Here is a 57671-nt window from a genome sequence, read left to right on the forward strand (position 1 = left end):
GTGTTATAGAATGTATTTTATTATAGAATGTATTTTATTATAGAGTTTTTATTTTTAAGTGTGGTTATTTGAGTTAAACGTATAAAAAGGATTTATTTTGAAAATTGCAATTGCAGGTACAGGTTATGTCGGTCTTTCAAATGCTGTTTTATTAGCGCAGCATAATGAGGTGATCGCAGTTGATCTTATTGAAGAAAAAATCAGGTTAATTAATAATAAGAAATCTCCAATTTCTGACGCTGAAATTGAAGATTTCTTAGTCAATAAAGCATTAAATTTAAAAGCTACATTAGATGCTAATGAAGCTTATCAAGATGCTGATTTTGTCATTATTGCCACACCGACTGATTATGATCCTAAAACGAATTATTTTAATACTGGTTCGGTAGAAAGTGTAATTAAGACTGTCATGGCCATTAACCCTACTGCGGTGATGGTCATTAAATCCACCGTACCTGTGGGTTATACCAAACGTATTGCGGAAGAGTTAAACTGCTCAAACATTATGTTTTCTCCGGAATTTCTACGTGAGGGGCGGGCACTTTACGATAATTTGCATCCTTCTCGTATCATTGTTGGTGAGCGCTCTGAAAGAGCTAAAGTATTCGCTAATTTACTTGCGCAAGGCGCAATAAAAGAAAATATCGATATTTTATTCACCGACTCAACCGAGGCTGAGGCGGTTAAGCTGTTTTCAAATACTTACCTTGCAATGCGTGTTGCTTACTTTAATGAACTCGACTCTTATGCTGAATCGCATGGCTTAAATGCGCAGCAAATTATTAATGGTGTTGGTTTAGATCCTCGTATTGGTGCGCATTATAACAACCCATCCTTTGGTTATGGGGGGTATTGTTTACCAAAAGATACCAAGCAGTTACGTGCCAACTATCAAGATGTACCGAACTGTTTAATTAATGCCATTGTCGATTCCAATACCATGCGTAAAGATCATATTGCTAATGCCATTTTGGCACGACAACCAAAGGTCGTCGGTATTCATAGGCTTATTATGAAAGCGGGATCAGATAACTTTCGTGCATCTTCTATTCAAGGGATTATGAAACGCATAAAAGCCAAAGGAATAGAGGTCGTTATTTATGAACCTGAAATGCAAGAAGATGATTTTTTTAACTCCAGAGTAATAAAAGATCTTGCCGAATTTAAAAGCATATCTGATGTGATTGTTGCTAACCGCATGGTTGAAGATATTACCGATGTAATAGACAAAGTGTATACTCGCGATCTTTTTGGCAGTGACTAAGTCGGTATTGCTCCTCGTGTTAATCTCTGTGTTGATCAGTTCGGTATTGAACATGGAGATTTTCGTTGCTTAGCAAGATGGTTTTAATATTTTTAATTTGAATATAATTTTTACTACCAACTCAATTTAATATTTATCTAAAAAATGAATTAAGCACAGTGAGTTAGTCAAGTGTTTGTAAAAATGTAATGATTGTTAGTTTATAATGGATTTGCTAGTATCATCAAAAAAAAATGATTTAAATCATTTCAAGGACTTGAATGACAACTAAAACTTACGTGAAGGACAGTCTTAACCCATATTCTGCCTTGTACCGCTTAATTGATCTTATGCTAATACAATTAATTTTGATTATTTGTATCTATTCACACGCCATTGTACTAACAGATACTTACCTATTAGTGGGGGCAATTGCAGCCTTATCTTTCTTCTTATTTGCAGAAACAATGCAATTATATCGCTCATGGCGAACAGGCCTTTCATCTCGACTCGCTTTATGTACTTTTATTTGTTGGGTGGGCGCAGTTTTTATTGTGGTTGTTTTTTTATTCTTTAGTAAAAACAGCACAGATCTCTCTCGCTTAGTCATCGGTGCCTGGTTCGTTAGTTCTGCTTTTGTTTTAATTACTTGGCGTATGACATTTCGTTTCTTTTTATTCAGCCGCCGTCGCCGAGGCTTTAACACTCGGAAAGTCGCCATAATTGGCTTGTCCTCATCGGGGGTTCGTTTAGCTAATGAGTTTGATAAGCATCCTGAAACTGGTTTTACGCTGGAAGCTTTTTTTGATGACAGAGAAGCTCAACGTTTAGCCCCTGAATTTCGTAATAAACTTAATGGTAGTGTAGAGGAAGGTGTTAAGTTAGCTAAAGCTGGCTATTTTGATGTTGTCTATATTGCTTTACCCTTAGCCGCTCAAAAGCGTATCGAAGGCATTTTACATTTTTTAGGAGACACAACGGTAGATGTTCATTTAGTGCCTGATTTTTTTACATTTAATTTAATGAATGCACGGTTATCATATGTTGGTGAGACACAAACGATTAGCGTTTATGAATCACCAATGAGTGGACTTTCCTACTTAGCTAAACGAATCGAAGATGTCATTGGAGCAATCTTGATTTTATCTGTAATTGTACTCCCGATGCTGGTTATCGCTTTGCTAATAAAACTGGATTCGCCAGGGCCTGTTTTGTTTAAGCAAAAGCGTTACGGCTTATCTGGGAAATCAATCAATGTATGGAAATTCCGCTCAATGACAGTTGCCGATAATGGTGATGTTGTAAAGCAAGCAACTCAAGGTGATGCCCGTATCACTAAGATAGGGGCTTTTTTACGAAGAACCTCATTAGATGAATTCCCGCAATTTTTAAATGTATTGCAAGGGCAAATGTCGATTGTTGGCCCAAGACCCCATGCGGTTGCTCATAATGAAGAATATCGGGCATTAGTGGACTTCTATATGTTACGCCATAAAGTGAAACCTGGTATTACTGGCTGGGCTCAGATTAACGGCTGGCGCGGTGAAACTGATACCCTTGATAAAATGAAAAAACGCATTGAATTTGATCTTCAATACATCCGTCATTGGTCGGTTTTGTTTGATCTGAAAATTGTTTTTTTAACTCTGTTCAAGGGATTCGTCCATAAAAATGCCTATTAGATACGTTGTTCAATAAAGGTTAGAGGCATTTCTACTGGATTTATGTTCAAGTGAATGGACTCGTTGTTTTTTGAGATTTAGAGGACTGATTAATGAAATTAATATCCATAGCTTCTGTTGCAATATTTGCCTCGACTAATGTACAAGCAGAAATTTTTTCCCCTGCCCCTGTTAATGTGACTAATGGCTTTGCGATTATTCCGCAGCTTGAATCATCTGTCAGGTACGACGATAATATTTATAACAGTGAACAAGATGCACTTTCTTCGACAATCTACGTGATTAAACCTTCGTTCAAGTTTGGTACGGATGACGGTATTAACCGTTATGGCGGTCAATACACACTAGAGTCGGGAACTTATTCTCGTAATAGTGATGATAATTATGTTGATCATAATTTGGCTTTTTTGGCGCATACCGAATTTACCAATAAACACCGCTTAGATTTTAAAGCGGGTTTCAGAAACACGCATGAAGCACGTGGTACGCATTTAACAGAATTAAATCCAGCAGGTTCTGCTGAACCACTTAAATTTAATACTTATTTAACCAGTGCTTATTATCAATATGGTTCGCAATTTGCCAAAATGCGTGTAGGTGCTGGCATTGCTTTTGATACTTTAAAATATCAAAACTCCAATGCTGCCGACACAACAAAATACAGTGATTTTTCTGCGCTGCGTTTGTTGATTGACAGTGACTATCAAATTGCCACTATTACCTACTTAACCACAGAATTAAACCGTGCTGATATTACATACGCTCATAAAGCTCCAACAGAAGCGAGCCGAGATAATATCGATACTCGTTTCCTTGCTGGCCTGCGTTGGGAAGGGTTAGCTAAAACAACGGGCCGAGTGAAGGTGGGTTACCAATTTAAAAAATTTGCTGATTCCGGACGTGAAAAATTTTCAGGTAGTAACGTTGATTTTAGTGTTGCATGGCAACCACTATTACGATCAACTTTTGAGTTGCACTTAACGCGTGCCGGTGAGGATTCTGACACTATCGGCGATTACGTTGATATCCTCGGAAGCGCTTTAAGTTGGAAGCATAATTGGACCGACAGAATTCATTCAAATGCAGTAGTAAGTTACAGCACTGTTGATTATGCGTCAGTAACACGCGAAGATGATGTTGTGAATATGGCCGTTGTAATCAATTACGAGTTTACACGTTGGTTAAAAGTGACTGCAGGTTATGAGTTTACCAATAAAAATTCTAATGTTACGGACATTAGCTATGATAAAAACCTTGCTAACTTAGGTATTGTGATCGCTTTATGATAAAAAATATTACGCTTTTATTTTTGTTGATTTGCAGTCTTTCAACTCAAGCCGCGCTGCAGAATAATTATATTCTCGATGCCGGAGATGAAATTAAAATCCTTGTCTATGATGAACCAGATTTAACGGTAGAACTTATCATTAACGATGATGGATTTATAAATTTCCCTTTAGTTGGTGCTATCTCAGTAACAGGAAAAACGCCTTCTCAAGTTCAGGAAATAATTCATGATGGTTTGTTAGGTGATTACCTGCTCAGACCTTCTGTACAGGTTGATGTTGTTAGTTACCGCCCATTTTATATTCATGGAGAAGTAAAAAAGCCAGGCGCGTACTCTTATCAGCCCGGTATGACTGTTGATCAGGCAGTTGCATTAGCGGGTGGTCTGACTGAGCGAGCCTCAACTGATAAGATATTTATCAAAAAATCTATCAGCAATAAAATTGTTAATAAAAAGGTTAAGTTAACTTCAGACATTTCTGCGGGTGATACTATTACCATTGACCAAAGCTTTTTTTAGTAACGGATTAAATATATGCAGTTAGAAAAAAACAATTTTTTGCAACAGCAAGAGCAAATTGTAGACTTGAAAGCTTATTGGAACATTGTAATGAGAGCAAAATGGAAAATACTCGGTTTTTCATTTTTTACTACATTACTGGTGGCTATTTTCGTTGCTGGTATGATACCTGTCTATCGCGCTACGGCTTCGCTATTGATGAAAGCAGACCAAGACAGAGCTGTTTCAATTGATGCTGTTTATTCTTTAGATACTTCTCGTAAAGAATATTTTTTAACCCAGTTTGAAATTTTAAAATCGCGTGTGGTAAGCGAACAAGTGATTGATAAACTTAAATTGGCTAATAATCCTGAATTTTTACCAGAAGAAAATAACAGTGTGCTTACGCAATTTAAATCTTACATTAAAGATTTATTGCCCATTAATTCACAACGTACACATGCTGATGATGAATTTGATGCGCGTAGAGGGAAAGTTAAATTAATCGAGGCATTCCAAAGTCGCCTTTCCATTGAGCCGGTCCGTATGACCCAGTTAGTCGCGGTTTCTTTTGAAGCCACGGATCCAAAGTTGGCCGCGCTTGTGGCTAATACTGTGGGGGATGTCTATATTACTCTGGAGATGTCAGCACAACTTGATAGCACCCAAAAAGCGACGTTATGGGTAAAAGGACGCTTAGAGGAACTCCGTAAAAATTTAGAAAAATCAATAGATGAACAACAGGCTTATCGTATTAAAGAAAATTTAATTGATATCGAGTCAAAAGGTGTACGCAGTATTGCAAGTGATGAATTAGAGAGTTTAACGAATAGTTACTTAGCGGCTAAACAGAAACGTTTTGCAGCTGAAACTATTTCACTTTTTGTCAGTAAATTAAAAGATGGCGATATCGATTCGTTATTGAGCCTCCCTGAAATTAGCAATCACCCGCTTATCAAAGATATTAAACGTATAGAAATTGAATCTGAAAAACGAGTCTCTGAATTGAGTTTTCGTTATGGTAAAAAGCATCCTAAGTTGGTCTCTGCAAAAGCTGAATTAGCAGCTGTACAAAAAAACTTAAAACAGCAAGTTACAAAGTTAATGCGTGGAATAGCTAAAGAGCTAACAGCAGCAAAAGACAATGAACGGCGTGTACGGCAAGCTTTAAATAATGAGAAATCAAAATTCCAGCTAATTACCAATCAAGAGCAGGGCTATTTAAAATTACAGCGGGAAGTCGAAGCAAACCGCAATTTATATAAGACCTTTCTACAGCGTTATAAAGAGATGGATATTACTATCGATCTAGAGGTGCAGCAGGCACGTATCCTCGACAAGGCTGAAGTGCCGCTTTTCCCCGCTAAACCCAAGAAAAAGTTAATCGTATTGCTGGCTTTCATCGCCTCGTTTGGTTTTGCGATTGTATTGACATTTGTGTTGAACTCATTGAATGATAGCTTTAGAAGCGCTGCAGAAGTTGAATCCAAATTAGGTTTGCGCTTATTAGGCCTGATACCTCTGGTTAAACTTAAACGTAAGCAAGTCCTACCTTTGCATTTATTCTTTGATAGTACTTACAAAGGTTTTTCTGAGGCGATACGGACATTACGCACTGGATTTGTATTATCGCATATTGATAATAACCATAAAGTGGTGGTGGTAACTTCATCTGTTCCTGGTGAAGGTAAAACAACCACCGCAATAAATATTGCTTTTGCTATGGCACAAATGGAAAAAACGCTGCTAATTGAAGCGGATATGCGACGTCCCAGTTTTACTAAAGTTTTTTCGTTGGCACCTTATCAAAATGGTTTGTCGAATGTTATTTCCGGCCGAGAGACATTGGCGAGTTGTATCATCCACGATGAAATATCGGGTTTGAATATTTTATCCGCAGGCTTTATTCCACCCAACCCACTGGAATTATTAGCGTCGAAAAAATTCGTTACTTTGTTAGATGAACTTAAACAGCAATATGAACGGATTATTATAGATTCGGCCCCAACTCAGGCGGTTAGTGATGTGCTGCATATTTCTAAGAACGCAGATTCGGTTATTTATGTTGTTCGTTCTGAGTCAACTAAACAAGCTGTTGCTAAAAAAGGGATTGAACGCTTGCTAGAAGTGGGAGCTAAAATTGATGGTATCGTGCTTAATCGTGTCAATATTAAAACCGCAAACAAAGATGCCGGTTATGCTGGATACTATGATTATTATGGCTATGACCAAGATAAGGCTTAGTGGTAATGATTGATTTGCATAGTCATATATTAGCGGGTATTGATGATGGCGCTTCTTGTTTAGCGGATTCAATAGCACTAATCAATCAATCTATTGCAACGGGGGTTAGTAAAATCATTGCCACACCCCATATTCACTTCGGCACTTTCGATAATAACCTGCACACTATAGAGCAAGTTTTTAACCCGCTGTGTCAGGAGATACAAAAAGCCATGATGACAGTGGATATTGCATTTGCTGCAGAAGTGCGTATTTGTCCTGAAATTATGCTGCTTGTTAAAAACAATAAAATTCCTTTTCTCGGTAAGGTTAACGAAAAAAACGCATTGTTACTTGAGTTTCCCCACAGTCATATTATTCCTGGCAGTGAGAAGCTAACGGCTTGGTTATTAGCAAACAACATCCAACCTATTATTGCGCACCCAGAGCGCAACCGTGATTTATGGCTGCATCCTACTCTCATTAATGATTTTGTTAAGCAGGGCTGCTTGCTGCAGATCACCGCCGCATCCTTGCTGGGTGATTTTGGTGAACGTTCAGAGCAACTGGCGTGGCAGTTTTTAGATTTAGATATAGTACATCTGATTGCGTCTGATATGCATAATATAAAACGTCGCCCTAATCGAATGGCGGACGCCTTTCGGCTTGTCGCTGAAAGGTTTGGTGAGCCACTCGCAAATAAGCTTTGCTGTGATAATGCAGCTCTTATCTTTGCAACCAACAATACCGTTCAATCATTTAAAGGTCCGCAGTGAAAGTTTTAATGGTCAGGTATCTGCTAATTACTTTGGCTGTTGTTGTCGGCTTTTTTGCGGTGAAATATGCGCTAGCGAATTTACATTATTTAAAAGTAGATGCCTACCTAACTCGATGGCAGCAATCAAAAGATTTAACACGGGAAGAGTTAAATGATGCATTAATGGCAAGTAATTCAATGTTAAATTTACATGGGCATCACCCTCATTACTTAAACGTCGCTGCTAAGGTATATGAATGGCAAGCTTTCAAGTATCAACAAGATTTAACTGTCTACCAAAGTAGTCTTCAACAAGCCTTACGTCTTTATCAACAAGCAACCATTTCACGTGAACAGTGGCCACTAACTTGGGCCTCCATGGCGAATGTAAAATCTAAAATGGGTCTTCTAGATAACGATTTTTATATTTATCTCGATAAAGCGATTACTTATGGCCCCTATATGCAGGAAGTTAATTTGCAAGTTGCTAAGCTCTTTTTGACGCATTGGGGAAGGATGCAACAGGGAACGACTAAAATCGGACTAGAGCAGATTAGGCGCGCTCTATTAAACAATAAAGCACGCTATGATTTATTAAAGTACGCCACATCCATAGAAAAGCAAAATATTGTCTGCACCGTGGGTCGATTAAACAAAATTGATTGGGTCGCAAAACAATGGGCATGTAAATAAAACACTACGCAATGCCGAGTCGACAAATATAAACTTAAACCTGCTGTAAGCAGGAAACGCATAATCTTCGAATATATTGATGCCCAATACAAACTTTATGAGGCAAAGAATAAAATAATGACTCTTAGCAACGTCAAAGATATTAAACCTTAAACAACTTACCATCGTGGGTTAAGTTGCGAGGTAAGTTGTTTTTAATGCGATTGTTAAGGGCCTTACCTAGTCCGATGGTATGGCCGCGATAGCTCACAAAAATCTCACCCACTGCGCCTTTACAATCCACACCATAGATGTCCTTACCCTGATAAAAGTCATTAGCTTGTTCTGACGTTAATGTTATGTAGTTTGTTTGACTATTATTGCTAAAACAACGTGTAAATTCATGTGTTGTTTTAAAACCACTTTTACATCCTTTACCAAACTCTTCAGCAATCTTGATCCCTAAGCGTGAGAATCGTAACTCATGGATAAAAGGCTTGATCGGCTCGGGAAAAAGCCAAAATTCCTGATCACGTTGATACAACATTCCTTCAATATCGGTGATAGCAAACTGTTTGGCAAAGTATTCATACAGAGCTTGCTCTTTTTGCCTCGTTGGCCGGACAAATGGAAATTTCCCTAACCTTTTTTTAGCTGGTTCAACGTGACTTTCTTTAGTTTTTTTAATCGCAGCGACAAAGAAACCCTCACTATCATAAACCTGTGGCCAAATATGCAGAAATCCTTCTTTTGTACGGGTTTTATCGGCTTCTGGGAAAAGATTGTTGAGATCTAGAAATTGTATATGGTCAGGAAATTTATTTTTCAAAAAATGGCAGATGTCCTGATTTTCTTCATGGCTTAAGGTACAAGTCGAATAGATTAAAATACCGTCTTTTTTTAATGCATGAAAGGCACTCAAAATTAAATCTCGTTGCGTTGCTGCAATGTCATCGATTGCAGTTTGACTCCAATTTTTCATTGCATATTTATCTTTACGTACAGTCCCTTCGCCCGAGCAGGGGGCATCGAGTAAAATGGCGTCGAAGCTATTCGCTAGCCACTGCCCAAATACGCGCGCGTCAAAATGGCTTAAAGCTACATTTTTAATACCACAACGCTGAATGTTTGCATGTAACATTTTAAGACGGCTCGATGAAAATTCATTGGCGATAATCAGCCCTTGATTACCCATTTTAGCGGCTATTTGCGTGGTTTTGGAACCAGGGGCAGCGGCTGCATCGAGCACTATTGCTTGTGCTGAGCTATCAAAAAAGTGGAACAGGGCTGAAACGGGCAGCATAGAGCTGGCCTCTTGGAGATAACAAAGTCCGGCTAAGTGCTCCGCGCTATTGCCAAGTTGCGTGTTTTCATTGTTTGTCGTTATCCAAAAACCCTCTGCACACCAAGGAATAGGCATTAACGTCCAACCTTGCTCACTGGCTCTGTGTTTGAAATCGGTTACGGATATTTTTAATGTGTTGACTCGGATTGCGCGACGCAGTGGGCGATGACTGAACCTTATTAGATCTTCAATATCAAGGTTTTCTGGCAATATGGTTTTCATTTTTTCGATAAAACCTTGCGGTAAAAGGGTGTTGCTAAGCATTGCTAATCCTTAAAAAAACGCACTCTGACAAAGGGCGCGTTAAAATGTGTTTTAATTCTAAAATTTACGGTTGCGGTATCGCTAGCTTCCATTCAAGCCATCGTTCGCGCATCTCTTTTTTGACTGTAAAGCGGTTGCTGCTGTCTGCTCTTGGCTGTAAAGGTTGGTCATCGGGGGTACTCATACTGATCCCACCCTTAATGAGGGAGGTAAGCGAGGTCGATGTCAAACTTGCACCGGTGATACCTATATCGAGGTTAAAGCCTGATGCGGGCCAAAAAATAGAGTTTTTCCTTATGAGATGGGCATACTCAGGGTAAATATTAATACTAATTTCAACACCTGATGCATCGCTAGCCAGTTGTTTACCAGCGACTTCTCCGATCTTAATTTGGCGATGATAAACAGGGCTATTGATCTCCGTAGAGCCGGCATTATCGGCTAACAGAATAAGTGATAAGCCGATATCTTTTATTGCAATAATCGGCTTATGGCTTGCGCCTGTAAATTTATTTTTCGGTTCTCCGTTACCGGGTAATACATCAAGATAAACACCGGTCACTAGCGTGGAAAGATTTTTTGCACCGTTTAAAGATAACTCACTACGCACGATCCAAAAACGACTCCCTTCTCTTGCGACCTGCTCGGCAAATTGCGGTTGTAGTTGAGCAACGGCTTGTACTTTATTATCACGGGTTAAACTCAATGCGCTTATTTCGCCAATAACTAAGCCTTGCAATCTTAATTTTCCACCCACTTGTAAGTCATACGCTTGGTCGAATGAAATTTTGATGGTCTGTGTTGGTTGAACGGCCTGCTGGTAGCTATCAAAAAGCTTATATGAACCATTTTTATATCTATTGTTCACATTATTATCTGCAAAGTCGACTGCAATGCCTCCGTTAGCAACAGATAGTAGGGATTCAGAATCAATCTTTATGCCGGACAGGCTAGCGTTAATGTGAAAACCACTAATATTCCAGAAAATACTATTGTTGCTAATCAGGTGTTTATATTGCCCTTTGATATTAAGTGTCGTGCGAATTAAACTTGAATCATCAATAGTAAACGCTGCGACTTCGCCTATAGGAAGCTTATGATAATAAACGGGGGCGCCTTCACTCAGCGAAGGCAGTTGCTTACTTAGCAGTGCAACGCTTAATGTTTTGCTGAAAACATCTTCACCCAATTTTGCCAGCGCTTTTGAGGGATAGAGCCTAAAAGAGTGACTATCATCGATGTGCTTAGTAAGGGCTGACTTTTTAATCGGATGTGGGTTATACAAGCCGATTCCACCAGAAACAATATTTTCAAGTGGTGAAGTTTGCAGGTTAATACCTTTTAGTGACGCGCTAAAATTGACCCCGTTGAGTGTATAAAAGCGGCTGTTTTTATTAATAACATATTGATACTGATGGTCGATATTAACCATGACATCGACAAACCGGCCACTCTGAGAAAAATTTACTTGTCCTATTTTACCTATTTTAATACCTTGATAAGAAAGAGGCGCTCCGGCACTAAGCCCCGTAGCATCTTCTGTCAATAATATTAAAGAGAGGGACTGAGCTGCGGGGATTTGCATTTCCTGCACGGAAAAACGAGTCGATTTTTTCTTTTTTCCTAGCACTGGTGCAGGTGAAAAAGCGATGTAATCCCCACTGATAATATTACTTAAATTGCTTATTTTAGAAAACGTAATGGATGTTTTTTCTAGCCAGAATTGTGCACCTTCTGTGACCAACTCACTAAATTGAGGGTTGATAACGGCACTTGCCACAAACTGTTTTTTTGCTATAGAATATTGAATATCAGTGATACGACCGATGCCAAGTCCTTTAAATATAATTCCGGCGCCTTTCGGCAGATTAGTGATATTGGTTAAGCCCAGCTCAATCTCCAGCCCCATTTCTGTTTTGTCGAGACTTTCAAATAATTCAAATTCTGCAGCGGCGCTGATTGCTTTTCCATCTTGTGGCGAACTAAAGGTAATGCCACCTGCAATTAGCGAACTGAGACTATCAAGTTTGAAATCAATACCCTGCAAAGATATGTTGGCGTTCAACCCACTGATATTCCAAAACTTGCTGTTATCTTTAATTAAATGACTGTATTTTTTTTCAATAAAGACTTTTATATTAACGTATCGACCCTTATTTCCAAGGCGTACCTGCGCTACTTCACCCACTTGTATTTTTTTGAAAAAAAGAGGTGTCCCGACACTAATAGAGTCGGCGGTAGCGCTTCTTAAGTTGATTAATAATGCATTATCCGGAATGCTAATAGGTTGTTCAGCAAGGGCATTAAATAGCGTGGCACGATCCCCACCTCCGGGTTGTAAGTTAATATAACTGCCAGAGAATAACGTGTCTAAACCTGATATAGAGGTCAGGCTGGCCTTTGGTGAAACAAGCCAAAATGTCGTTTTTTGGCGTAGCATAAAAGTCGCATGGGACTCGATTTCTGCAATAATATTGATGCCTTCGGCGGAGTCTAATTGAATTTTTTTGACGGTGCCAACAATCACTCCCTTATAACGAATTTTAGTTTTATCAACAATAATACTGTCAGCATTGTCAAAGTGTATCTGTATCTCTACATTGGCATGGGTAATATGTTGAAAGACTATCCATGCGCCAAGCAACGCGGCGATAAAAGGTAGAAACCAAATGGGGGAAATGGAATGTTTTTTTTGTATTTTTGCTTGCTTCTTTATTAATTGGTTATTCATCTGTTTGAGCATCCCAAATTAGACGTGTATCAAAGCTATTAGCGGCGGATAGGGTGGCGATGACCACGAGTGTAAACGAAGTGGCGGCCAGACCCGGGTAAATAGATAGCAGGTGGCCCTTATCAAAAACGGCAACCATAATTGAAATAACAAAGAGATCCAGTACCGACCATTTACCAATCCAATCGATTAAATAAAACGCAATAAGTTGCTTTTTGGGATCTAAATTCCATTCATTTTGTACAGAAAAAGCAATAACAGCAAGCGCTATTATTTTCAAAAGGGGCACAACGATTGAAGCCACAAAAACAATCAATGCAATCCCCGGCATACCACTGTCGACAAGACTTAATATACCCGAAAAAATAGTGTCAGGATAAAGCGTGCTATTTTTCAATAAATAAGTGATAGGGTATAAATTGGCTGGGATTATAAAAATAATGGCGGTTATTAATAACGCCCATGTTTTTTGTAAACTGTTTTTTTTTCGCAGCGAGATCTTATTCAAACAGGTAGGGCAATGAGTTGGATCTGTTATCTGCTCGCTGTAATGACTACACACTTTACAAAGTTGCAGTCCTTGGGAAAGACCCGTTTTACCTACAACTACGTTTTTATTCATTCAGATATTTTTCCCAATAAAGTTGGTTACTGTAATTACTGATAATTATTAGATCGAGTAGCAACAGCGTAATAAAAAAATAAAAACCGATACCAAAGTACAGATCGGCGTAATTCATTATTTTAAAAACAGCAACCATCAGGCTGACCATGTAAACCTCAAGCATTGACCAGCGTTTAAGAAAACCTGTACTTTTTAAAATATCAGGCAAATAGCGAGGGTGGTAATTAAAAGTAAAGCAGGCGCTGCTGAGTGCGATACTACTTATGAGTAACGTCGGTGCAATCACCGCACAGAATAATACCATAAAGGCAACAACAGGCGCGCTATCTACCATCATTAGGGCGCCCTGTAATAAGTTTGTCTCTTCAGTGATGCCGAGCAGATGAATAGAAATTAAAGGAAAATAAAAAGCGGGGATAATAATAATTAGGGCAGCTATACACAAGGCAAGTAAACCTGCAGGATCGAAGCAACTTTTTTTATATATAACACTGTTACAGCGAGTGCATTTTGCTTCATATCCAGTGGGCATATTCGGGGTATGTGAAACCATATCACAATGGCGGCATATGAGTGTTTTCATTGTTTTAATTCATGTGTATAAGTCATAACTACAGACGATAGCAAATTTCAACAAAATTTGCATTTTTGCTGCAAGTGTTTTACTGTATAAAAAAACATGTTGTATTTAACTAAATCTTAGTTTTGAGAGGCCGCCGTGGCAGTAATCATAAAATATATTGTAGAAAGAAAAGGTGTTGAAAAAATGACCTTTACGAGTAAAAAAGAAGCTGATGCCTATGACAAAATGCTCGATAGCGCAGATCAGTTAGCCGCGTTTTTAGGTGCGAGCTCAGTAACGCTTGATGATCAGCAATTAGAAGAGTTAGGTTTATATTTGGCAAGTAATAAAGAAGTGCTGCAAGGTATATTGAAGGGCAATGAATTTAATGCCATTCATCATTCCGATGAAGCATAAACTCCCGATAACTTAATCTTGAACTTATAATCAATAAATTGTCGCTTTTCATGCGCAACTTATTGCTTTAAAATGCGTGCTCTGTTTATAGATTAATACAAATGCTTTTTGGTTGGAAGCATCACTGTGAGGAAAAATCGCATGCCAATTATCACTCTACCCGACGGTAATCAACGTCAATTTGAAAACACCACCTCCATTATGGAAATTGCAGCAGATATCGGGCCCGGTCTTGCTAAAGCTTGTATCGCCGGTCGCGTTAATGGCCAATTAGTTGATGCTTGCGATCCCATTGAAGATGACGCGCTCGTTTCTATTGTCACGGCAAAAGATGAGGAAGGGTTAGAAATACTGCGTCATTCATGTGCGCATCTTTTAGGCCATGCCATTAAACAATTATATCCGAAAGCTAAAATGGCTATTGGTCCTACTATCGATAATGGCTTCTACTACGATATTGATGTTGATGTCGCTATTAATGATGATCAACTTGCTAAGATTGAAAAACGCATGAATGAGTTAGTGAAAACTAATTACAAGGTCATTAAAAAGAAAGTCTCTGTAGAAGAAGCTAAAGCTGTCTTCGCTGAACGTGGAGAAGACTATAAATTAGAAATTATTGCAGGTATACATCCTGACGATCGTCCTGGCTTATATTACCATGAAGAATATGTTGATATGTGTCGTGGACCGCATGTGCCTATGATGAAGTTCAGTCAGTATTTTAAGCTAATGAAAGTGGCGGGAGCCTATTGGCGTGGCAATTCTGATAACAAAATGCTGCAGCGTATCTATGGAACCGCATGGGCTGATAAAAAACAGCTTCAGGCTTACTTAAAACGCCTTGAAGAAGCCGCAAAGCGTGATCATCGCAAAATTGGCAAGCAGTTAGATCTCTACCATATGCAAGAAGAAGCGCCGGGTATGGTTTTCTGGCATGATAACGGTTGGACAATATACCGTGAATTAGAAAACTACATGCGCGGACTTCTTCAAAAATATGATTATCAAGAAGTTAAAGCGCCACAAATTTTAGATCGTGCACTTTGGGAAAAATCAGGGCATTGGGGTAAGTACAAAGATAATATGTTCTGCACCCATTCAGAAAGTCGTGATTATGCTATTAAGCCGATGAACTGCCCTGGTCATATTCAAATTTTTAATCAGGGATTGAAATCATACCGTGAATTACCGCTGCGTATGGCCGAGTTTGGAGCTTGTCACCGTAATGAACCGTCAGGTTCATTACATGGTTTAATGCGTGTCCGTAGCTTTACGCAAGATGATGCGCATATATTCTGTACTGAAGAACAGATCCTTGAAGAAGTTTCGACTTGTATTCGCATTCTTTTTGAATGTTATAAAACATTTGGTTTTGAAGATATTGTGGTTAAACTTTCAACGCGTCCCGAACAGCGTGTCGGTGATGACGCAACATGGGATAAATCTGAAAAGGCATTAGCAGACGCATTAACGGCGAATGATATTAAATATGATTTGCTACCTGGTGAAGGTGCTTTTTATGGCCCTAAAATTGAATTTACTTTATATGATTGTTTGGGTCGTGCTTGGCAATGTGGTACTATCCAACTCGATTATTCAATGCCAGGTCGTTTAGATGCTTCATTTATTGGTGAAGACAACGAACGTCATACTCCTGTTATGATTCACCGTGCAATTTTAGGTTCACTTGAGCGCTTTATCGGTATTCTAACTGAAGAATATGCAGGTGTTTTTCCTACTTGGTTATCACCTCAACAGGTTGTTGTTATGAATATTACTGACAAACAAGCTGATTTTGTCGAAGAAGTTGTAAATAAATTGAAAAAATCGGGTGTTAGAGCGATTTCGGACTTGAGAAATGAGAAGATAGGCTTTAAAATCCGCGAACATACATTAAAACGTATTCCCTATTTACTTGTTGTCGGCGATCAAGAAGTCGCAGCAAATGAAGTGGCAGTAAGAACACGCAAAGGTGATGATTTAGGTAAGTTCAATGTCGATGACTTTGTAGCTCACGTGAAAGAAGAAATCATCACTCGTCATTAATTTTTTTGGAGGAATTTGTTATAAAAGGTGCAAAAAAAGCCCCTCAGCAGGGCAACAAACATCGTTTGAATGAAGAGATCACAGGAACGGAAGTGCGTTTATCTGACTCAGAAGGCAAACCAATTGGTGTGGTTACACTAGAAGATGCAAAAAACATGGCTTTTGAGCAGAATCTTGATTTAGTCGAGATTAGCCCAAATGCAGAACCACCCGTTTGTCGCATAATGAATTATGGCAAATTTCTTTATGAGAAGAGCAAATCCGTTAAAGAACAACGGAAAAAGCAAGTTCAGGTTCAGCTGAAGGAAATAAAATTCCGTCCTGGAACTGACGAAGGCGATTATCAGGTAAAACTACGCAACCTGGTTCGCTTTCTAACTGAGGGTAATAAAGCTAAAGTAACACTACGTTATCGTGGTCGTGAAATGGCACACCAATCTATTGGATTAGCTCTGTTAAACCGTATAAAAGCGGATTTAGCTGAAATATCCGTTGTCGAATCTTTCCCTAAAATGGAAGGTCGACAAATGGTGATGGTGTTAGGCCCTAAACGTGCTAGCTAAGGCTTAAAGTAGTGTTAACTATAACTTTGTGTCTGTTGATACAAGGTTATATTTATACTCGCCTTACTGGTTTAATTTAAATTAGAACAATGCGGAGTTCGCAATGCCTAAAATGAAATCTAACAAAGGTGCTGCAAAGCGCTTTAAAAAGACTGCTTCTGGTGGTTTTAAACGTAAACAATCACATTTACGTCATATCTTAACTAAGAAGTCTACTAAACGTAAACGCCACCTGCGTGCTCAAAGCATGGTAGCTAAAGTAGATGTGCCAAGTGTTAACAGAATGTTACCATTCGCCTAAGTTAAGGAATATAAAATGCCAAGAGTAAAACGCGGTGTACAAGCTCGTGCACGCCATAAGAAAGTCTTAAAACAAGCTAAAGGTTATTACGGTGCTCGTTCACGTGTTTATCGCGTAGCGGTTCAAGCAGTAACAAAAGCTGGTCAATACGCTTACCGTGACCGTCGTCAACGTAAACGTGTATTCCGTCAATTATGGATTGCACGTATCAACGCTGCATCTCGTATTAGCGGTCTGTCTTACAGCCGTTTCATCAATGGTCTGAAAAAGGCTTCTGTTGAAATCGATCGTAAGATTCTTGCTGATATCGCAGTATTTGATAAAGCAACATTTGCTCATTTAGTTGAAGTCGCTAAAAAAGCACTTGCTTAATTACACTGCTCGATAAGTAATTAGATTTTTAAAAGGAGACATTATGTCTCCTTTTTTTTAATCTAAAATTAAGAGAATAACATTTTTACACTTTATATTAATTGGATATTGACCCATTAAATGGCATAGTTAACAGTGATATCCTGATAGTTAACTAATTTATTGGGATACTGATAAGCCTTGCTGTTTTTATAGATAGTACTGCAGCCAGCATTTTTTTTGGTAATTTAATAATCGTTATTATGGATAATTTTATGAACGAGCTTTTCTCAAATCGCATCTCAGGTGTAGCACCATCTTTCATTCGTGAAATTTTAAAGGTCGCTGTTGATCCCGCAATTATCTCATTCGCAGGTGGATTGCCTAACCGCGATCTGTTTCCCGTCGAAGCGTTGCAGCAAGCGACAAATGATCTCTTCAATGAAGATGGCAAAGATATTTTGCAATACAGCAGTACTGAAGGTTATTTACCACTACGCGAAATGATTGCTTGCGATTACAGGCGTAAAGGGTTGGAGATAAGTGTTGATGAAATATTAATTACCAATGGCTCTCAGCAGGGGTTGGATCTGCTTGGCAAGGTATTGATCAATGAAGGTGATGAAGTGTTGATTGAAGAACCTGGCTATTTAGGTGCGATTCAAGCATTTGAAGTTTATTCTGCAAAATTTAAACCTGTACCCGTTGGTCAAGATGGCATGGACATAGATGCTTTACAAGACACGCTCAAAACAACTCAAGCGAAACTGATATATACGGTGCCAAATTTCCAGAATCCATCGGGTATTTCATATACTAATGAGAATCGACAGGCTGTTGCTGATTGTTTATCTAAAACCAAGACACTCTTAATTGAAGACAATCCTTATGGTGAATTACGATTTTCAGGTGAAGAAAAGCGTTCTTTTAAAGCTTTTTTGCCAGAACAGACTATTTTATTAGGTTCATTCTCTAAAACAGTTGTGCCGTCATTTCGTTTAGGCTGGATAGCGGCGCCGAAAGCGTTGATGGAAAAGCTTGTTATCGCAAAGCAGGCGGGCGATCTACATACAAATTATTTTTGCCAAAGAGTACTGCATCGTTTCCTCAAAGATAATGATTTAGATGCGCATATTAAAAAGATTATTGGCGTGTATGGAAAGCAAAAACAAGTAATGGAAAATGCAATCAAACGCTGTTTTCCTAAGCAAGTCACTTATCTTAATCCTGAGGGGGGGATGTTTTTGTGGGTTACATTACCCGAAGGGATGTCCGCAATGACCCTTTTTGAAAAAGCGATCAAAGATAAAGTCGCCTTTGTACCTGGAGACCCATTTTATGTTACAAAGCGCGATCTAAATACATTACGTCTTAATTTCTCAAGTGTTGATCCTGATGTTATTGAAGAAGGGATTAAGCGTTTAGGAAAAGTCTTACATGAGCTTCTGGATAACTAACCTGCCTGGGTAAGTCAGTTGATACAATGTATCTACTTGTGTGTGTCTGTGTTGACTCAGCTGCCAATAGCCTGCTATTACTACGCTGAGTTACCTTCAACCAGACCATACTATTAACAGCGTATAATGTGATTTTTTAACTTTCTAATCTAAAATATAATTTCGCGTTCATTCTCCCGCGTAGAGTTAAATTAACCTAGCAACCATTGCTTTGTAAAAGCCAATCAAATGTTTGTTTTTTTTGGCAAATACCGACAATACTTTATTTGTTGCAGCTCTTATCCGCTTTACATTGCTCTTCCTCGCCGCTATTCACTTTTTTAAAACGATAAGCCAACTTAAGTTTTCGCTCTGCAAACGAGCTTATGGCAAAAAAAGTCATGGCGAAGGGAGATTAAAACCTTACAAAAATTAAAATTAAATCGACACGTTTTATTGGCAACGTATTCGGGTTTTATCTGCCTTATTTATTGTTTTACTTCACAATCGTAATATTTGTAATATAACTGTCACAAAACCGCCATATACTCTTTCATATTAAATATGTTGGAGATAATAAATGGATCGTGATTTCGCAAACAAGTTAAAAGCTAATCGGAAACGCCTGATCAAAGATAAATTAGTCAAATACAGCATCACCACGGGTGGTTCATTAGTGCTGGTGACTCTATTGCTTATCTTTGGTTATCTGCTTTACGTGGTGCTACCTATTTTTGCTCCTGTATCGATTAAGGAGGAAAAAGAGTTTTCTTACCAAACTGATAGCAATGTGTTGGCATTGGCATTGGATGAACAAAATGATGTGGCATACAAAATAAGTGATGATGGGAAAATTTCATTTTATTCTTTACGTAGTCGTGATTTAGGTGATTTACTACTGGAAGATACCATGCTCAGTGAGCATACAGCCTTCGCCCAAAGCGTTGCTGCTGGACATGCTTATTTATTTGCCGATGCCCAAGGTCAGGTGAAAATATTTCAAGCCGATTTTATAACAACGTACCCTGATGATGCCCGCTTAATCACTCCGAATATCCGTTATCCATTCGGGAGTGAGAAACTCACTATTGATGACCAAGGTCATGCGATCACCGCTGCTAGCTTTCAGTTCTCTGACTCAAAAGCCGCAATTGCAGTAGTGACAGATGATAAACGTGGTATTTTTTTGGTGTTAAATGCAACTCAAAATATGATGACCGATGAAATAGAATGGGAGGAGCAGCGTATTAGCCTGCCTGCGTTGCCTAATCAAGTTGATCAGATACTGCTTAGTCCCGATATGAAAAACTTGTTTGTTCTTTCGCATAATGATCTACTTGTTTATGACGTATCGGATACTGATAATATACACATTAAATCTGCTTTGCCCATTAATGCACTCGATGCAGATGTAACCGATATACAGTTGTTAACCGGCGCTAGCTCGTTGATGGTGGCAAATACTAATGGTGTTATCAGTCAATGGTTTGAGGTTTTAAAAGACAATAAACGTACATTCACTTTTATTCGAGACTTTAAAGCAGAAGGGAAGATACGTACTATTATTCCTGAATATTTTCGAAAAGTTTTTTTTACTGCAGATAATAAAGGGTATTTGTCAGTATTTCACAGTACCGGTCATACTCGTCTGTTAAGTGAAAAAGTATCCGATAATGAAAGCATGCAAGTAGCAATATCACCGCGTGCAAATGCGCTATTAATTGCTGAGAATACGCGTTTACGTTTGTTCTCAATTGATAATGAACATCCTGATATCACTTGGTCGACACTGTGGCAAAAAGTTTGGTATGAAGGGTATCCCAAAGCTGAATATTTGTGGCAATCTACTTCTGCAAGTGATTCTTTCGAAGCGAAAATGAGCTTAGTACCACTTTCTTTCGGTACTATAAAAGCCGCTTTTTACGCGATGTTATTCGCTGTACCGATTGCTATTTCAGCGGCTATCTACACTGGCTATTTTATGTCTCCAAGTATACGTTCGTATATCAAACCTACGGTGGAAATCATGGAGGCGCTGCCAACGGTTATTTTGGGTTTCCTTGCAGGGCTCTGGTTAGCACCACTCATAGAGAATCAACTGCCCGGCATTATATTGTTATTAGTCAGCTTACCGCTTAGTGTTTTAGCAGCCGCATTAGCTTGGAGTACTTTGCCTAAAAAGTTCAAAGAAGCTATTCCGGAAGGCTATCACCCACTGATTTTAATCCCTGTCTTACTGCTTGTTGGTTATGGATCGATGAGTTTTAGTGGCACTCTCGAATTGTGGCTATTTGATGGCAATGCTCGCATGTATTTGACCAATGAATTAGGCATTAATTTTGACCAGCGTAATTCCTTAGTTGTTGGCATCGCCATGGGGTTTGCTGTTATTCCAACTATTTTTTCAATTGCTGAAGATGCTATCTTCAGTGTACCCAAAAGTTTAACAATGGGTTCTTTAGCGCTTGGTGCGACACCTTGGCAAACCTTGGCAAAAGTCGTTATTTTAACGGCCAGCCCAGGCATGTTTTCTGCCATTATGATGGGTACTGGGCGCGCCGTTGGTGAAACAATGATCGTCCTAATGGCGACGGGTAATACACCTATTATGGATTGGAATATATTTGAAGGTATGCGTACTTTATCTGCCAATATTGCAGTTGAAATACCAGAGTCAGCAGTGGGTAGCTCACATTATCGTGTCCTATTTTTGGCGGCATTTGTTCTTTTCATCTTTACATTTTTCTTCAATACGGTGGCTGAGTTTATCCGCCAACGTTTACGTGAAAAATATTCAAGCCTATAAATAGGAGTTAATGGTAATGGGAAAGTGGTTTAAGTCGGGAACACCGTGGATCTGGATGACAGGTGGAGCGGTAAGTTTAAGTTTAATCGCCGTTATTGGTCTGGTTCTTTTAATCGGCTGGCGGGGACTTAGTTTTTTTTGGCCAAGCACGGTTTATGAATTTGATATGCTTGATGAGCAAGGGCAGCACTACAATCTTATTGGTGAGATCTACGATAGCGAAACTGTTTTGAAAGCCCAACTTATTTCCGCTGGTGTTGAGGGGTTGGAAGATAAAGGCGAAACATTAGAGCGCTACTTAATTAAAATTGGTAATCGCGAATACGTTGATCTGGATTTTCAATGGATATTAGAGACTATTGTCTCTGGTAAAACAGTTCCGAAAGATGTGGTCGTATTGGAACGTACTAAAAATGGCAATTTTTATGGTTATATTGATGCTATTCTCGAGAATGGCCAACCAGTGGCTATCAATAAGACTCAGTTTGCATCAGAGTTGCAAAAAAGAGTTATACGTACGACTACTTTTAAAGATCAAGAAGATCAATTATTGGGCAGTGATATAGGCCATATTAATTATGAGTTAGAGAAAATTCGCTTGGATAAACGAAAATTAGCGCTAGATGGTTTGCTGACAGAAGATAAAATAGGGCAGTTTGACAAACAAAGTCAGAGACTTCGAGATCAATATCTTGTATTAGAAGAACAGTTATTTGCCTATCGTGAACAAGCACAGCGTGACAGTGTGCAATTACGAGACATGACTGGGCGAAAAGTTATCCTGCCAATATCTAGTGTGCTTGATTTTCATCTGCCTAACGACATGACGTTCTTTGCAAAAGTTCAGCATTGGTTTCATCAAGTAGGTAAATTCATTAGTGACGATCCACGCGAAGCGAATACGGAAGGCGGTGTTTTTCCCGCTATTTTCGGAACCGTATTTATGGTGATGTTAATGGCTGTGATTGTCACCCCATTTGGTGTGGTGGCCGCTATCTATTTACATGAATATGCCGGTAAAAATAATATAACTAAATTTATACGCATTGCTGTAATTAACTTAGCGGGAGTGCCATCCATTGTTTATGGTGTGTTTGGCCTGGGCTTCTTCGTGTATATTCTCGGCGGCAGTATTGATGAGTTATTTTATCCACAAGCACTGCCTTCCCCAACATTCGGATCTCCTGGCGTATTGTGGTGTGCATTAACTTTAGCTATTTTAACATTGCCGATTGTTATTGTGTCAACTGAGGAAGGGTTAAGCCGAATCCCTAGCACCTTACGAGAAGGATCGCTTGCCCTTGGTGCTACAAAATCAGAGACTTTATGGCGAATTATAGTACCAATGGCAAGCCCTGCTATTATGACCGGCCTTATTTTGGCGGTTGCACGAGCAGCTGGGGAGGTCGCACCTCTGATGTTAGTGGGCGTGGTCAAGATGGCACCTACTTTGCCTGTCGATGGTAACTTTCCCTATTTGCACTTGGAACGTAAATTTATGCATCTTGGTTTTCATATCTATGATGTTGGTTTCCAAAGCCCTAATGTAGAAGCGGCACGCCCGTTGGTTTATGCAACATCATTCTTATTAGTGACCGTTATTATTGGATTGAATTTAGCTGCAATTGCCATTCGAAATAATTTAAGAGAAAAATACCGCGCATTAGAGCATTAATGTTAACGCCGTAAAGTAGGATATACAAATGATTAGATTAGCAAAATCAAGTACACAAAGAGAAGTTCTTACGCATCTAAGTGCTGAGCAAACCGCATTAGAGATTAAAAATTTAGATCTCTATTACGGTGATAAACAGGCACTATTTGATGTGTCGATGAAAATACCTAAGGGTCAAGTAACCGCCTTTATTGGCCCATCAGGCTGTGGTAAATCAACCTTACTACGCTGTATTAACCGTATGAATGATTTGGTTGATATTTGTCGTGTAGAAGGGAATATTGCCTTACAGGGCTCTAATATTTACGATAAGTCGGTAGATGTAGCGGCACTACGCCGTCGTGTCGGTATGGTATTCCAACGGCCCAATCCTTTTCCGAAATCCATTTATGAAAATGTTATTTATGGCTTACGTTTGCAGGGGATTAAAGATCGTCGTAGATTAGATGAAGCCGCTGAAAATTCATTGCGCAGTGCTGCGCTATGGAATGAAGTAAAAGATCGTTTGCATGATAATGCATTTGGTCTTTCTGGTGGTCAGCAACAACGATTAGTCATAGCGCGTGCGGTGGCGATTGATCCTGAGGTATTGCTACTTGATGAGCCAACATCGGCGCTTGATCCCATTTCAACACTGACCATTGAAGAGTTGATCTCTGAGCTAAAAGAAAAATTCACAGTAGTGATAGTCACTCATAATATGCAGCAAGCTGCGCGGGTTTCAGATCAAACCGCTTTTATGTATATGGGTAAATTAATTGAGTATTCAGATACTAATACCCTGTTTACTACACCGACGCAAAAACAGACCGAAGACTATATAACGGGACGCTACGGTTAACAAAATCGAGGAATAGATAATGGAAAATTTGAATATTAATCGCCATATTTCAGGGCAGTTTAATAGTGAATTAGAAAGCGTTCGTAATCAAGTGATGCAGATGGGGGGGCTGATTGAAAAGCAACTTGGAGATGCATTAGCAGCGATGGCGGATAATGATATTGAACTTGCTCAGCAGATTATTGCGAAAGATAAGGAGGTTAATCAATTTGAATCAAATGTTGATCAGGAGTGCTCGCGCATTATCGCTAAGCGACAACCTGCTGCGAGTGATTTGCGCTTAATACTGACTATCATGAAAAGTATAACGGAATTAGAGCGGGTAGGTGACGGCGTGGTATCTATAGCCCGTATGGTGATTGAAAATCATGGGCAAGTCGGGCCATCGTTGATCGGTTTGGAGAATATGGGACAGATAGTCTTAAAGATGTTACATAACACACTAGATGCTTTCACGCGCTTAGATTTAAAAGCGGCGATTATGGCGCATAACCAAGACAAAAAAGTGAATCGTCAGTATGAAAGCATCGTCCGTGAGTTGATGACGTTTATGATGGAAGATCCGCGTATCATTCCTAATATTTTAAAAGTACTGGCAGCGGCACGGGCAATAGAACGAATTGGAGATCGGTGTAAAAATATTTGCGAACAAACCCTTTATCTTGTTGAAGGTGTTGATGTGCGCCATGCCACAGAGGAGGAGATTAACTCGTTTCTAATCGAATAAGAAACTCGATGAAATAAAAAAGGCGAATAGATATTTTTTATTCGCCTTTTCTAATTTCGGTTTGTATTGGCTTACCTAAACTAGATAGTAAAGCGCTTTATTTCACTGGTTAATACAGTCGCCTGCTGTGTTAATTCACTACTCATCTGCTCGTTTTGCTGTGCTGATTCACTTGCGATTTCAGCTACATCTCGAATAGATACAATATGGCGGTTGACTTCTGAGGCGACTGCACTTTGTTCCTGAATAGCAGTGGCAATGGCGGTCGTCATATCCATGATATTTACGACATCGTTATTTATTTCCTCCAGCATACGACCTGCTTCCGATGCTTGTGTCGTACTTTCTTCTCCTTCTTTACGGCATTCGCTCATGAGCACAACAATACCCTGGGTTCTTGTTTGCAGTTTATCAATAATATGTTCAATCTCTTTTGTTGATTCCTGCGTGCGGCTAGCTAATGAACGAACCTCATCAGCAACAACCGCGAAGCCTCTTCCTTGTTCTCCTGCACGTGCCGCTTCTATCGCTGCATTGAGCGCGAGTAAATTGGTTTGATCCGCAATAGCACGAATAACATCAAGTACAGATCCGATAGTTTGACTATCTTTTGCAAGCTCATTGATCACCGATTCTGAGGCTACTAATTTATTAGAAAGTACTTTGATTTGATTAATGGTGAGGTCAACACCTTCTCTGCCTTTATTTGCATTTACATTTGTTTGTTGTGCTTTATCTGCGGCATCGGTTGTATTACTGGCTATCTCTTCAATGGTCGCCACCATTTCCGTTACGGCCGTGGCAACCATATCGGTTTCTTGCATTTGCGATGCGACACCCGCATTTGCTTGCTGAATATTAGAGACTAACGTGCTGGTTGCGTTATTTACACTCATGACTGTTTGATTGACTGAAATTATCAAATGCTGGAAGTTTTTGAGCATATTGTTAAATGCATTCGCCATATCAGCCAATTCATCTTTATTTTTGGATTCAATATGAATTGTTAAATCATTACTTTCAGCGGCTCTTACCATTGAATTTTTAATTAATGTAATGCCTTGAATAATTCCCTTTCCTAAGAACCATGAGATCAAAGTTGCTATTATGATAGCTATCGTGAAAACGCTATATGTTAGTTTTTCAATAAAACTGACATATTCAGTGACGGCTCGATTTACTTTTTTTATAACAGTGGCAAGCAGAATGTCAACTTTATGAACACTCTCCCGCATCTGTTTTTGTAATCCTTCATTAGCGTTATAACCGAGTACTTTTTGTTCTTTGACTAAAGATAAAAACGCATCATGATAAATTTTTAAGGCATCGTTAATCGTTCTTTTTTGTGAATCAGGTAGGTAGCTTTTATAAATAGTATTATCAAGGTTTATAAAGTCATCTTGAAAACTTTTAACGTATTTATCTTCAAAACGGAGCATAAAGTTTTTTTCACTTCGCCTTAGCTTAAGCATCATACTCAATGCTCGGTAATCAACATCTCCGATAGCAAGTTCTGCAATGTTCACCGCTTCTCTTAGTTTCTTATATAAACCGCTATTGGCATTAAAGCCAATCGATTTTTGCGCATTCACGAGTGCGGAAAAATGGCTTTGGTATTCAGCTAAGACTTTTTTTAGTTGTTGCGTTTCGGTTGTTGATACCCCTATTGATTGTAGCTCTTTACTGATGCTATCAATATCCTTATTTAACACAGCTATATTTGTATTAAACGTATCGAGGTATTGTCCCTCTTTACGAGCAATAAAATCTTTTTCATTGCGCCTTAACTGAAGCACATTGGACTCTATTTTCCCGAGATCTTGGGCAATTGAAATATCTTTTTGGAGGGATGAAGAAGAGAAGTTCATTAACGACAGCATTGCTACCATACTGATGATAAACACCCCAGTATTAATCATTAATTTCTGTCTGATGAGCATGTTATTTAACCTTAATTGAGTTCAGCTAGTCATGTATTTGAATCTGGGCTGATAGTGAAATTTTGCCCGAGAGTTCGAGCCCTTTACAAAACAATTGTATGGAAGAATGTTGCATTCCGCCAGCTATCCATTAAAAAAATTAAGAAAGAAATCAATACAGGTAGAAAAATCATATTTGTCTGATTTACAAGCAGTTGGACTGTTTTGTTCAATTATTTCCCCTTAATGACTTGTGCTTCATGTGGAATTCTATACACTTTGCGGCACTTATCTGGCAACAGTCAGATAATCGCCCGGATGGTGGAATCGGTAGACACAAGGGATTTAAAATCCCTCGCCTTATGGGTGTGCGAGTTCAAGTCTCGCTCCGGGCACCAATTTCAAATAAAAGCTTCACATTTTGTGAGGCTTTTTTTTTATCTAAAAATAATAGAACGGCTCTTGAAATTATCTGCTTGCGCTAAAATGGTTATCAGAAGTTTACTGCGTGCCGATAACTCACTGCTGATGACTTTTATGGTGTGTTTTTATGCACCGGAGAAATTCGCATTTCCAAACAGCTTAAGTATAATATCCAGCACACAGATCCAAGTAGCTTGGGTCTGAAATGATAAACATGGGATGATAGTGTGGACACAAGCAATGAAAAGCGGCTGAATAAATTTATTAGTGATTCAGGTTTCTGCTCTCGTCGAGAAGCGGATAAATTAATTGAACAGAATCGCGTAAAAATAAATGGTCAGATCCCCGAACTGGGCACAAAAGTGCAGCCTGGCGACGAAGTGTTTGTTAACGGTAAACGCATCAAAGCAATTGCGGCTAACCTCGCCGATCGTGTCTATATCGCTTATAACAAACCGATAGGCATTACCTGTACTACGGAACGAGATGTGCATGGCAATATTATCGATGCGGTCGGCCATAAAGATCGTATTTTTCCTATCGGCCGATTAGATAAACCTTCTGAAGGTTTAATCTTTTTAACCAGTGACGGCGATATTGTTAATAAAATCCTTCGTGCAGAAAATGCGCATGACAAAGAATATCTAGTGACCGTCGATAAACCACTTAGTGAACGCTTTGTAGAGCGGATGCAACGTGGAGTCCCTATTCTAGATACGATTACGGAACCTTGCAGTGTTAAAGTGCAGAGCCGCTTTGTTTTTACTATTGTATTGACGCAAGGTTTAAATCGTCAAATCCGTCGCATGTGTGAGTATCTCGGTTATGAAGTGATTGCGCTTAAACGTACGCGTATTATGAAAGTGACCTTAGATAAATTAAGACCGGGACAATGGCGTAATCTGACTGATCGTGAAATGGCTGAAATTAACCAAGCAGTTTCTTGTTCTTCTAAAACGGCAGTGAATACAGCGCAGCCTAAAGCAAAGTCGACAGTAATAAATGCCGAAGTTCGGCCTCGCGGATTGAATAAACAAAATAATCCACGCGCCCCTAAAAAAATATTTATCAATAAAAACAGTAAAATAGCGGAAGGTGAAAAGATACCTTCAAAACGCATATTAAAGTTAAATCGCAAATGAGTTTAACCGAGTTTGATTTGATCGGTCATTACTTTAAAGACAGAAGCGCGACACAGGCCGGGGTAGTGCTGGGGATTGGGGATGATTGCGCCATCTTAGATTTACCTGACGGCCATCATCTCGCAGTGAGTACAGATACTCTGGTTGGTGATGTACATTTTTTTGCTGATGTTGATCCCTACCGTTTAGGTTGTAAAGCACTTGCTGTAAATCTTAGTGATTTAGCGGCAATGGGAGCAACACCTAAATGGGTTTCTCTTGCTATTACGTTACCAGAAGTGGATGCACCTTGGCTTGCTGAATTTTCTCGCGGTTTTTTTGAAATAGCGGATAAGTTTAACGTTTCATTGGTCGGTGGAGATACAACTAAAGGACCCTTATCAATTACGGTTTCTGTTAAAGGGATCATTCCGCGCGGTCAGGCATTGCAACGTGACCATGCTGTTGTTGGCGATCTTATCTGTGTTTCCGGTCATTTAGGTGATGCTGGATTAGGGCTTGCGTGTAAGCTAAAAAAAATTACGGCCGCAAAAGATCGTGTTTTTATAAATGCCTTAGAGTTAACTGAACCCCGTATTGAACTGGGTATTTTGCTCCGCGGTTTAGCTTCAAGCTGTATTGATCTTTCCGATGGTTTAACACAAGACTTAAAGCATATTTTAATGGCGTCACATTGTTCAGCAAAGCTTGACCTTGAAAGATTACCATTGTCAGATTCATTGCGCGAAGAGGTGCAAATTGGTACTTTAAATCAATATGCTGCATATCAATATGCCTTAACCGGAGGGGATGATTATGAATTACTATTTACGATTAGTGTCGATCATCTTGCGCAGTTAAACCTGCTTATCGAAAAAGGTAGAATTAAAACGCCTATTGTCACTGTGATAGGGGCTGTAACCACGTTGCAAACACCATTAATTGAGTTATTTGACCATCATAAAAGCGTTTCTCTTGCGCTACATGGGTGGGATCATTTTAGACAAGGTGAGAATTAACATTATGAAACGCGATGATTTACACGGATTAAGATTAAGTAACCCGATCCATTTTGTGGCTGTTGGTTTTGGTAGTGGTTTGGCAAGTAAAGCACCGGGTACATTTGGCACTTTAGCGGCAGTACCCTTTTATTATCTGATGTCGTTCTTATCGCTAGATATATATATTGTTATTTTAGTGGCCAGTAGCTTGCTGGGTTTTTGGCTTTGCCATATTACCAGTCGTGATATGGGCGTGCATGACCATAAATCTATTGTCTGGGATGAATTTGTTGGTTATTGGATAACGATGGTGATGGTGCCGTTTAGCATTAAGTGGGCAATTGTTGGTTTTGTTCTCTTCCGTTTTTTCGATATTATTAAGCCATACCCGATTAGCTGGTTAGATAAAAAAGTCGGAGGTGGTCTGGGTATTATGATTGATGATATCGTTGCCGGACTATTTTCTGCTATCGTGCTGCAATTTTTAATTCATTTGTATGGTTAAGTCGATGCTTCGCTGTTTATCATACGTCTTTATATTTTCCTTGCTGCTGCCTGTATTATTTGTCAATGCTATTGAGAAAAACCAAGCTAACCAAGATGTTAAGACAGTACAGATAGCTGTCGATGATATTCCTGTGTTTTTTTCTCCTTATGCGAGCAACCCCCCTGAATTACAATATTTACATCTGTTTTTTGATCCGTTGCTTCGTTGGACTGATAAGCAGGAGTTAGAAAGTCGCTTGTTAAGAAAATGGGAGACCATTAAGCCTGGTGTTAGCCGTTTTTATTTAAAGAAAAAAATCAAATTTCATTCAGGTAATTATCTCAGTAGTAAGGATATCATTTGGACATTTTCAGCCATTTTAAAAGAGCCTAAATCGAGGCGTTTTTTTGAAGGTATTAAATCAATTGTGCGTGTTGATCAATATACATTTGATGTGCATAGTAATTTATCGCAAGGGCAACTTTTAGACTATTTAACGCATTTTTTTGTGTTAGATGGAGAATTTTATCGCGGTCATAAAATAGAGGCAAATAAAGCGCAGCCGAGGGTGATGACGCAATACGATAAATTATCTATTTCAGGTACCGGACCTTACCAGATTAAACAATATGAGCCTGCTTTGCATCTTCATGTCATCAGTAATAAAAACTACTGGGGAAAGACGGCAATTAAAGAACTTAATTTTATTAAAATAAAATCAGCCAATTCACGTCAGTTTGCGCTGCTCGCGAACGATGTTGATATTAGCGCGTCAGTTTCGAATAAAACACTTGATACAGTGCGTTTTTTAGCGACCAAGTCGTTGGTCGAGGTGAACGTCTCGAATGTCGTATTCTTAACAATTAACGATAAACGTACGCTGGCTTTTAAACGCAGCGTGGCAAGAAATGCAGTACATTTAGCAATCAATCAAGAAGGAATGGTAAAACATATTCTCAATGGAATGGGGCGTGTTAACTCGACATTTTTGCCTTTTTCGCAAGTGAAAATTGAACTGCCTAACCCTCAGTTGCCTGTCTACGATGTGCCCAGAGCAAAATATCTATTTAGTAAAATAACCATGCCTGCAAATCTGACCTTATTGGTTTTAGTTGATGAAATAGGTAATACACCGCAAGTTGCTAAGGCTTTAGTGTATATGATGAAAAGGGTGGGCATAAAACTAATAATTACTGAAGTGACCGACATTCAGGATTGGAAGAAACAACTGCTTGATTATGATTTCACCCTGTCCGTTTGGCAATCGTCTTTGCTAGATCGTGATAATATATATCAAGATCTATTCGTTGATAGCGTCTTATCAGGATATATCAGCGAGCTCTTTAATGAAGGGAAAATTACTGAGTCTATCAATGCACAAGCGTTATTTTTTGAAAAGATGCTCCAAGAGCATCGTCTCATCCCCTTATTCTTCCAAAATCAGATATGGGCAACAGAAAGCAAGTATAATTTAGCAACGATCTTCTCTGTAAACGGTATTCCCTATTGGCACTTACTCGCCGTTATTGACTAAGCAAAATAAGCTTTGATTTGCTTTTCAATCCCATCACTGTCCAAGCCAAGTAATTGGTAGATCTCTTTTTGAGTGCCTTGCTCAATAAATTGATCCGGTAAACCGAGGTTTAAGACTGGAATATTTATTTTTTGAGCCATAAAATACTCATTAACACTTGACCCCGCACCACCTGCAATACTATTTTCCTCCAAGGTAACAAATTGTGTATGTGTACTGCTCAGTCGATCAAGTAAGAGTTTATCAATAGGTTTAACAAATCGCATATCAACTAGTGTCGCGCCTAGTTTGTGTGCGACAGGTAACGCTTGCTGCAGTAAGGTACCAAAACAGAGAATAGCCATATTCTGGCCTTCATAAATAATCTTAGCTTCGCCTATTGGTAATTTTTTCATCTGTTTATCTACTTTTATGCCGCTGCCAACACCCCGAGGATAGCGAACTGCGGCGGGGCGCTCAAGTAAATACCCTGTGTAGAGCATATTTCGGCACTCTTGCTCATCGGAGGGAGCCATGACTACCATATTGGGCACACAGCGTAAAAAGCTTAAATCATAAGCACCTTGATGAGTGGGGCCATCAGCACCGACAATACCAGCTCTGTCGATAGCAAATAAGACGCCTTGATTTTGAATCGCAACATCATGAATCAGTTGATCATACGCACGCTGTAAAAAACTGGAGTAAATAGCCACGACCGGATGTAAGCCCGCAATTGCCATACCTGTTGCAAGAGTGACTGCGTGCTGCTCTGCAATTGCAACATCATAAAATTTATCAGGGTGGCGTTTAGAAAAACTCACCATTCCAGATCCTTCACTCATAGCCGGTGTTATTGCCGCTAGCTTGTCATCATGGTCTGCCATATCATTCAACCAATCGCCAAACACTTGTGAAAATGTTGGTGAGCTCGGTGCTGATTTTGGAAGTGCCTGATCGGGGGTAAATTTGGGGACTGCATGATAAAGAATAGGATCCAGTTCCGCTTGTTTATAACCTTTGCCTTTTTTGGTCATTATATGTAGAAATTGAGGTCCTGAATGATTACGCATATTACGCAGCGTATCGACCAAATCAATGACATTATGGCCATCCATCGGACCAATATAATTAAAGCCAAATTCTTCAAATATTGTCGCGGGCGAAACCATTCCTTTGATATGTTCTTCCGTGCGTTTTGCTAATGCTTTAATGGGGGGAATAGTTGATAGTACTTTTTTACTACCCTCGCGGAGTTGTGTGTAGAGATCGCCCGATAAAATTTTAGCTAAGTGATTATTCAATGCCCCGACATTTTCTGATATGGACATCTCATTATCGTTAAGTACGACTAGCATATCGTTATGCAGCGCACCTGCATGATTTAGTGCTTCAAAGGCCATACCTGCTGTAATTGCACCATCGCCAATAACAGCGACGACTTTACGGCCGAGTTGCTCTTTCTCGGCAGCAATGGACATGCCTAATGCGGCGCCAATTGACGTTGATGAGTGGCCAACACTTAATACATCATACTCACTTTCCTCTCGCCACGGAAAGGGATGTAATCCTTTAAATGTTCTAATACTACTCATTTTGTCACGGCGACCCGTGAGTATTTTATGTGGGTATGCTTGATGACCAACATCAAAGATAAGGTGATCAAAGGGGGTATTATAAACATAATGCAGTGCAACGGTCAGTTCTACAACACCGAGTCCTGATGCTAAATGACCACTGCTCTGGCTAACGCTATTGAGCAGAAAAAGGCGTAATTCATCACAAAATTTAGGCAATTGCTGTTTTTTTAGTAAACGCAGATCTTCAGGGTAATTAACGCTTGCAAGCAAAGGGTAGTTTTTTAAATCCAAAGGCATAAATAATCGTCGCGTTTATAAATAGAATAAAAAGAAAGAACCGTTAATATTAAATTAGCGGTGAAGTACAATAATTGTAAATTATCTATCTCGTTTGATGATGTACTGAGCAAATGACTCTAGCAACTTAGTATTATAAGGCAATTGAGACAAAGCATGAAGTGCTTCTTGGTAAAGTAATTGCGCTTTTTCGATTGCTTGCTCTAACCCCAACAAACCCGGATAAGTTGATTTATTATGAGTAGTGTCGGAACCCTGTGGTTTACCCAGTATAGTAGTATCTCCGATAACGTCTAAAATATCGTCCTGAACTTGGAAAGCTAAACCGATAGACTTTGAATAAGTTGCTAGTAATTGATAATGCGCGGCGGGTAAGTCTGCTTTACTTAATGCGGCTAACTCAACGGCAACTTGTATTAAGGCTCCTGTTTTTGCGTTATGGATATTTTCTAATGTGATTAGATCTACCTGTTGATTTTCAGCTTTTAAATCTAGTGCTTGTCCAGCACACATGCCGTGGTCGCCAGCTGCTTTGGCAAGGCAGTTGATCATTCTTAACTGTATTTTACTGTCAATGAATGGAGTTGGCATTGAGATGATATCAAAGGCTAAACTTTGCAGTGCATCGCCCGCCAAGATAGCTGTCGCCTCATCAAATTTTTTATGGCAGCTTTGTTGGCCGCGGCGAAGGTCATCATCGTCCATTGCCGGAAGATCATCATGAAGAAGCGAGTAGGCATGGATACATTCAACCGCACAGGCCAAAGGATCTAAGCTTTCCAATGTTGAACCAAGCATCTCACCGACGGCATAAACTAAAAAAGGACGAGCACGCTTTCCACCTAATAAAGCACCATATTCCATCGCACTATTGAGTGAGTCAGAAATTGGATCACTGATATTGATGTACTGGTTTAATTGCTCATTTACGCGCTGTTGGTATTGATTAAGCGTAGTTTCAAATTGTTTCATATATTTTTATTATTCATTAAATTCTTGAAGAGGGGCCTGTGCATCTTGCTGCATCAATATATTGACTTGCTGTTGTGCTTTTTGTAATTTTCCGCTATTACTTCTTGCCAGAGAGATGCCTCGTTCAAACTGTTTTAGTGCTTCTTCTAAAGGCAATTCACCTATTTCTAACTGGCCGACAATATGCTCTAATTCATTAATTGCTTCTTCGTAAAGCATATTTTCAGGTTTTTTCAATGCCATATTGTTCTCTATTATTGTAAAAGAGTTTTAAGGGTACCGTGACATCACAATAAGTCAATTACCGTTAATATAAATAGTTAATAAACAGTAAACTTGTGATCCATTTCAGACTGAAGATAAAATAATTGCTAAACAGTATAAATGGTTAACATTAATTTAAATAGAAAAAAGCTATACTCTTCGCCACATAGTGGTTTGTCATTTTAAAGGAAAATTTTGTGGATTTAGCAACCCTAATTGGAATAATCGGTTCTTTTGGCTTTGTTATTATGGCCATGATGATGGGTGGAACTGTCGGCATGTTTGTTGATGTCACATCCATCTTAATCGTATTTGGTGGCTCGTTATTTGTTGTCATGATGAAATACAATCTGGCGCAATTTTTAGGCGCAGTAAAGATAGCAGCCAAAGCGTTTATGTTTAAATCTGACTCAGCTGAGGAGTTGATTACTAAATCGGTTGAGATGGCTGATGCTGCGCGTAAAGGCGGTTTTTTAGCACTAGAAGAAGCTGAGATTCGTCACCCTTTTATGCAAAAAGGAGTGGATATGCTCGTCGATGGGCATGATGCCGATGTGGTACGGGCAACATTAGAAAATGATATTCGCTTAACGTCGGATCGTCATGAAGTGGGTGCCGAAATATTCAAGCAGTTTGGCGATGTTGCACCTGCGATGGGGATGATTGGTACCTTAGTTGGGCTAGTAGCTATGCTGTCTAATATGGATGATCCCAAATCTATTGGGCCCGCAATGGCGGTCGCTTTATTAACGACATTATACGGCGCAATGGTTGCTAATATGGTCTGTATTCCGATATCAGATAAATTGAAACTAAGATCTGCAGAGGAAAAGCTTAATCGCAGTCTTATTCTTGATGCCGTGTTGGGTATTCAAGACGGCCAAAACCCACGTGTTATTGAGGGCGTATTGCGTAATTATTTGCCTGAATCTAAACGTAATATTAATACTACTGACGAAACAGGTGCAGAATAATGCAAGAAGAGTGTAAGTGTCCGCCTGAGGGACTTCCCGCTTGGATGGGGACATTTGCGGACTTGATGTCATTACTGATGTGTTTCTTTGTTTTATTGCTTTCATTTTCAGAAATGGATGTACTTAAATTCAAACAGATCGCAGGGTCAATGAAGTATGCCTTTGGTGTGCAATCGATGCTGGAAGTGAAAGATATCCCCAAGGGTACTTCTGTTATCGCTCAGGAGTTTACACCAGGTAAACCGGATCCTACCCCCATTGAAGTGATTATGCAGCAAACCATTGAGGTAACAAAAGCGAAGTTGGACTTTCAAGACGGAGATTCAAACCGCGTTGGCGGCCAGGAAAATGTAAAAGAACGCAAAGTGGCGACACCAGAAAAAGAAAACGCACAGGCTGATAATATTGCTGATGCGAACGCCGATACAGATGCGCTAGGACAAAAAGAAGAATCGCCAATGCAAGAGAAGCAAAATGATTCAGAGGAAACACAATTGCAGGACTTTACACCCGCACCAGGAGTATCTGCACAGCATGGTTTAGCAAAAAAAGTCGCCAATGAATTGCGCGAAGAGATTGAAGATGGAGCGATAGAAATTGAATCGCTTGGACAACAGTTAATTATTCGCGTACGCGAAAAAGGGGCTTTCCCATCAGGATCTGCATTTTTACAACCTCGTTTTCGACCTGTAATCGAGAAAGTCGCTAAAATATTAGTGGATGTACCTGGTGTAGTTACTATTTCCGGTCACACTGACAATGAACAGGTCAGATCAGAGCTGTATAGTTCCAATTGGGATTTGTCTGCTCAGCGAGCGGTGTCGGTTGCCCATGAGATGTTGAAAGTAAGGGGAATGAAAGATAAAAAGCTAGTAGTGGCGGGATACGCAAATAGCAAACCCTTGACCAAGAATAAAACTAAAGCCGATCGTCGTCGAAATCGCCGTGTGGAAATAATGGTGATGCAGGGCGAAGCGTCAGAAAGTGAGGAGATAGTCGCTGAGCCTCGCTAGGTTTTTCTTTACATACCACTTGTCTTATTGCATAAAGAGCGGGTAAGCGAAGCAGCACGCATTTGCATTGTTCTAAAATAGCAATGTAGTACCACTATGCCTCATTTGATGCCTAGCATCTGAGTGCTGATTTTGCATATTAAAGTGAGATAGGGATATAACCGCACCTCGTTGATTAATAGAACGAATAATTAAACATTTTTGCTCTCTGGTTTATGCTATGATCGCTAATTATGCTCGGTTTTATATTTTCCCTTTGAAAGCGTTATTAACTACCTTCCAGCTTAAATGTAAAGTGGCATTTGCTTGTGTAGGGATGATTGGAGAATAGAACAAGTCATCCTTCATAAGAGATACTTATACGCAGGGAGATAATATTGCATAACATATGTTGAAGATAAACTTTGCTGAAAAACAGCGCAAAGTAGCTTAACCAGAAGATTGTTTGAGGTATCAAGTTGGCTAATTTTTTATACCGAAAAGAACAACATCAAGCAGTATAAAATATGTAGTAAAATCGATTCAAAGCAGTAAAAAGCATTGGCTTTTATTTTTTATCATTATTTATAAAGTACAAACAGAACATGAAAATACCGAAAAGAATACAACCGCTCGTTGACGATGGTTTAGTCGACAGTGTTTTACAACAGTTGATGAGTGGTAAAGAAGCCACCGTTTATATAGTGCAGTGTGGCGATTTTATTCGTTGTGCAAAAGTATATAAAGAAGCCAGTAAACGTAGTTTCAAACAAGCTGTGTTATATAGTGAGGGGCGTAAAGTCCGAAGTGGCCGTCGTGCTCGGGCGATGGAAAAAAGCTCTAAGTTTGGTCGCGAGCAACAAGAAAATATTTGGCAAAATGCTGAAGTGGATGCATTGTATAAATTAGCAGAAGCTGGTGTGCGTGTGCCGCAACCCTATGGTTGCTTCGAAGGTGTGCTTTTAATGGATTTGATCACTGATGAAGATGGCTCTGCTGCTCCTCGTTTGAATGATATCTCTATGTCAGAAGAGCAAGCACTCGAAGATCATACTGAAATAATGAGTTTTATTGTATCTATGTTGAACGTTGGCATTATACACGGTGATTTATCGGAGTTTAATGTATTAGTTGATGAGAGGGGGCCGGTAATAATTGATTTACCACAAGCGGTCGATGCATCTGCCAATAATAATGCCAAGAAAATGTTATTACGTGATGTAGATAATATGACCCGTTATTACGCGCAATTTGCACCTCAACTAGCGCAAAGTAAATATGGTCAGGAAATATGGGCATTATATGAAAAGGGCTTATTATCAGCCAGTACGGTATTAACGGGCAAATTTTTTGAGAAAGATGAAATAACCAATGTAAGCAATGTGCTTGATGAAATTTCGACAGCGCGACAAGAGTATGAAGACAACATTCAACGAAAACAGGATTTTGACCTGTAGTTCGCAATTTAGCGCAATTGCACGCGTCCCCCAATAGTGTAGGGGGGACGAAAATGAGAAAGTCCTAAAAGTGCACTTCAGTGTAAACACTTTCAGTACTCAAGATCATCATGTTATGCTTTTGTGCGTATTGAGGCGACGCTGTGAATCTGCTTCTTGAAGTGAATTGGACATATGTAGGAATTTTTAATCTTTTATCATTTTCTTGAGTAACAAAATCAACCCCAGAACCGGCACACCAATTAATGCCGATCCGACAAAAAAAGCAATATAACCAAAACTTTCCACATAGATCCCTGAAAAACCAGCAATAAATTTCGGGAACAACAGCATCAACGAACTAAACAGCGCATATTGTGTTGCTGAGAACTCGATATTGGTGAGCTTAGATATATAAGTAATAAATGCGGTCGTGGCAATGCCTGCACTGATATTGTCCATGGAAATGATAAGGGTTAATAACGCGATATCTTTTCCTACAAAAGCCAGAACAGCGAAGATAAAGTTAGTTATTACCACTAAAAAGGCGCCTAGAAATAAAATAGAATAAGTGCTGTAACGGCTTAATAATACACCGCCTAGCGCCGCACCGAGCAAGGTCATAATAACGCCGAACACTTTAGAGATAGCGGCAACTTCTCCTAAGGTATATCCCATATCAAGATAAAATGGGTTAGCCATTACTCCCATCACAATATCGGATATTCGGTAAGTACCTATGAGCAATAAGATAACGGCAGCTGGTTTGCCATAACGTTGGAAAAAGTCTGTAAAAGGCGCGACAATTGCGATGTCTAGCCAGGCTAAAAAGTGCGCGATAGTCTGTGGTAAACGCTGATATCTAAGTTGCGATTCAATCTGTGCATTATGATCTTTTTGCTTATTTATATACTCGGGCTCATGGCATATAAAAGTAGTTATAATACCTACTCCCATGCAGCCAGCCATCACCAAATAGGCGGTGGACCAAGCCGATAATTGATACGCGTCACCATCACTTGCCCAAGCGGCAATAAGTAAAGCCCCAGCGCCAGCGACCATCATCGCTATGCGGTAACCTGTCATATAAGCTGCGGCCATCGCTGCTTGATACTTCTCTGGTGCTGATTCAATTCGGAAAGCATCAATCACAATATCTTGGGTGGCAGAGCTATAGGCAACAATCAATGCAAAGATAACGAACGAAGTTAAATTTTGTTGTGGATCGCTCTTCGCCATACCTATGATTGCCAAAACAATAGCGATTTGCGAGAGCAGTAACCAAGCCCGTCTGCGGCCTAAGCAGCGTGTTAATAATGGAATGGAGAAACGATCAACTAGCGGGGACCAAATCCATTTCCAGCCATACGCTAGTGGTATCCAACTGAAATAGCCTATATTCTCAAGGCTAATACCTGCGCCGCGTAGCCATAATCCGAGTGTTGTAAATATTAAAAGTAGCGGCAATCCGGAAGAAAAACCGAGAAAGAATAAAATGGCAACGCGTTTCTCAGTATATATATTAAAGTTTTGTAACCATGATTTTAAGTTAGGCATAACAACTGTGCTTTTAATAAAAAAGGATAGCATAAATCTATAACGCAGACTTTACACAAATACTGTTGGGTCTATTAACAAACCCAATTAGAATTTGCTATGCCATTAGTGATCAAATTGATGACCGATCAGCTCAAATCGCCAGCCAGTTAATAATTTTGGCTTGTCAGCGCTTTCTTTTTGAGTCTGATCGAGCTTCCATAACCAGCTTAAATACTCATCAATGATACGTTTTGAAGCAATCAACTCAAGAGGAAGTTCATATTGTCCAGCGCAGAGTTGAATCTTTTCGCGCATCGATTTGAAGGTTTTCTTATATGCCGGAAAATCGACTAAACGTGATATAAAAGGGGGGTAACTGTTTTCATCTTGTTGCATTACTGCAGTGATTATTTGCAGTACTGCTTCTCCATGAATGCGGATTTCACTGGGTAATAAATTTAAACGGCGCAGATCTTCACTACTACTGGGGCGATAATAAGCTAGTAACCACAAGTGATCCGCTTTAATAACAAAGTTCAGTGCTAAGTTGCGTTGTTGTGCCGTTAATAAACGCCACTTTGCCAATGCCTTAATAATCGCAAGACCTTGCCTATCTAATTTAAATAAGTTATTAAGGGATTTATAGGCATTCTCTGGATCTGTTTTTTTCATTTTAAGATCAAGAATAGTTTGGCACTCTTGTTCAAAAAACAGGGTCATCTTTTTATCTTTAAGTTGTTGCTGTAATTTAGCTAAGCAAGGCTGTAAATGTAGTACATCGGCAGCTGCATAGGTTACCTGTTTAGCTGTTAAAGGACGGGCGCACCAGTCTGTTCGCGATTCGCCTTTATCAACGATGACACCTTGAAGTGCTTCAACCATTTTGGCGTAACCTATTGAGGCCCCTAAGTTCAAGAAAGCACAAGCTACTTGCGTATCGAACAGTGTGAAGTTGAGATCTCCTTTATGATCACGAATAATCTCTAAATCCTCACTACTGGCATGTAAAATACAATTTTTCCCGTCAAGTGCCATCCAAAATTCAGAGAGATCTCTGATTGCTATTGGATCGATTAAAGTTATTTTTTCATTTTGTGAAATTTGTAGTAAACCAAGATTAGCAACGAAGGTACGGGTACGAACAAATTCTGTATCGAGTGAAATAGGGCTATCGTCAAGTGTTACTATAAATTCATGCAATTGCGCTTGTGTTGTGATGATGTCAAATTGCATAGATGCTCCCAGAGATAAAATTAATTAGCGCATATCTTACGGAATTAATTGAAAATCATCCATTGATATTAATGATAGTTCGATCATCGCTAGCTCATTAGTTCACAAGCAGGTGCGTTGTAAATGAATGCTTTTGGTTTTTTTTCGCATATAATCTGGAATTTAGTGCATAAATAAGCATTAATGAAATGATTTTTTAGGTCCTATCTTGTGAGATTGATGCTGATCAATTAGAATGACATTTCTGGAAACCTCAAACAATTTTTCTCTGATAATGATTCCCATTTGGTATCTATCAACGGATGACAGATTGTATTAGCAAAAGCATATAGCGTGGTAAGGAAAATGATGACTAAAACAATGTATGAAAAAATCTGGGATGCGCATTTGGTTTATGAGCCAGAGTCGGGATCTCCACTATTATTTGTTGATAGACACTTGATGCATGAAGTGACAAGCCCTCAAGCATTCGAAGGGCTAAAACTGCAAAGTCGTTCTATTCGTAATAGACATAGTATTCTGGGGACAATCGATCACTGTGTCCCTACTGTGGATCGTACCAACATTGTTGATGTTATTGCTAAAAAGCAAGTTGATACAATGGCTGCTAACTGCGCGACTCATAATATTAACCTGTACGGTTTAGACAGTAAAAATAATGGTGTTATCCATATTGTTGTACCTGAGCATGGGTTTGTACATCCTGGTATGGTGGTTTGTTGTGGTGATAGCCATACGGCAACTCACGGTGCGTTCGGTGCATTAGCGTTTGGTATTGGTACTTCTGAAGTTGAACATATTTTAGCAACGCAAACGTTGCAACAAACCAAAGCAAAAACCATGTTAGTCAAGGTAGAAGGCAAGCTTTCTGAATTTGCTACTGCGAAAGATGTTGCGCTTGCGATCATTGCTGTGACGGGTACTGCTGGTGGTACTGGTTATGTAATGGAATTTGCGGGTGATACGATTACTGATCTGAGTATGGAAGCTCGAATGACATTATGTAATATGGCAATCGAAGCGGGTGCTCGTGCTGGGCTTGTAGCGCCAGATCAAAAAACCTACGATTATCTTGAAGGTAAAGATTTTGCGCCTAAAGGTGATGATTGGGATGCAGCCGTTGCTTATTGGAAAACGATGGTATCGGATCAAGATGCTAAGTTTGATGCAACGATTACTTTAAGAGCTGAAGATATTGCACCACAAGTTTCTTGGGGTACTTCACCAGAGCAAGTTGTTGCAGTAGACGGTGTTGTTCCTGCTCCTTCAGATTTTACAAATGAAGTTAAAGCGCAAGCATGTGTGAATGCACTTAAATACATGGATCTTAAAGCGGGTCAGAAAATGACTGATATCAATATTGATATCGTATTTATCGGCTCATGTACTAATGGTCGTATCGAAGATTTCCGTGCAGCAGCTAAATTACTTAAAGGTAAAAAAGTAGCGGCAGGTGTTCAGGCGATTGCTGTACCGGGTTCATTCCCTGTGAAATTACAAGCTGAAAACGAGGGATTAGATAAAATCTTTATTGATGCAGGCTGGGAATGGCGTGATCCAGGTTGTTCAATGTGTTTGGCAATGAACGGTGATGAATTAAAAGACGGTCAACGCTGTGCTTCTACTTCAAACCGTAACTTTGAAGGTCGTCAAGGCAAAGGTGGTCGTACGCATCTTGTTTCACCTGCGATGGCTGCAGCGGCTTCAGTAGCGGGCCACTTCGTTGATATTCGTGATTTGAAATAGGAAATAAATAATGCAACCATATACTAAACATACTAGCATTGCGGCATTAATGGATCGCAGTAATGTAGATACTGACCAAATTATTCCTAAGAACTTTATGAAAAAAGTAGAGCGTACAGGTTTTGGTATTCATTTATTCCATAACTGGCGTTTTCTTGCTGATAATGTAACACCGAACCCTGACTTTGAATTGAATAAGCCTGCTTTTCAGGGCGCTAAAATTCTCGTCGCGGGGGAAAACTTTGGCTGTGGATCTTCTCGTGAACACGCACCGTGGGCTATTGCTGATTATGGTTTTAATACCATTATTTCAACTAGCTTTGCTGATATTTTCTTTAGCAACTGTTTTAAAAATAGTATTTTACCGATTAAAGTTAGTGAAGATCAATTAGCTGCTTTAATGGCTGAAATTGCTGCTAATGAAGGTGTACAATTTACGGTTGATCTAGAAGCGCAAAAAGTGACAACACCAGGTGGTATTGAAATCAATTTTGTCGTTGATGCGTTCCGTAAAGAATCTTTGTTGGATGGGCTTGATGATATAGCTTGGACATTAAAACACGAAGATAAAATCACCGCCTTTGAAGAAAAACAAAAACAAACATTGCCATGGTTATGGAAATAATGACTACTTTTAACTTTTGTAAGTAGTTTATTTATTAGTTTGTAATTAAAGGCGCACAAGATGCGCCTTTTTATTTCTAGCTTATTGAAAATTTATTGGATTGCGCTTTGATGTGTCATCCAATCAATTTTTAAACCTGTTTATAGATGGAGTAAGGCAATGACGCAAAAAAATGTCACTGTGCAGTTAATGGATACGACCTTACGCGATGGCGAGCAAACCCAGGCGGTTTCATTTTCTCCTGCTGAAAAAGTCAGCATTGCGAAAGCACTCTTACAAAAACTTAAAATTGACCGTATTGAAGTGGCATCCGCACGCGTCTCTGATGGTGAAAAAGAGGCGGTAACAAAACTTAATCGCTGGGCTGCTGCTGAAGGTTTAGTTGAAAGAATTGAAGTGCTAGGATTTGTTGACCATACATTAAGTGTCGATTGGATAACGCAGACGGGTGGGAAAGTACTCAATCTTCTCGCTAAAGGTAGCTTAAAACATTGCACCGATCAGTTACGTAAAACGCTGAGTGAGCATCTTAGTGATATCAAACAGACAGTAGAATATGCACTGCTGCAAGGTTTAAATGTCAATATCTACCTCGAAGATTGGTCAAATGGCTACAAAGACAGTCCTGAATATGTGTATGAGATGGTCACTCAGCTGCAAGATACGGGAATCAAACATTTTATGTTGCCTGACACATTAGGCGTGATGTCTCCAGATGAAGTCTTTGTTAGCCTAAGTGATATGGTTGGCCGTTTCCCGCATTTACAGTTTGATTTCCATCCTCATAATGATTATGGGCTGGCGACTGCTAATGCACTGTTTGCGGTCAAGGCCGGTGTTTCTTCCATTCATTGTACAATGAACTGTTTAGGCGAACGTGCGGGGAATGCTTCATTAACGGAAGTGGCAATTGTTTTACAAGATAAATTGGGCAAAAAAGTTAATATTGACGAAAGCGAAATTCACAGCATAAGTAAGATGGTCGAAAATTTTTCAGGTAAACGCGTTGCTGATAATGCCCCCATTGTTGGCGCTGATGTGTTTACGCAGACCAGTGGTATCCACGCTGATGGTGATAAAAAAGGGGGGTTGTATATCTCTGCGCTAACACCTGAACGTTTCGCCCGTTCGCGCCGTTATGCTCTCGGGAAAATGAGCGGTAAAGCCTCTTTGGCGAAAAATCTAGAGGCGATGGATATTGATTTGGATGTCGATCAACAGAAAAAATTATTGAAACGTATTGTTCGATTAGGCGACCAAAAAGCGAGTATTAGTGCTGATGATTTGCCTTTTATTATTGCTGACCTGCTTGAGCGTAACGACTACAATTATGTCGAGCTTTTAAACTGCTCAATTAACTCCGGTTTAGATCTTGAATCGACGGTAAGTATTCGCGTGCGTGTTAATGATAAAATTTATAAAAGAAGTGGTAGTGGTAACGGCGGCTTTGATGCTTTTATTGGTGCAATGAAAAAAGTACTCGCTGAAGAGCATTTTATCTTCCCTGAGTTACTTGATTATCAATTACGTATCCCCCCTGGTGGGCAGACGAGTGCACTGACTGAATGTTTGGTCACTTGGTTAGATAATGGAGCAAGGCTGACCACGCGAGGCATCAATAGTAACCAAGTATTAGCGGGCATTAGCGCAACTATTCGTATGATTAATTTGAAAATGCATCAATAAATGCGAGCAAGCCACAAACAGCCTTAATTGTTTTAAGGTTGCTTGTGAATCAGCTGTCTTACCTTTCTTCATTACATCGTAAATTTGTCCTCCTTACTTGCTAGCAGTACAAATGTTGTGCTTAGAGATTGTGGGGCTGTCCCTAGATGCTGCTGTGGTTTATCATCAAAGACAGAGTCAAGGTGTGTACCTGTTTTACTGACGGGTAATGAATATGGTTCGTTGATCAGTAGATAAGCTACTCCTCAGTGTGTTTTTTACTTTTTTTAAGGAGATTTAAATGAAGAAAATAGCGCTATTATTGCCGGATGGATTTGAAGAAGTTGAAGTGGTCACGCCTGTTGATTTCCTTCGCAGAGCGGGAATAGAAGTGATTTTAACAAGTATCGGTGAATTAAATGTAACGGGTGCCCATAATATCGTTATTAAAGCGGATATCACGCTTACTTCGTTGCCTGCTGATATAGACGGAATCATTTTACCAGGGGGCATGCCTGGAGCAGCGAATCTAGCTCAATCAACAGCTGTTATTGAGTTGGTTCGTAAAATGAATAGTGACAGCAAATTAGTTGCGGCTATCTGTGCGGCTCCCGCGCTGGTATTACAAAGTGCAGGCGTATTAGTTGGCCGTAAATTTACCTGTTATCCGGGTTTTGAGCATCTCATTAATAATGCTGATTTTAGGACTGAGCGGGTAGTACAAGATGGTAATATTATCACCAGCCGAGGCCCAGGCAGTGCCGCTGAATTTTCAATCGCACTGATTGAATATTTGCTCACTAAAGAAGCCGCAGAGTTAGTTAAGGAAGCCACCTTACAAAGTGGCACTGCGTGCTAAAAAGGCAACACCCGATGACAAAAAAGCATATCGATAATCTTTCCAAAACACTTTTGGGCACGGCCTATCAGGATCTTGGCCAATCAGAGCAACATGTTATTAACAGTATTGTTGAGAGGGAATCAATTACTGAAAATATCAATGAGGTTTTTTTTGAGCAATTAACTTTTGGGCAACGCTTAGCGGATAAAATCTCAACCTTTGGAGGTTCATGGACATTTATCATTATTTTTTTCATCGTATTGGTGTCATGGATGTTAGTGAACTCAGCTTTTTTGATAATACAGAGCGAGCCTTTTGATCCCTATCCATATATTCTTCTTAATTTAGTTTTATCATCGCTAGCAGCATTGCAAGCACCGATAATAATGATGTCGCAGAACCGCCAGACAATTAAAGATCGTCTTGATATTAATGAAAATTACAAAGTTAGTTTAAAGACGGATCTTGAGATTATCAGGCTGCACCAAAAGATTGATCTATTGTGTGAAAAATTATTGATGCAAAATGAAAAAATTAATTAAAGGCGTAGAGATAGGTACGCTTAGCCCCCTGATGGAAGCATGGTGATGTGCGATTGGATATCGTAATACGCTGCTTAAATAATCAAATTAAGCAATAATAGATTAATTTTCATCATGACGACAAAAATCGCTTTTAATCGCTTCTAAAGCGGGTATTGTTTAGCTCCTCATTGTTTATTTGGATCCTCCCATGCCGGTCAGTTTCTGCTTAATTTTCGCCACTTTTTTGTGGGGCAGTTCATTTATTGCATTAAAATACGCCATAGATTTTTATGATCCCGCACTGGTCATTTTTTTGCGAATGGCCATTACACTAATCACTTGTGTATTTTTATGGCGCTGGGTAAAGCGTTTTCAATATCAACCAGCAATTCTTGGTGATTCAATATTTAGCAATACAAAATGACTTTTTTAGCCATTTTTTACTTTTCTTGGCAACTAGATGTGCTTTACCTACATTTTTTATTTTAGAACAGGCACAGATCAAGCGACACAAGTTAAGTGCATTACCCTAACTCCCTGTGTTTTTAAGTTGTTTTTGTTGCGGTTACCTCATAGTGATCTGGATTTAATAACAAATCCATTAAGTGTGCCCAGTCATCCACTAGCAATATTCTAATGGTTGACCTAAGGTTTTCCCATAAATGCGCTTTTGAGCCGAATGAAGTTCGGCAAGCTTGGTATACCCCATCAGTTAATTCAAAAATCTGATGAAAATAAAACGCTAACAACGTCAGTAAATACATATTGTAACTAAGGTTTTTATTACCGTGACCATAGTTATGCTCTAAATGGTAACCTTGATTTTTAAGTGTGTTGAAGCATTCATTCTCAATTTTCCAGCGACAACGGCCTGCTTTAGTCATCTGCTCTACATTGTTTACCGTTATTTCTATATCGGTGACCCAACTGTTGGTATAAGTTATTTTACCGTGTTCATTTTTTAACTGGTATTGGAACCAATTAACTTGAATCGCTTTTTCACCACCGTGTAGGGGAACATTATTCTGCCAAGTATAAATATGCGTACGCCCTTTATCATCGATAGACTCGGTTGTGGGCAACGACTGATAGGCATTTAGCCATTCAGTCAGATAGGTGTGATCACCTGGCTTGGCGACAAATAAATAATGCATGTCTTCATCGATTGTGGTTTCTATCATTGGCTGATGTGACATCAAACCATCACCACAGATCATAAACTTCTGTCGGGGATGCGCTTCGTGTAAGTTACGGATAAAGCGTTTTGCCGCATTACTTTCACAATCTTGTTTTTTAGTACCATCCGTATTTTTGATAGCTTCAGGCATAACAGGTAACACCTGCTTCTGATCTGGGTGCATGATCGCACCTTGCAGAACACCGTGACTATAGGTCGTCTCTCCTTTTTTATGTTTTTTGGTTAAACAACAATCACAATGGACGGTTTTAGAGCTGTGATATTGTGTCCCATCAATTGTACACATCAGCACGTTAGGTAAAATCGCGTATGCGTCTAGGTGTTTGTGTCGCCTTAGTCGCTCAAAATAATCCTTAAAAACACTTGTTAATTCCTCGCTAGGTACGTTATCAAGGACATCGCGTAATTGGCTGTCACTGGGAATATTGCTGACATCAAAAATAGTTTTCAGGTTATTGCTTTGATGTTTTTGCTCAAGTCGCTTTTGAAAATGAAGTAATGAAGGATCTTGAAAATACATACAAGCAAATGCACTCATCAGTACATCATGTTGACTAAAAACACATTTGTTTTGTTGGCGCTTATCTGTGACAGCAGAAAAACACTTAGATAATGACTTTCTGAGCGCATTAAAATTTAGATGTTTTTTCGCTTTTAGTTGTGAAGCCATTTTTCCACCAAAATAATTAGTTTGTTATTATTTTGATCAGATCGTTGAATTAGCAAAAAGTTCAATTTTATTTTGTTTTTATTGAAAATAATTTAAATAAGGCACTAAATCGGTAAATTTAGTGCGAAAACTGTTTTTTGATATCTCTTGTAGCCCTTGTATAGCTTGAAAACTATTTTCACCAAGAATTGCTGAATATCAACGCGGGGACTGGAAATATCTACTGAGTATGTCATTGGCAGAGCCTTGTCTTTATTTTTTATTCGAAAGTTATGCATTAAAAAATACGTCGGCCTCTCAGGCGGGGGTATTAGTTTCCTGTTTACCGCTTATAGTGGCTGTTTTAGCGTTTTATATGCTCAAAGAGAAACTCTCTAAGGCGATTGTTATCGGTTTTACCCTGTGTATTGCGGGCAGTATTTTCTTAACCTTAGTGTCACCCTCCTCAGCAGCAGCGCCAAATCCGTTGTTAGGAAATTTATTGGAGTTTTTAGCGATGATCTGCGCCGCTTATTACTCTGTCAGTTTAAAATATTTATCAACCCGTTACAGTCCCTTATCGCTTATTGCCCTGCAAGGAATAAGTGGTACACTATTTTTCGCACCCTTTTTATTTTTTGTCACCCTACCGGAAGTACATAACAGTAACGCACTTTTGAGTATTCTTTATTTGGGCACGTTTGTGACGTTAGGGGGGTATGGTTTATATAATTACGCCTTGAGCAAAGTATCGATATTAACAGCTGCGGCGTACTCAAATCTAATCCCCATTTTTTCGTTAATATTATCCGCTATAATTTTAGGAGAAAAACTCAATGGGCAGCAATGGTTGAGTATTGGTGTTGTGTTTACCGGCATTATAATAAGCCAAAGGCATAAGTCTGATTCATTCGATGACTCACAAGTTATTAAAGAGGTAGAACAAAGCGTTTAATCCGTGGACCGCGTTTTATCTTATACTGTGAATAAAGGGCTCGCTGTTCATTACTGATGAAAAGCACAAATAATAGTAGTGGCAGTCGCCCATCCCTCCTTCCTGACGTTCAATATTAAAGTATGTTCAACTTAAAATAACGATCCTATTCGAACCGATAAAAGTGTTTTTTTTTGGACAATAAATTAAAAACAAACAGTGAATGTGTACGATTTACAAGCAACTGAACCACTAAATATTTGCTGATTTGCTGAATTGTGTATTTCCAGTTTATTTCGGTATACACTATGCGATTTATTTTTCGGAGATGCCTTAATATGAAAGTTTCTGACTTCTCGTTCCAATTACCGGAAGAGTTGATTGCGCGCTACCCAATGCCTGACCGATCATCAAGTCGCTTGCTTTCACTGGACGGTCAAACTGGCAAATTAAATCATCTGCATTTTACCGATATAGTAGCGCTTATTAATAAAGATGATCTGCTGATTTTTAATGATACACGTGTTATTCCTGCGCGGTTATTTGGTGAAAAAGAAACGGGCGGAAAAATTGAAGTATTAGTGGAACGAGTATTAGATGAAAAGCGCTTTCTGGCACATGTTAGAAGTTCTAAATCCCCAAAACCAGGTTGCAAATTATGCTTAGAGCAGTGTGTTGATGCGCTAATGGTTAAACGTCATGGGCCCTTATTTGAAATTCTGATTGAAAATGAGAAAAGTGTCTTGGAAATATTAGAAAATATTGGCCATATGCCATTGCCTCCTTATATAGACAGGCCTGACGAAGATGCCGATAAAGAGCGTTATCAAACGGTTTATAATAAAAATCCAGGTGCCGTTGCCGCGCCCACTGCCGGACTGCATTTTGATCAACTTATATTAGATCAACTTCAGGCAAAAGGTGTTGATTTTGCCTTTGTTACTTTGCATGTCGGTGCCGGCACATTTCAACCGGTTAAAGTTGATAATATACTCGATCATCAAATGCACAGTGAATCAGCCGAAGTTTCGCAACAAGTGGTCGATAAAATCATTGCAACCAAAAACAGAGGGGGACGTGTTATTGCCGTGGGCACAACGTCTGTCCGCTCGATTGAAAGTGCGGCGCAAGCATCACTTGGGCAAGGAAAACCGCTACTTCCATATTTGGGAGAAACGACTATTTTTATTTATCCTGGTTATGAATTTCAATTAGTTGACGCAATGGTTACTAACTTTCATCTCTCAGAATCAACCTTGTTAATGCTCGTGAGTGCATTTTCAGGTAAAGAAAACATCGATAACGCCTATCAAGCCGCGATAAATGACAAGTATCGTTTTTTTAGTTACGGCGATGCGATGTTTCTAACTAAAAAATAAGCACAACATAATTTAACAATCACAATCAGACTGTTTATCTGATAAGGAAATGCATGAAATATGAACTACTAGCTACAGATGGACGTGCTCGTCGCGGCCGTTTAACGTTTGCACGTGGCACGGTTGAAACCCCAGCCTTTATGCCTGTCGGTACCTACGGCACTGTAAAAGGAATGACACCTGAAGAGGTGGATGCCACTGGCGCTGAAATTTTACTTGGGAATACCTTCCATCTTTGGTTACGACCTGGACAAAAGGTAATTAAGCAGCATGGAGATTTGCACGACTTTATGAATTGGAAAGGACCTATCCTCACTGATTCAGGCGGCTTTCAAGTTTTTAGTTTAGGGAAAATGCGCAAAATCAAAGAAGAAGGGGTCTATTTCCGTAGTCCTGTTAACGGTGACAAGGTCTTTTTGTCACCGGAAGTATCGATGGAGATTCAATATGATTTGGGATCTGATATCGTGATGATTTTCGATGAGTGCACGCCTTATCCAGCAACGGAAGAAGAAGCTGATCTTTCTATGAAATTATCACTTCGTTGGGCAGAGCGTAGCCGTAAGCGTTTCGATGAACTGGATAATCAAAATGCGCTGTTTGGTATTATTCAAGGTGGTTGTTTTGAACATCTGCGCGATGTCTCTCTTGATGGTTTGACAGCAATTGGCTTTGATGGTTATGCTATTGGTGGACTTGCTGTGGGAGAACCCAAAGATGAGATGCATAAAATTTTAGAGTATATTACGCCGAAAATACCAGCGGATAAACCACGTTATTTAATGGGCGTTGGTAAGCCAGAAGATCTCGTTGAAGGCGTTCGACGAGGCATTGATATGTTCGACTGCGTGATGCCCACGCGTAACGCACGTAATGGTCATCTTTTCACCACGGATGGTGTCATAAAAATACGTAACGCTAAACATCGCGAGGATACAACATCTTTAGACTCAGAATGTGACTGTTACACCTGTAAAAATTATACCCGCGCATATCTATATCATCTTGACAAATGTGGAGAAATTCTGGGTGCACGCTTAAACACGATCCATAACTTACGTTACTATCAACGGTTAATGAAAGGTTTGCGTGATGCCATTGCACAAGGTACATTAGAGGAATTCGTAGACTCGTTTTATAAGCGCATCGGTAAAGATAAACCAGCGCTTAACGATTAACCGATTTACAATGATATTCATTTAAAAAAATGATTTATAACAATCACATTAACTTAAAATTAAGAAGGGATATAAAATGAGTTTATTCATTTCACAAGCAAATGCCGCAGCTGAGGGCGCACCAGGACAAGGTGGTTTTTCAATGGTTTTTATGCTGATTATTTTTGCTGGGATTTTCTATTTTATGATTTATCGCCCACAAGCTAAACGCACTAAAGAGCATAAAAATCTGATGGAAAATATCAGCAAGGGAGATGAAATTTTAACACAAGGTGGTTTGGTTGGCCGTGTGGTTAAAATCAGTGCTGAAAACGATTATGTTCAAGTTGAGCTAAATGAAAATAATACCATTGTTATTAAAAAGAATTTTATCAGTGCAGTCTTACCTAAAGGCACACTTAAATCAATTTAATGAAATTTAAGTCACTCTAAGAAAATGGCGAAGCGATCTGATCGCTTCGTCTTTCATTTTCCTTTAGCGTCTAATTAAAGGACAGTATCGTGTTAAATAAATACCCTATGTGGAAGTATCTGCTGCTTAGTTTTATTGTACTGCTAAGTCTACTTTACGCAGCGCCGAATCTTTACGGTGAAGATCCAGCCCTTCAAGTTTCCGCAACTCGTGGAGCAAAAATAGAACTTGCTACTTTAGATAAAGTACAAGCGTTCCTAAAGCAAGCCAATATCAGTCCTAAAAGCGCAAGCTTTGAAAATGGGCAGATCTTAATTCGTTTAAAGTCGAGTGAAGATCAACTTGTTGCGCGTGAAACACTTAGCGATAAGTTAGGTGATGGCTTTATAACCGCATTAAATTTGGCGCCTTCGACGCCGGCTTGGTTAGAAGCTATTGGTGGCGCACCTTTAAAGTTAGGTCTTGATCTGCGCGGCGGCGTTCACTTCCTGATGGAAGTTGATATGGAAGAGGCGGTCAGCAAAGCGCAAGAGCAGCTGGTGCAAGATCTCCGCGCCGAGCTGCGAGAACAAAAAATTCGCTTCCGTGGAATCCGTAAAGCGAAGAGCGAAACAGGTGTTATTGTACGCTTTGCAGATGAAGCGACATTAAGCAAAGCGGTTGATTATCTTAAGCCCATTAATCCTGGTTATCAGTTTACAGATACACAAGAAAATAGTGAATTTGTATTGTTGATCGCAATGACCGAGCAAAAATTAAAAGCAACTAAAGACTATGCTTTACAACAAAACTTAACTATTTTGCGTAATCGAGTTAATGAATTAGGGGTTGCGGAGCCATTAGTGCAACGTCAAGGTACAGATCGTATCGTGGTTGAATTGCCTGGTATTCAAGATACAGCAAGAGCAAAAGAGATATTAGGTGCGACGGCAACGCTCGAATTTCACCCTGGTGATGATGTGACTGATATCAACGATGCATTAGCAGGTCGACTCCCTTCATCTTCAATTATTTATAAAGATCGTAATGGCCGTCCTGTTGTTGTTAAGAAAAAGATAATTTTAACGGGAAATCATATTGTTGATGCACAATCGAGTGCTGATGAGTATGGGCGTCCACAGGTCAGTATTTCGCTTGACTCCCAAGGTGGCACGATGATGTCTCGTTTTACCAAACATAATATTGGTAAGCCGATGGCGACGCTATTCATTGAATATTTACCTACGGGCAAGAAAAAAGCCAACGGTAAATCTGAAATTGAAAAACGCGAAGAGATTGCTAATGTGGCAACCATTCAAGCGCAACTTGGCCGTAGTTTTCGTATTACAGGTCTAGATAATGCCAATGAAGCACATAATTTAGCACTCTTATTACGCGCTGGTGCGTTGATTGCTCCGATCCAAATAGTTGAAGAGCGTACTATCGGGCCAAGTTTAGGTCAGCAGAATATTAACAATGGTATTAAAGCAATGGCTTACGGCCTGCTCGCTGTTGTGTTATTTATGTTTGTTTATTACCGCAAATTTGGTGTCGTCGCTAATGCTGCCCTGTTATTTAATATTGTGATGATTGTTGGTGTTATGTCGATGATCCCAGGGGCTACTTTAACTCTACCGGGTATTGCAGGTATAGTCTTAACGGTTGGTATGGCTGTTGATGCCAATGTCCTAATATTTGAGCGTATTCGCGAAGAGCTAAGGGCGGGAAAATCGATCCAAAGATCCATTCATGAGGGCTATGATAATGCATTCTCAACAATTGCTGATGCAAATATTACAACCTTAATCACGGCAATTATTCTGTTCGCTGTTGGTACAGGATCCATCAAGGGTTTTGCAGTGACACTTGCGATTGGTATTGCAACATCAATGTTTACTTCAATTTTCGGAACGCGTGCTATTGTTAACGCAATCTGGGGTGGCCGTAATAACATTAAAAAACTATCAATCTAGGGCTAGGATAAATTATGTTTGAGTTAATTAAAGCGAAAAAAACAATTCCCTTTATGCAATATTCAAAACCTGCAATGTGGCTTTCGGTATTGTTAATCGTAGCCTCATTAGTAACGTTGAGTATCAACTGGTTAAACTGGGGACTTGACTTTACTGGGGGGACGTTAATTGAAGTCGGTTTTGAACAGCCTGCCAATTTGAGTGAGGTACGGTCAACACTTGCAGATGCTAATTTTCCTGATGCAGTTGTTCAACACTTTGGCACTAGTCATGAAGTCATGGTGCGTCTTTCTCCTCGCGAAGGAATAAAAGGGGAAGTCATTGGTAATCAGGTTTTAAACGCATTACAAAATGGCTCGTTCGGCTCTGTCGATATGCGTCGTATCGAGTTTGTGGGTCCTAATGTGGGTGATGAATTAGCAGAAGATGGCGGTTTAGCTATTATTCTTGCCTTAATATGTATCCTACTTTATGTAAGCGCACGGTTCGAGTGGCGCTTAGCGATGGGATCTGTATTAGCGCTAGCACACGATATCATATTAACATTAGGTGTCTTTTCATTATTTAAAATCGAATTTGATTTAACAGTTTTAGCTGCATTATTAGCGGTTATTGGTTATTCACTTAATGATACTATTGTTGTGTTTGACCGCATTCGTGAAAATTTTCGTTTATTAGCGACTGCAAATCCCAGCGATATAGTTGATCAATCATTAACACAAACCTTAAGTAGAACATTGATAACATCGGGTACGACTATTTTTGTACTGTTATCGTTGTATATTGTTGGTGGTGCATTAATACACGGTTTTGCTACTGCGTTATTAATTGGTGTGGTTGTTGGGACTTACTCGTCTATTTATGTGGCCAGTGCACTGGCGATTAAATTAGGTGTATCACGCGAGCATATGATCCCTGTGGTTGTTGAAAAAGAAGGTGCAGATCAAGACGCTCTACTTTAGCCATCTCTTACCCAAAAAAACACTGCTTGCAGTGTTTTTTTGTTGGTAAAATTAGATGAACCTTTACTTTAGTATTATTATAGTTCACTCTTAAATCTCTTATCTACAAGGGTTTATTCATGAGATTCTATCTACCTATCGTGCTTTATCTGCCTGTTTTTCTGTTATTAACCGCCTGCCAGAGCACGCCAAAAGATGGCGAGGTTGTCGCTGTAACTAATAATGTTATGGCCATATTCCCAATTGCAACGGCGGTACAAATTAATTATCAAGATGAAGTTAAACTGTTGCGTATTAATCAGCTACTTGCGGAGCAAAAAGAGCTTGATGCAGAACAGCGAGCACAGTTATTCTATGAGCGAGGCACGCTTTATGATCGTATGGGACTAAATGCACATAGCCGTTATGATTTTACTCAGGCAATCAATGTAGATCCTTCCTTTGCTCCCGCTTATAATTCGCTAGGACTTTATCTTTTATTAGCGCAATCCTATGACGAAGCTTTTGAGGCTTTTGATTCTGCATTAGAATTATCTGAATCAATGCAATACAGTTATTTACATCGTGCGGCAGGGTTGTATCAGGTGCAACGTTATAGCTTAGCAAGCGATGATATTGAAACTTTTTATGCGCTTGATATAAATGACCCTTATCGGATTCTGTGGCGTTATATCATCAATAGTCAAATTAACATGGACGACGCATTAAAGAAATTGCAAACAGTCGAGCAATTAGGGAATGACCATCGTTTTGCTTGGTCTTTAATTGACGTCATTGCAGGAAGAAAATCTGAAAAAGTTTTTTTTGAAACAATTTCTGCTGGCGTTCAGAGCAATAAGGAATTAGCACAACGTTTATGTGAATCTTATTTTTATCTTGCTCATTGGCATAAATTGTCTGGTCATCTAAATAAGGCTATTTATTATTTTAGATTAAGTACGACAACTAATATACATGATTTTATTGAATACAAATATTCACTTATTGAGCTGTCTTCGATCCAGTCGAAGTTGGAAGTGGAACGAGATAAATCTATTTAATCTTCTGCTCGGGATAAGCAAACCCATATGGTGCTGCTAATGTCGTCTATTTGTGCGTTAACTCATCACCAACAGCATGCTATTGTTAGGCTGAGTTACTTTAAACTATACAAGAGCATCAGGAGAATATCAGTTTTTAACTTTATGATTCTAAAGAGAGCTTGGCTTTCACTGTCTCCAGTAGAGGTTATTTAAAGCGGCGATAAAAAGGTAACTATGGTTACCTTTTTATCTTACTGCTTCTATTTATTTGCTAGGTTATCTAAGAATCGCTCAGCATCCAAAGCTGCCATGCAGCCTGTTCCTGATGATGTGATTGCTTGTCGGTAGATATGATCACTGACATCACCCGCCGCGAAAACACCCTCAATATTTGTTTGCGTCGCATTACCTTCGTTACCTGTTTGTACTTTTAGGTAGCCGTGCTTCATTTCAAGCTGATCTATAAATATGTCGGTATTGGGTTTATGTCCAATGGCAATAAATACCCCCATTACTGCGAGCTCTTCAGTTTTATCGGATAAAGTATCTTTTAAACGTAGTCCTGTAACACCCATTTCATCACCTAATACTTCATCTAAGGTCCGGTCTGTATGTAAGATGATGTTGCCGTTAGCTATTTTATTTTCCAACCTGTTGAGGAGTATTTTCTCTGAGCGAAAGCCTGTACGGCGATGTACCAAGTGCACTTCAGATGCAATATTGGATAAATATAACGCCTCTTCAACAGCTGTGTTACCTCCGCCAATAACGGCTACTTTTTGATCTCGATAGAAAAATCCATCACAGGTTGCGCAGGCTGAGACACCACGGCCTTTAAATTTATCTTCTGATTCTAGCCCTAGATAACGCGCTGAAGCGCCTGTTGCAATGATTAATGCATCACAAGTATATGTATGCTCACCTTTAAGTGTAAAAGGCCGCTTAGTTAACTGAACGTCGTTAATATGATCAATAATAATCTCAGTGTCAAAGCGTTCTGCATGTGCTTTCATGCTATCCATTAAACCGGGTCCTGTCATGTCTGCATTTCCACCAGGCCAATTTTCAACATCTGTCGTTGTGGTCAACTGTCCACCTTGCTGTATACCAGTTATTAATACAGGGTTTAGATTTGCGCGAGCAGCATAGACTGCCGCAGTATAACCGGCAGGGCCAGAGCCTAAAATGATTAGTTTGTGGTGTGTAGTTTCGCTCATAAAGTTACCTTTAAATAAATTTAATTACTTTGATGCAAAGAGTTAGTAATGCAGGAAGATATTAGGAAGTATAGTAAACCGACAAATAAAAAATAGCAGTATAAAAAAACGGATATTTCAATGAAATATCCGTTTAGTTTGATAGGTGAAACCTATTGTTATATTTTAAACTTTTGTTTTTACTGTTTCGCTACTTGCTTGCTCTGTTGCGAAACGACTACCAGCTTGTCGTGTTGATTTAACAAACGGGGTTCGCTTTGTTGCGCCAATGATGACACTTTCTGCACTTAGATCAAGTGGAGAGCTAATCGTTTTAGTCATTGGTGATGTTGAAGTTTGCTTTACTATGCTAACTGTACCGACTTTCTTGTTTGCCGTACTGCTTTCGGTTGTCAGTATTTTCTCCGCTTTTACAGGTTTTGCGGACTCTATGGTAATCGCCGTTTCTGCAGTCGGTTGCACTTTTTTAATTTTAGCGGTTTCTTCAGTTGCAGCGGTTTCTTCAGTTGCAGCGGTTTCTTCAGTTGCAGCGGTTTCTTCAGTTGCAGCTGTTTCTACAG

48 protein-coding genes, 1 tRNA gene and 2 pseudogenes (1 of these 51 running past the window's edge) are annotated in these 57671 nt (G+C 39.4%); 38 read left to right on the forward strand and 13 right to left on the reverse strand.

The genetic code is table 11. The features are described 5' to 3' along the window. Positions 1-97: 97 nt before the first annotated feature. The 7 genes from KSO91_RS04065 to KSO91_RS04095 all read left to right on the forward strand — a co-directional run bounded on the left by KSO91_RS04065 (position 98) and on the right by KSO91_RS04095 (position 8384). On the forward strand, positions 98-1264 hold the full coding sequence (locus KSO91_RS04065; RefSeq protein ID WP_238741589.1) for a nucleotide sugar dehydrogenase: 1167 nt from the start codon (positions 98-100) through the stop codon (positions 1262-1264). A gap of 260 nt (positions 1265-1524) precedes the next feature. Next, the gene (locus KSO91_RS04070) at positions 1525-2925 is read left to right on the forward strand and encodes an undecaprenyl-phosphate glucose phosphotransferase (RefSeq protein WP_238741591.1); all 1401 of its coding nucleotides are present in this window, start codon (positions 1525-1527) and stop codon (positions 2923-2925) included. A 92-nt stretch (positions 2926-3017) separates the two neighbouring features. Then, positions 3018-4211 carry an outer membrane beta-barrel protein gene (locus KSO91_RS04075; RefSeq protein WP_238741594.1) on the forward strand — a complete coding sequence of 398 codons (1194 nt, stop codon included), beginning with the start codon at positions 3018-3020 and terminating at the stop codon, positions 4209-4211. Continuing rightward, positions 4208-4732, forward strand: coding sequence for a polysaccharide biosynthesis/export family protein (locus KSO91_RS04080; protein ID WP_238741596.1), 525 nt, complete (start codon positions 4208-4210; stop codon positions 4730-4732). Before KSO91_RS04075 ends, KSO91_RS04080 begins: the two co-directional genes overlap by 4 nt. 15 nt (positions 4733-4747) lie before the next feature. Continuing rightward, positions 4748-6955: a GumC family protein gene (locus KSO91_RS04085; RefSeq protein WP_238741597.1), complete on the forward strand. Its 2208-nt coding sequence runs from the start codon at positions 4748-4750 to the stop codon at positions 6953-6955. Positions 6956-6960: 5 nt separating this feature from the next. Further along, positions 6961-7710, forward strand: a complete 750-nt coding sequence (locus KSO91_RS04090) for a tyrosine-protein phosphatase (protein WP_238741598.1) — start codon at positions 6961-6963, stop codon at positions 7708-7710. After that, positions 7707-8384 (forward strand): VpsP family polysaccharide biosynthesis protein, encoded by a 678-nt coding sequence (locus KSO91_RS04095; protein ID WP_238741599.1) that lies wholly within the window; start codon positions 7707-7709, stop codon positions 8382-8384. Before KSO91_RS04090 ends, KSO91_RS04095 begins: the two co-directional genes overlap by 4 nt. Before the next feature lie 142 nt (positions 8385-8526). Here the strand turns inward: KSO91_RS04095 and rsmF are convergent, their stop codons facing one another. From rsmF to KSO91_RS04115, 4 genes are all read right to left on the reverse strand, one after another. After that, positions 8527-9972 carry a 16S rRNA (cytosine(1407)-C(5))-methyltransferase RsmF gene (rsmF, locus tag KSO91_RS04100; RefSeq protein WP_238741600.1) on the reverse strand — a complete coding sequence of 482 codons (1446 nt, stop codon included), beginning with the start codon at positions 9970-9972 and terminating at the stop codon, positions 8527-8529. A gap of 64 nt (positions 9973-10036) precedes the next feature. Beyond that, complete coding sequence (locus KSO91_RS04105; protein WP_238741602.1) at positions 10037-12703, reverse strand: MlaD family protein; 2667 nt, start codon at positions 12701-12703, stop codon at positions 10037-10039. Beyond that, positions 12696-13325, reverse strand: coding sequence for a paraquat-inducible protein A (locus KSO91_RS04110; protein WP_238741604.1), 630 nt, complete (start codon positions 13323-13325; stop codon positions 12696-12698). Before KSO91_RS04110 ends, KSO91_RS04105 begins: the two co-directional genes overlap by 8 nt. Next, positions 13318-13911: a paraquat-inducible protein A gene (locus KSO91_RS04115; protein ID WP_238741606.1), complete on the reverse strand. Its 594-nt coding sequence runs from the start codon at positions 13909-13911 to the stop codon at positions 13318-13320. Before KSO91_RS04115 ends, KSO91_RS04110 begins: the two co-directional genes overlap by 8 nt. Before the next feature lie 135 nt (positions 13912-14046). Between KSO91_RS04115 and KSO91_RS04120 the strand changes: the two genes are divergently transcribed. The 10 genes from KSO91_RS04120 (at position 14047) to phoU (ending at position 25056) form a co-directional block, all read left to right on the forward strand. Further along, on the forward strand, positions 14047-14307 hold the full coding sequence (locus KSO91_RS04120; RefSeq protein WP_238741607.1) for a YebG family protein: 261 nt from the start codon (positions 14047-14049) through the stop codon (positions 14305-14307). A gap of 141 nt (positions 14308-14448) precedes the next feature. After that, positions 14449-16356 carry a threonine--tRNA ligase gene (gene thrS, locus KSO91_RS04125; protein WP_238741608.1) on the forward strand — a complete coding sequence of 636 codons (1908 nt, stop codon included), beginning with the start codon at positions 14449-14451 and terminating at the stop codon, positions 16354-16356. Between the two features lie 5 nt (positions 16357-16361). After that, positions 16362-16919, forward strand: coding sequence for a translation initiation factor IF-3 (gene infC, locus KSO91_RS04130; RefSeq protein WP_238741609.1), 558 nt, complete (start codon positions 16362-16364; stop codon positions 16917-16919). Positions 16920-17022: 103 nt separating this feature from the next. Beyond that, positions 17023-17220, forward strand: coding sequence for a 50S ribosomal protein L35 (gene rpmI, locus KSO91_RS04135; protein ID WP_019613447.1), 198 nt, complete (start codon positions 17023-17025; stop codon positions 17218-17220). Between the two features lie 15 nt (positions 17221-17235). After that, on the forward strand, positions 17236-17592 hold the full coding sequence (gene rplT, locus KSO91_RS04140; protein WP_015464855.1) for a 50S ribosomal protein L20: 357 nt from the start codon (positions 17236-17238) through the stop codon (positions 17590-17592). A 254-nt stretch (positions 17593-17846) separates the two neighbouring features. After that, positions 17847-19028 carry an aminotransferase-like domain-containing protein gene (locus tag KSO91_RS04145; RefSeq protein WP_238741610.1) on the forward strand — a complete coding sequence of 394 codons (1182 nt, stop codon included), beginning with the start codon at positions 17847-17849 and terminating at the stop codon, positions 19026-19028. A gap of 559 nt (positions 19029-19587) precedes the next feature. Beyond that, positions 19588-21813 (forward strand): ABC transporter permease subunit, encoded by a 2226-nt coding sequence (locus KSO91_RS04150; protein ID WP_238741611.1) that lies wholly within the window; start codon positions 19588-19590, stop codon positions 21811-21813. Between the two features lie 16 nt (positions 21814-21829). After that, complete coding sequence (gene pstA, locus KSO91_RS04155) at positions 21830-23488, forward strand: phosphate ABC transporter permease PstA (protein ID WP_238741613.1); 1659 nt, start codon at positions 21830-21832, stop codon at positions 23486-23488. Positions 23489-23516: 28 nt separating this feature from the next. Further along, complete coding sequence (pstB, locus tag KSO91_RS04160) at positions 23517-24329, forward strand: phosphate ABC transporter ATP-binding protein PstB (RefSeq protein WP_238741616.1); 813 nt, start codon at positions 23517-23519, stop codon at positions 24327-24329. Between the two features lie 19 nt (positions 24330-24348). Beyond that, the gene (phoU, locus tag KSO91_RS04165) at positions 24349-25056 is read left to right on the forward strand and encodes a phosphate signaling complex protein PhoU (RefSeq protein WP_238741618.1); all 708 of its coding nucleotides are present in this window, start codon (positions 24349-24351) and stop codon (positions 25054-25056) included. Between the two features lie 80 nt (positions 25057-25136). On the opposite strand, the gene KSO91_RS04170 is transcribed toward phoU, so the two are convergent. Next, entirely contained in the window at positions 25137-26996 is a 1860-nt protein-coding gene (locus KSO91_RS04170) for a methyl-accepting chemotaxis protein (RefSeq protein WP_238741620.1), read from the reverse strand. 291 nt (positions 26997-27287) lie between these two features. Here KSO91_RS04170 and KSO91_RS04175 point away from each other — a divergent pair. From KSO91_RS04175 to KSO91_RS04195, 5 genes are all read left to right on the forward strand, one after another. Further along, positions 27288-27373 (forward strand) — tRNA-Leu (locus KSO91_RS04175). A 252-nt stretch (positions 27374-27625) separates the two neighbouring features. After that, positions 27626-28540: a 23S rRNA pseudouridine(2604) synthase RluF gene (gene rluF, locus KSO91_RS04180; RefSeq protein WP_238741622.1), complete on the forward strand. Its 915-nt coding sequence runs from the start codon at positions 27626-27628 to the stop codon at positions 28538-28540. Beyond that, a complete protein-coding gene (gene thiL / locus KSO91_RS04185; protein WP_238741624.1) occupies positions 28537-29538 on the forward strand; it encodes a thiamine-phosphate kinase in 1002 nt (333 codons plus the stop codon). The genes rluF and thiL overlap by 4 nt, the downstream gene beginning before the upstream one ends. A 4-nt stretch (positions 29539-29542) precedes the next feature. Beyond that, complete coding sequence (locus tag KSO91_RS04190; protein WP_238741626.1) at positions 29543-30025, forward strand: phosphatidylglycerophosphatase A family protein; 483 nt, start codon at positions 29543-29545, stop codon at positions 30023-30025. Between the two features lie 4 nt (positions 30026-30029). Beyond that, the gene (locus tag KSO91_RS04195) at positions 30030-31541 is read left to right on the forward strand and encodes an ABC transporter substrate-binding protein (RefSeq protein ID WP_238741628.1); all 1512 of its coding nucleotides are present in this window, start codon (positions 30030-30032) and stop codon (positions 31539-31541) included. On the opposite strand, the gene dxs is transcribed toward KSO91_RS04195, so the two are convergent. The 3 genes from dxs to xseB all read right to left on the reverse strand — a co-directional run bounded on the left by dxs (position 31538) and on the right by xseB (position 34612). Then, the gene (dxs, locus tag KSO91_RS04200) at positions 31538-33397 is read right to left on the reverse strand and encodes a 1-deoxy-D-xylulose-5-phosphate synthase (protein WP_238741631.1); all 1860 of its coding nucleotides are present in this window, start codon (positions 33395-33397) and stop codon (positions 31538-31540) included. The two genes, KSO91_RS04195 and dxs, sit on opposite strands and share 4 nt — an antisense overlap. An 81-nt stretch (positions 33398-33478) precedes the next feature. Then, on the reverse strand, positions 33479-34369 hold the full coding sequence (gene ispA / locus KSO91_RS04205; protein ID WP_238741633.1) for a (2E,6E)-farnesyl diphosphate synthase: 891 nt from the start codon (positions 34367-34369) through the stop codon (positions 33479-33481). Positions 34370-34378: 9 nt separating this feature from the next. Continuing rightward, complete coding sequence (gene xseB / locus KSO91_RS04210) at positions 34379-34612, reverse strand: exodeoxyribonuclease VII small subunit (RefSeq protein WP_238741634.1); 234 nt, start codon at positions 34610-34612, stop codon at positions 34379-34381. A gap of 218 nt (positions 34613-34830) precedes the next feature. Here xseB and pomA point away from each other — a divergent pair, with 218 nt between their 5' ends. The 3 genes from pomA to KSO91_RS04225 all read left to right on the forward strand — a co-directional run bounded on the left by pomA (position 34831) and on the right by KSO91_RS04225 (position 38056). After that, positions 34831-35607 carry a flagellar motor protein PomA gene (gene pomA, locus KSO91_RS04215; protein WP_238741636.1) on the forward strand — a complete coding sequence of 259 codons (777 nt, stop codon included), beginning with the start codon at positions 34831-34833 and terminating at the stop codon, positions 35605-35607. Further along, positions 35607-36620: a flagellar motor protein MotB gene (locus KSO91_RS04220; protein WP_238741638.1), complete on the forward strand. Its 1014-nt coding sequence runs from the start codon at positions 35607-35609 to the stop codon at positions 36618-36620. The genes pomA and KSO91_RS04220 overlap by 1 nt, the downstream gene beginning before the upstream one ends. A 584-nt stretch (positions 36621-37204) precedes the next feature. Then, the gene (locus tag KSO91_RS04225) at positions 37205-38056 is read left to right on the forward strand and encodes a PA4780 family RIO1-like protein kinase (RefSeq protein ID WP_238741640.1); all 852 of its coding nucleotides are present in this window, start codon (positions 37205-37207) and stop codon (positions 38054-38056) included. A 186-nt stretch (positions 38057-38242) separates the two neighbouring features. On the opposite strand, the gene KSO91_RS04230 is transcribed toward KSO91_RS04225, so the two are convergent. Both KSO91_RS04230 and rnd read right to left on the reverse strand, forming a co-directional pair. Continuing rightward, the gene (locus KSO91_RS04230) at positions 38243-39592 is read right to left on the reverse strand and encodes an AmpG family muropeptide MFS transporter (protein WP_238741641.1); all 1350 of its coding nucleotides are present in this window, start codon (positions 39590-39592) and stop codon (positions 38243-38245) included. Positions 39593-39697: 105 nt separating this feature from the next. After that, complete coding sequence (rnd, locus tag KSO91_RS04235; RefSeq protein ID WP_238741643.1) at positions 39698-40807, reverse strand: ribonuclease D; 1110 nt, start codon at positions 40805-40807, stop codon at positions 39698-39700. 348 nt (positions 40808-41155) lie between these two features. On the opposite strand from rnd, the gene leuC reads away from it, so the two are divergent. From leuC to KSO91_RS04265, 6 genes and pseudogenes are all read left to right on the forward strand, one after another. Further along, on the forward strand, positions 41156-42553 hold the full coding sequence (gene leuC, locus KSO91_RS04240; protein ID WP_238741700.1) for a 3-isopropylmalate dehydratase large subunit: 1398 nt from the start codon (positions 41156-41158) through the stop codon (positions 42551-42553). A 10-nt stretch (positions 42554-42563) separates the two neighbouring features. Next, positions 42564-43178, forward strand: a complete 615-nt coding sequence (leuD, locus tag KSO91_RS04245) for a 3-isopropylmalate dehydratase small subunit (RefSeq protein WP_238741645.1) — start codon at positions 42564-42566, stop codon at positions 43176-43178. A 159-nt stretch (positions 43179-43337) separates the two neighbouring features. Next, the gene (locus tag KSO91_RS04250) at positions 43338-44864 is read left to right on the forward strand and encodes an alpha-isopropylmalate synthase regulatory domain-containing protein (RefSeq protein WP_238741647.1); all 1527 of its coding nucleotides are present in this window, start codon (positions 43338-43340) and stop codon (positions 44862-44864) included. Between the two features lie 280 nt (positions 44865-45144). After that, the gene (locus tag KSO91_RS04255) at positions 45145-45702 is read left to right on the forward strand and encodes a DJ-1 family glyoxalase III (protein ID WP_238741649.1); all 558 of its coding nucleotides are present in this window, start codon (positions 45145-45147) and stop codon (positions 45700-45702) included. A gap of 14 nt (positions 45703-45716) precedes the next feature. After that, on the forward strand, positions 45717-46226 hold the full coding sequence (locus tag KSO91_RS04260) for a DUF1003 domain-containing protein (RefSeq protein ID WP_238741651.1): 510 nt from the start codon (positions 45717-45719) through the stop codon (positions 46224-46226). 190 nt (positions 46227-46416) lie between these two features. Then, positions 46417-46587, forward strand: a pseudogene (locus KSO91_RS04265) (DMT family transporter); the annotation flags it as partial. Between the two features lie 166 nt (positions 46588-46753). On the opposite strand, the gene KSO91_RS04270 reads toward KSO91_RS04265, so the two are convergent. Further along, positions 46754-48076 (reverse strand): transposase family protein, encoded by a 1323-nt coding sequence (locus KSO91_RS04270; protein WP_238741653.1) that lies wholly within the window; start codon positions 48074-48076, stop codon positions 46754-46756. Positions 48077-48269: 193 nt separating this feature from the next. Between KSO91_RS04270 and KSO91_RS04275 the strand changes: the two are divergent. From KSO91_RS04275 to nlpI, 7 genes and pseudogenes are all read left to right on the forward strand, one after another. After that, a pseudogene (locus KSO91_RS04275) lies at positions 48270-49010 on the forward strand (DMT family transporter); the annotation flags it as partial. A gap of 317 nt (positions 49011-49327) precedes the next feature. After that, entirely contained in the window at positions 49328-50368 is a 1041-nt protein-coding gene (gene queA, locus KSO91_RS04280) for a tRNA preQ1(34) S-adenosylmethionine ribosyltransferase-isomerase QueA (RefSeq protein WP_238741655.1), read from the forward strand. A 53-nt stretch (positions 50369-50421) separates the two neighbouring features. Continuing rightward, positions 50422-51546 (forward strand): tRNA guanosine(34) transglycosylase Tgt, encoded by a 1125-nt coding sequence (tgt, locus tag KSO91_RS04285; RefSeq protein WP_238741657.1) that lies wholly within the window; start codon positions 50422-50424, stop codon positions 51544-51546. 76 nt (positions 51547-51622) lie between these two features. Further along, the gene (gene yajC / locus KSO91_RS04290; protein ID WP_238741659.1) at positions 51623-51958 is read left to right on the forward strand and encodes a preprotein translocase subunit YajC; all 336 of its coding nucleotides are present in this window, start codon (positions 51623-51625) and stop codon (positions 51956-51958) included. A gap of 89 nt (positions 51959-52047) precedes the next feature. Next, positions 52048-53910 carry a protein translocase subunit SecD gene (secD, locus tag KSO91_RS04295; RefSeq protein WP_238741661.1) on the forward strand — a complete coding sequence of 621 codons (1863 nt, stop codon included), beginning with the start codon at positions 52048-52050 and terminating at the stop codon, positions 53908-53910. Positions 53911-53924: 14 nt separating this feature from the next. Beyond that, complete coding sequence (gene secF, locus KSO91_RS04300) at positions 53925-54872, forward strand: protein translocase subunit SecF (protein WP_238741663.1); 948 nt, start codon at positions 53925-53927, stop codon at positions 54870-54872. 119 nt (positions 54873-54991) lie between these two features. After that, positions 54992-55912, forward strand: a complete 921-nt coding sequence (nlpI, locus tag KSO91_RS04305; RefSeq protein ID WP_238741665.1) for a lipoprotein NlpI — start codon at positions 54992-54994, stop codon at positions 55910-55912. Between the two features lie 242 nt (positions 55913-56154). On the opposite strand, the gene trxB is transcribed toward nlpI, so the two are convergent. Together trxB and rne are read right to left on the reverse strand one after the other, a co-directional pair. Further along, entirely contained in the window at positions 56155-57111 is a 957-nt protein-coding gene (gene trxB / locus KSO91_RS04310; protein ID WP_238741668.1) for a thioredoxin-disulfide reductase, read from the reverse strand. 165 nt (positions 57112-57276) lie between these two features. Continuing rightward, a protein-coding gene (gene rne, locus KSO91_RS04315; RefSeq protein WP_238741670.1) for a ribonuclease E crosses the window boundary here: on the reverse strand, positions 57277-57671 show its 3' end. 2605 nt of this gene lie beyond the right edge of the window; 395 of the gene's 3000 nt are visible here — the last part of the coding sequence; the start codon falls outside the window, past its right edge — the gene reads right to left on this strand; its stop codon occupies positions 57277-57279.

It is taken from the genome of Psychromonas antarctica (genome assembly GCF_022267535.1).
Classification (GTDB): domain Bacteria; phylum Pseudomonadota; class Gammaproteobacteria; order Enterobacterales; family Psychromonadaceae; genus Psychromonas; species Psychromonas antarctica.

Coding starts and splice junctions, on each gene's coding strand:
- KSO91_RS04070 (WP_238741591.1), top strand. CDS start 1,525: ATGACAACTAAAACTTACGTGAAGGACAGTCTTAACCCATATTCTGCC.
- KSO91_RS04075 (WP_238741594.1), top strand. CDS start 3,018: ATGAAATTAATATCCATAGCTTCTGTTGCAATATTTGCCTCGACTAAT.
- KSO91_RS04080 (WP_238741596.1), top strand. CDS start 4,208: ATGATAAAAAATATTACGCTTTTATTTTTGTTGATTTGCAGTCTTTCA.
- KSO91_RS04085 (WP_238741597.1), top strand. CDS start 4,748: ATGCAGTTAGAAAAAAACAATTTTTTGCAACAGCAAGAGCAAATTGTA.
- KSO91_RS04090 (WP_238741598.1), top strand. CDS start 6,961: ATGATTGATTTGCATAGTCATATATTAGCGGGTATTGATGATGGCGCT.
- rsmF (WP_238741600.1), bottom strand. CDS start 9,972: ATGCTTAGCAACACCCTTTTACCGCAAGGTTTTATCGAAAAAATGAAA.
- KSO91_RS04105 (WP_238741602.1), bottom strand. CDS start 12,703: ATGAATAACCAATTAATAAAGAAGCAAGCAAAAATACAAAAAAAACAT.
- KSO91_RS04110 (WP_238741604.1), bottom strand. CDS start 13,325: ATGAATAAAAACGTAGTTGTAGGTAAAACGGGTCTTTCCCAAGGACTG.
- KSO91_RS04115 (WP_238741606.1), bottom strand. CDS start 13,911: ATGAAAACACTCATATGCCGCCATTGTGATATGGTTTCACATACCCCG.
- thrS (WP_238741608.1), top strand. CDS start 14,449: ATGCCAATTATCACTCTACCCGACGGTAATCAACGTCAATTTGAAAAC.
- rpmI (WP_019613447.1), top strand. CDS start 17,023: ATGCCTAAAATGAAATCTAACAAAGGTGCTGCAAAGCGCTTTAAAAAG.
- rplT (WP_015464855.1), top strand. CDS start 17,236: ATGCCAAGAGTAAAACGCGGTGTACAAGCTCGTGCACGCCATAAGAAA.
- KSO91_RS04145 (WP_238741610.1), top strand. CDS start 17,847: ATGAACGAGCTTTTCTCAAATCGCATCTCAGGTGTAGCACCATCTTTC.
- KSO91_RS04150 (WP_238741611.1), top strand. CDS start 19,588: ATGGATCGTGATTTCGCAAACAAGTTAAAAGCTAATCGGAAACGCCTG.
- pstA (WP_238741613.1), top strand. CDS start 21,830: ATGGGAAAGTGGTTTAAGTCGGGAACACCGTGGATCTGGATGACAGGT.
- pstB (WP_238741616.1), top strand. CDS start 23,517: ATGATTAGATTAGCAAAATCAAGTACACAAAGAGAAGTTCTTACGCAT.
- phoU (WP_238741618.1), top strand. CDS start 24,349: ATGGAAAATTTGAATATTAATCGCCATATTTCAGGGCAGTTTAATAGT.
- KSO91_RS04170 (WP_238741620.1), bottom strand. CDS start 26,996: ATGCTCATCAGACAGAAATTAATGATTAATACTGGGGTGTTTATCATC.
- thiL (WP_238741624.1), top strand. CDS start 28,537: ATGAGTTTAACCGAGTTTGATTTGATCGGTCATTACTTTAAAGACAGA.
- KSO91_RS04190 (WP_238741626.1), top strand. CDS start 29,543: ATGAAACGCGATGATTTACACGGATTAAGATTAAGTAACCCGATCCAT.
- KSO91_RS04195 (WP_238741628.1), top strand. CDS start 30,030: ATGCTTCGCTGTTTATCATACGTCTTTATATTTTCCTTGCTGCTGCCT.
- dxs (WP_238741631.1), bottom strand. CDS start 33,397: ATGCCTTTGGATTTAAAAAACTACCCTTTGCTTGCAAGCGTTAATTAC.
- ispA (WP_238741633.1), bottom strand. CDS start 34,369: ATGAAACAATTTGAAACTACGCTTAATCAATACCAACAGCGCGTAAAT.
- xseB (WP_238741634.1), bottom strand. CDS start 34,612: ATGGCATTGAAAAAACCTGAAAATATGCTTTACGAAGAAGCAATTAAT.
- KSO91_RS04220 (WP_238741638.1), top strand. CDS start 35,607: ATGCAAGAAGAGTGTAAGTGTCCGCCTGAGGGACTTCCCGCTTGGATG.
- KSO91_RS04225 (WP_238741640.1), top strand. CDS start 37,205: ATGAAAATACCGAAAAGAATACAACCGCTCGTTGACGATGGTTTAGTC.
- KSO91_RS04230 (WP_238741641.1), bottom strand. CDS start 39,592: ATGCCTAACTTAAAATCATGGTTACAAAACTTTAATATATATACTGAG.
- rnd (WP_238741643.1), bottom strand. CDS start 40,807: ATGCAATTTGACATCATCACAACACAAGCGCAATTGCATGAATTTATA.
- leuC (WP_238741700.1), top strand. CDS start 41,156: ATGACTAAAACAATGTATGAAAAAATCTGGGATGCGCATTTGGTTTAT.
- leuD (WP_238741645.1), top strand. CDS start 42,564: ATGCAACCATATACTAAACATACTAGCATTGCGGCATTAATGGATCGC.
- KSO91_RS04250 (WP_238741647.1), top strand. CDS start 43,338: ATGACGCAAAAAAATGTCACTGTGCAGTTAATGGATACGACCTTACGC.
- KSO91_RS04255 (WP_238741649.1), top strand. CDS start 45,145: ATGAAGAAAATAGCGCTATTATTGCCGGATGGATTTGAAGAAGTTGAA.
- KSO91_RS04260 (WP_238741651.1), top strand. CDS start 45,717: ATGACAAAAAAGCATATCGATAATCTTTCCAAAACACTTTTGGGCACG.
- KSO91_RS04270 (WP_238741653.1), bottom strand. CDS start 48,076: ATGGCTTCACAACTAAAAGCGAAAAAACATCTAAATTTTAATGCGCTC.
- queA (WP_238741655.1), top strand. CDS start 49,328: ATGAAAGTTTCTGACTTCTCGTTCCAATTACCGGAAGAGTTGATTGCG.
- tgt (WP_238741657.1), top strand. CDS start 50,422: ATGAAATATGAACTACTAGCTACAGATGGACGTGCTCGTCGCGGCCGT.
- yajC (WP_238741659.1), top strand. CDS start 51,623: ATGAGTTTATTCATTTCACAAGCAAATGCCGCAGCTGAGGGCGCACCA.
- secF (WP_238741663.1), top strand. CDS start 53,925: ATGTTTGAGTTAATTAAAGCGAAAAAAACAATTCCCTTTATGCAATAT.
- nlpI (WP_238741665.1), top strand. CDS start 54,992: ATGAGATTCTATCTACCTATCGTGCTTTATCTGCCTGTTTTTCTGTTA.
- trxB (WP_238741668.1), bottom strand. CDS start 57,111: ATGAGCGAAACTACACACCACAAACTAATCATTTTAGGCTCTGGCCCT.